Consider the following 55768-nt stretch of genomic DNA (forward strand, 5'->3'; position numbering starts at 1 on the left):
GATATCGGCGCTATCTGCATGGTACTCACTAAAGGTTACGAAGTTTTTAACATCCTTCATAAACAAAGCCGCAGAAAGTAATGACTCTTCATTGAAATACCATTCAATGCCTAAGTCTATTTGATTAGCAATAAATGGTTTTAACCCGATATTACCAACAACCCATTTTTGGTTATTAGGCACATCATCATTTGCACCTAAAACGTTAGGGTTAACATACATGTCATCATACTGTGGACGAGCCATAACTCGAGCCGCTGATGCGCGCAATATGAGATCAGGTGCTAAGTCGAATGCTACGTTTAAGCTTGGTAACCATTCCCCATAATTAGCTGAAGCATCGGCTTTCTTACCATCAACATAGTACGTTGAGGTCGCTTCAGTACCCGCATAACGCACACCAAAGTTACCGCGTACACCTTCTGATGCAAAGTTAGCCATCACATAAGCAGCATAGTTATCTTCATCAATTTCACGGTATGAACCAAAATCTTCAGTCTCACCGATGATGCTCGATTTAGCCCAATCTTTTAGTGCATCTGGATCAAAACGAATAATATCGTATTCACTCGTACCTACAGCAAAAGTACCAGTATTTAAGCCTGCTGTTGATATGACAGGATTAAAGTCATCGGCTTGTACAAAGTCAAAACGTCGACTAGTTGTATTATGCTTCGCATATTTCAGACCCGTTTTAATGGCATTAACCACACCTAGATCTACATCAAACTTAATATCTGCTTGAATATAAGTTTCATCATCTGTTTTTGGTGTTTTATTAAAGTTACTGCCAGTACCCATTGCAAGCGAACCTGGATCATAAGTGGCTGTATCAAAACCATTTAAATCCCAAGTTTGATGACCATTGGTAAAGTCGTAAGTCGCACCATTTAATGCTGTACCACCCAGACCATCTTCAACAACCATTTCAAAATCGGTACCACCAGTAGAACTTGTATCACCGATTTGAGTCGTAAACTGGTATCCATCACCGCTATATTCCATCTTCAAGTCGAAAACTTGAGACTTCATTGTCGCTTCACGAGGACGAGCTTGCCAATATGCTAAGTTAACAGGGCCTGCAACTTGAGAACCTGACTGTGATGCATCTGGCTTATCACCACCACATAAACCGCAGCCACCAATCCATTCCGTGTTATCCCAAGCACCAGAACCTGGAGCTCCTGACCATGAAGTGTCAGCTTGCGTAAACCATAATGCGTAGTTGGTGTTGTCCGCGGCCATTTGCATGTCCATCGCGTTAAACACAAAGTTTAATGAATCAGACGGGGCATACTGGAATGTTGCAGCAATAGCTGAACGTTCGCGCTCTTGTTCAAATGCGACAGGGCCAGCACCCCATTCCCAAAACGCTTCATCGCCTTGACGCTGCAAGCTACGATTTTGCATAACGCCAGAAACTAATACACCAAAAGTTTCATCATCATTCTTCCAGCTACCTAAGCCTGAAAATTGTGGATCTGTTTCACCCGAATCGCTTTGATATTGAGCTTCAGCAGAAGCAAAGAAAGTCATTGAATCCATATCCAATGGCTTACGGGTATTAACTACAACAGTACCACCCACACCACCTTCAGCTAAGTCCGCTTGAGATGATTTATAGACTTCTAAGTTACCAACTAATTCAGATGGTAATAATTCATAGTTAAATGAACGTTTTGCAGGCTCAAGAACAAACCAACCTGTTGAAGCTACGTTTTGTCCATTCAGAGTTGTCAAAGTCAGATCTTGACCCGCACCACGAATTGAAACACCCGCGCCTTCACCAAATTGACGCTGGATCGTGACACCAGGAATACGTTGCAGAGATTCTGCAACGTTTTTATCCGGAAATTTGCCAATGTCTTCAGCAGTAATCGCATCCACAGTACTGTCTGAGAAGCGTTTAGCATTTAAGTTAGCTTGCTGGGAAGCGCGAATACCGCGAACTTCAATTTTTTCAATATTTTCAGGTGCTGCGGTGGTTGCCACGGCGTCTGCAGCAACAGCGCTGATGGATACAGCACTACCAAGTAGGATAGCAATATTTGTAGCTAGTACGGTTTTCTTAAAGGTTGATGGTCGCATCTCGTTTCCCTTCCATAACTTTATTATCGTTTTAGTATTCATAACCATTCCCCGCGGAATGACAACGCTGTCATGTCTAGTGCAAACATTACACAATAATTAACAGCCTTGCCACAACAAAATAACGATGGAAGCAAAAAAATGTCATAAAGCAGAATTTTGAATCAGTAGTTTTATTAAAAACCATTATAAAACATGAGCTTTAATATTATGACGTAAATTTACAACTCCCAGCATAATTGTAACAATGATAAATTAACGCCAATTTGTAACAATTCAGGATTGCTAAGCACATCAAAAGCTCGCACTATAAGATGTATAAGTCAGAAAAAAATGATAAAAAATGTAAGCTTGTAAATTGCTGGTAAAGAATTTACGTTCATAGAACAGTTAACCCCTCGCGACCTTAGACAAAGAGTTTTTACATCAATGAAAGTCACTATCAACGACGTAGCTAAATATGCTGGAGTGTCTATCAAGACAGTATCCCGTGTAACCAATAACGAACCTTCAGTGAAGCAGGCCACCGTTGACAAAGTGAACGAGGCGATAAAAGCACTTAACTACCAACCTAATTTAGCAGCAAGAAATCTAGCAGGAACTAAATCCTATGCTATTGGTTTTATTTACGATAATCCAAACGCTTACTATATTATTGATATGCAAAATGGGATCTTGTCAGCCTGCAAAGACAAGGGCTATGAACTTGTCATTCACCCTTGCAATGCCAAATCAGAGACCATATGTGATGAGCTTACAGCACTAGTCAAATATTCTAGGCTCGCTGGATTAGTACTGACACCTCCCTTGTCAGAAGATCCTAAAGTACTCAAAGCACTCACTGAAATTGATGCTAACTATGTGCGCATTATTGCGGGAGAAAAGGACAACGATCAGAATGGGTTGACTATTTTAGTCAACGATAAATTTGGTGCAGTTCAAATCACCCAGCATCTGATTGATTTAGGCCACAAGCATATCGCTTTTTTAAGCGGAGATTTACACCATGAATCCACCAAAGAGCGATTACTTGGTTTTAAACAGGCATTAACAATAAATAACCTAAAGCTGAATGAAAACTACATAATTGAAGGGAAGTACTCATTTGAGTCCGGTGTTGATGGTGCTAACAAGCTCATCAAACTAAAAAATCGCCCGACGGCAATTGTTGCTTGTAACGATGAAATTGCCGCTGGTGCACTTTTTGCGGCTCGTTTAGCGGGTTTAGACATACCCGTTGATTTATCAATTGTCGGTTTCGAAGATAGCCCATTCTCACGTCAAACCTGGCCTAAACTCACCACTGTACATCAGCCAAACGCAGAAATAGCTCAGGTTGCTACTGAATTATTAATAGCAAAACGTCGCGAGCAAGATGCCATATATTCTAAAACCTTTACACCAGAACCTATCATTCGTGACTCGTCGGCAATTCCTAAACAATAAAAAAGAGAGCATATTTGCTCTCTTTCTATCTCCCAAATCACATAGAAATCAATGTAATTTGAGCTTCGGACGCTGCCACTTCAATAACTTTTGTGCCACTCGATACACAATTGCCGAAAACCAACCATAAAGGCTGGCTAAATGCCTCTGATACAAAGAGATATACATCAATCTTGCTATATGGCCTTCAACAAAGAAAGTACCAGAGCGTAGGTTCCCCATTAAATTGCCTACAGCAGAGAAGCGGCTTAAAGACACTAATGAGCCGTAATCTTTATAAATAAAGGCCTTTTCAGGCTTACCTTGTAATCGATTAACGATATTATCAAACAAGGTATCAGCCATCTGAGCTGCTGCTTGCGCCCTTGGTGGAACAGGCTGGCCAGAACTTTGGATCAATAGAGCGCAATCGCCAAGGGCGTAGATATCTTGATGACCTTTAACTCGCATACAATCATCAACTTCTACCTGATTTCGCGGAGTAATGGGCAATTTTGCAAAATGCTGAAATGCTTTTGGCCCTTTTACACCGGCAGCCCATACTTTTAAGCCTGCTTTAATCACATCGCCATCTTGGGTAATGAAACCATCACGAGTCACTTCTTTAACTTGAACACCGATATGTAAACGTATACCAATCTGATCAAGAACAGCTTGAGCTCTAGCGCTTACACGCTCTGGTAATTGAGGAAGGATTTTGGGTGACGCTTCAATCAAATGCACATCAAGATGATGCTTAGCGATATTCAGATAGCCGTACTCTTTAACAGACTCAATTACATGATGAAGCTCTGCTGCCAATTCAACACCTGTCGCACCCGCACCGACAATACCAATGCTGACTCTTTCTTGCGTTTCATTTAATTGGAGTAAAGCGTCGAGTAATTTATGATGAAATAAATTGGCATTTTCAAGGCTGTCTAAGAAAATACAATGCTCATCAGCACCTAATGTATTGAAACTATTAGAAACTCCACCCAATGCAAGCACTAAAAAATCATAATTGATTTGTCGCTGCTCTAGGAGCAACTCGCCTTCATCATTATAAACTGCAGCTAACTGAATCGATTTAGCATCCGGCTCACACTGCTCTATCTCACCACGAATATAGCGATAACCGTTTTTAAGTCCATGATCGCGATAGAGTAAACCTTCAATAGATTGATCTATCACACCAACAGCGACTTCGTGTAATTTAGGCTTCCATATATGAATAGGACTTTTATCAATTAAGCACACATCGACGACATCACTACCGCCCCATTTACGGCCCAACTTCGATGCAAGCGCTAAACCAGCAGCACCACCACCCACGATCACTATTCTTTTTGTAGCCAAAATGACAACCTCATAAAACTCATTTGCGAGGCTAAGTTATACCATGTTACAGATAAGAGATAACTACATTAGTTGAGTAAAACAGGCTATTTTCCATTAAAGATATTTCAGAAACCCAGCAGTACTATTTTGTTTCTCCATATGCTTAGGCAACAAAAAAGGGCCTCTAGGCCCTTTAGAATCGTTCGTAAGCAGTTTATACCGCTTCTTCGTTTTCTTCACCCGTTCGAATACGGATAACACGTTCAACATCAGTGACAAAAATTTTACCATCACCAATTTTGCCTGTGCGGGCCGTTTCAACAATGACATCAATTGCTTGGTCGAGCAGATCGTCTTGGATCACTAACTCTATTTTTACTTTTGGCAGAAAATCCACCATGTATTCAGCACCACGATACAACTCTGTATGCCCTTTCTGACGACCAAAACCCTTAACCTCCAGTACCGTCATCCCAGTTATACCAATTTCTGCAAGTGATTCGCGCACATCATCTAACTTAAATGGCTTAATAATGGCTTCAACTTTTTTCATTAAAAATTCCTCATCCCTTGCAATAACATAAACAAACAGAATAACACTAGCTTACACGGGGTTACGTCAATATTGAAGTGAATGTAGTGCTTTACTCATAAAACACAGTTTCTATAAAATCGCTTTTAGCACATAAAAGTCTAAAAAAAGTACTATGAATTTTGCCTCAGATTTTATACTTACATTCTAGCTAGCACTAACTCGCTCGCGGGATGCAAGCGTAAAATAACAAGGATCTGTTATGAACTTCCATCGAAAAGGCTTTAGCCTGATAGAACTTATCACTACGATATCGATTTCAACAATCTTGTTAACAGTTGGAGCTCCTTCCTTGACCGAGCTCAGCGATCAGATAAGAGCTGATACCAATATTAAAACTATCCAGCAGACACTTCAATTTGCGCGAAATACAGCTGTTAGTTATGGTTATAGGGTCACAGTATGCCCACTCGTAAATGGAAAATGCACTCAAGATTGGCAAAAGGGATTAACAATTTTCATTGATACAGGTGTAGTCGAAAGCTTCGATGCTAACGATAAAATTATTAGGGTCATTGATGAATTCGATTCGAAAGATTTTTTAACATACAATAAAAGTTCGATAAAATTTCAACCTGATGGGTTAGCTTCTGGAAGTAATGGTACTTTCAAGTATTGCCCACGAACAATTGATAGCAAAAACTCCCGTGCAATCGTTGTTAATCAGGCGGGTAGAGTTCGCCTTTCTACCGCAAAGAATATCAATTGCGATTAAATTTAAATATATACTCCCTATTTAAATTTAATTATATAAAAGCAAGAAAATCAATTTATTGGGTATATTGAAAATATAGAATAGATACTGATCATTAGAGTCTCCTCGCATATACTTAGCTAAGTTTTAACGAGGATAGCTACATGTTAATTATTTCAAGAGGATTTACCTTAGTCGAACTGATGGTCACAATTGCCGTAGCAGCAATCCTACTAGCCATAGGGGTTCCATCACTTACGTCGCTATACGAAGGGACACGCAGCGCTAATGAAATACGAAAAATTAGTGATGTGTTTGCTTTTGCAAGAAACCAAGCTGTCAACTATGGTGCAACAGTAACAGTCTGCCCATACGCGGCATCACCATGCGGCACAGACTGGAATAAGGGGTTCAGTGTATATATTGACAATGGAGGTGCCAAGAATGTATTGAAAGTGATCGATAGTTTCAATACACACGATGTAATTTCCCTATCAGGGCCCGCCGATAAAAAAATTGATTTTACACCCGATGGTTTAGTCTCAGTTGAAACATCAATTATCTATTGTTCAAATGGGCAAAGTGACAATTCTAAAAGCATCAACATTAGCACTTCAGGTTTAATAAAAGAGGGCGCAGATGGGAAAAGCTGCACATAAACTATGGGAGACTAAATCTACCGTTCACTACCCTAAAATAATATTATCCTTAAATCGTTCGTTGTTAACATTTAAAAATACATGCTGATGTTTATCTAGGTGTTAACTTATCCAAAACTTGCGCCTTAGTATTAGTAAATTCAGCGTTTAATGCGACACACTCCTCAACACTATAGATGTAATATTTCGATCCATCATTTGATTGGCGAGTAGTACCAACAAGGCTAGCCATTCTCACATTCATTTCACTACTCTTCCAATGATAGAAGGCAATCTCAGCACTTTTCTTTGATGTAATGTAGCATTTGAAGTCTTGTTCGCTGACTGTTGCTCCAGAGTCAGCCCAAACTAAGCTTGGTAAGAAAGCCACCGTTATAAAGAGGTTTATTAATTTCATTTCCAACACTCCGCACTCGGACCTTTTGCCCCAGTATCTGATATTGTTAAAGGAGAGCACGAGGCATCACGGCTAGCCTGAACCCCTTGAGCAACTGCCTTAATCGTAAAGCTTGATGCACCACTTGATGATACAGAGTAATGTTTGTGTTCAGTTATATAAGGGTTGCCCCCTACAAGTTTTGTTAAATCAGTAGCATATTTTTTATTATCGAGATAATACTGTTCCTGCAAGTTTGCTATACGCATCAAAGCAGCTAACCCTTCTGATCTTGCACTCTGAGCAATGTACTGCGTATAAGAAGGGTATGCAATCGATGCCAAAATACCAATGATCACGACGGCGATCATCACCTCTATCAGGGTAAAACCTTTAAGTTGAACCTTCATAAATTAATAACTCATTCATTTATATGATAATAAATTTTATTAACACCTAACCCAGAAGCAACGTTGATTGTTCCTGTATAATCCCCATTTTCATTTTTCTCACCTTTACCAACTCCAATAATATAGATATAGGGATCTTTACCGGATTCAGGTGCAGGAATAACAATCTGCGGTGTATCCGGTACACGTTCACCCAGTTCATAATATAATTGAGAAAAGGATCTCGTTCCTTTGTGCAGATCGAACGGATATAATTTGCCAGAACCAGACACCAAACACACGTTATCGGCAACCGAGTCTGCAGGGGGAGAATAAGAAGTGAAATAAACTTTGCCTTGGACAATCAAGGCAGCTGTTAAACTCTTTTCACCTAGACCACTAAAATCATAGAACCAGCCGAGTTTTTTACCGAAACTTATGTTGTCGGCTTCAGACGCAGGTGCATTAGAAGTCACATCATAGAGATCATTGATTGTGATCGCCTCGGGAATATCACCGCCAGTAAAACTCTTAGTCACCACATTACGATCTTGCAATGTAAAAAACATATCATTGATATCAGTAGATGATGGGTGGGGTCGCGTTCCACTTCCAATCACCACCGCATCATAGGGAACATTTTGATAAGTTTTAGTCGTAGTAGTACCACTCTCTGTTGTCACCTTAACTTCGGATAAATTAGTAAACATCGTTTGTGCTACAACAGGTTCTGCATAAAAACGACGATTATTACTATCAGTACCACCTAAAGAAGCAAATTTAAATGCACTCCAACTCGACTTACTTGCACTTGGAAGATCAATGCGCCAGACATTTGCACCGACATCGGAGGCATAAATCCTATCTGTATACCCATCATTATTACTATCAAGTACGGCGACTGAGTTTGGAATGCTATCCTGAATACCCGAAAGTACTGTTGCACCCGATGCAGAGCCACCAAATGAATGAATCAAAGTTCCCTTCTCTGCATCGACAATATAAACCGCACGACCGACCGGAGAAGATGAAGGAGTTGCATCAAAACTAACATCGTAGCCACCACCAAAAATGAGTACAGGCTTTTCATAACCAACGATTTTCGTCACTATAGGCTCAGACCATGTTTGTCCAAGATCAGAAAAACCATCCGTTGATGGATTAATAGTCCACATTAGAGAAGGGCTATCAGGGTTTGTCACATTGAGGGCATAATAAGACGAGCCACCTCGACGCATCCCCATATAGACCCATGCTTTAATCACTTTACCCTCAGCATCAGTTTCTGTGTAAGCAACTGGAGATGAATCCATTCCGTATACTGTGTGTACACCTGAAGGATCATTACTTCTCAGTTCTGTTAAATTAGGCAATAACTCATAGGGAATAAAGCCCCAAGTCTCTGATACAGATTCGCCCGCATCTTTAAACATATGCACAACACCTTGATTAGTGCCAAGCATGATACGAATATCAGTCGCGCTTTTTGTGCCGAAATTGAGTGCAAGTGGCTTAGAATGAAGAGGATCACCCATAACATCATTACGTTTATCTGTCGTACTACCATCTTTATTATCGTCGTCGACATCTATCCCATTAAGCCAATTTAACGTATTAGCAAGCTCATCTACGCTAGTTCTCATATAGCTAGCTAGCGCAGCATCACCGCCTGCTGCAGTTTGTGCATTAGCAAGTGTTAAAGGCGTTAAACTGGAGGCCCCATTTAAGTTACTTACAATATTCCTAACTTCTTGCTTTCTGATTTGTGCCGCGACTCCGCCGACTTCAACTTTATTCCCATCCTTTTGCGCAACACAATCCGACCATATAGTACAGGCACCATCTTTAATATTGCCGTTATCTGCTATAGCTGCATTCCCTTTACTATCAACCAATGTTCCATCTGCGGTTACTTTTAATTTTTTTAAATTACCGCTCCAACGAGGTCCTTTGCCTGGGAGAAACATAGCGTAATAAGCGGCATCAAATGTCTGAGTCCTATCAAAATTATTACTAGCAATACTTGGAGATGTAAAACTTGAATCAATATTCAAAATATTTGATAACGCATCATTAAGTGCATTCTGTAGTTCAAGACTGTTCTGAGCAGCAAAATATAAACCACCACCTCTTTTAGCCGTCTCAGCAAGTAAAGGTGCGGCATCTTCTGCACCTTTACTAAAACCAATAGTATAAGTACGAACATTCTGCATTTGTTCAGTATTTGAACTGTCCAATTTGTTAATTAAGTCGTTATTAAACATATAACTAGCTAATGCGGGCAAATAGCTTGCTGTATCTAGATTTTTAGAAAATGAAGAGTAATCCCCTTCCTTACTTCCAGTGGCAGTTAAACTAATAACGTCATTATTCGCATTTTTATCAACTGTTGGAGAGCCATCAGTGACATAGATAACATAAGCAATATCCGTACATACTTTAAATGGACTTGCGTAGTTACCACTCTTCTCCACTGAACTATCATACGGGGGTTTATTTCCTACATACGAGCCATAATCAGTATCACTATGACCATATTTAACGCCCTTACCTGCAAAGTAACGGTAAGCTTCATACATAGTCTCACATAGTGGTGTATTTGTTTTTGCTGGCAAACTATCAATAGTAGATAATAAACTAGCACGCGTACTATCCGTCATCTGAGTAATGCCAGATACAATTCGACCACCGTCTCGATTACCTTCATTTGGATAATTATAATTAAATACAGCAAGTCCAAAATCCACTGTTGGAGTTGAACTAATAATATTAGAAATCGCTTTCTTCGCAATTTCTAGTCTTGAAATTTTTACCGTTGGTAATTTTCCCACTTTAGATAATCCGTACCATCTTAGGTAATTATCAGTGTACAAGGTAATAGGTTGTCCAACACCAAAGTCAGTATTATTTGCTGCGGCTAAAGCATTGGTCCAAGTTGTTCCTGGTAGTGAGGAAGTAAAATATGGATACGCTTTCTTTTTACTACCTGACCCCGTTGTTACCCCGTTAGCAGGAAATCCATTAGGATATGATGATGAATTACTCGGATTTATTTGAGAAATATCTTCCCAACAATCAATTACTTTTATTGCTGTACCGTTTGTTTCAGGTAGTTCTTTCCAAACACCAGTAGTACCACTTGATGTGAACTCTCTTATATACCCAGTAAAACGACCAAACTCTGCTAATGCAGCTTTGCTTTGACTACATCCATTTAAACTAGCTTTAAAATTACGCTTATCAGAGCTAGTATCAGGGGTGGGTAATCCTCCACCGCCAACAGCATAATAAATAAGAGTATCACTATACCCAGAACCACTTACGGCTGGGTAGTCATAGTTAGGGTCATAATCTACAACCTGAGTAATTTCTTCAGTCGACATACTTCCTGAGTTATCAAATATAACGAGCACTTTAGGTCTTGCGCCCGTTCGAGTTGTTGATTCTTTTACATATAACTCAGTATCGTCACTAAAGGAGAAAGCCGACACAAAAGTCAGCGCAAGTAGTATAGAACAAGCCAGCTTTTTAATAATCATATCTAACTCCCAGTTAAAACTTCTTGCTCCACACCTGCGACAACAGTGAGTTGGCCCAGTTTATCTCTACCAAATTCTGCTGTACTACTAATCTCAACACGCCGACAGCTGATTAAATTACCACTATTTGGCCTTGTACTCCGCTGGCATCCAACATCTTTTGCACTAATGACAACATTACCTGCAGCATCAACTTCATAAGGAATTGGCGTTAACGTTTGGTTAGAACCAAATTCAACCACAGATGAAATCTCAGATAGTTTGGCTAAGCTAGCACCTTTATTGGCTTCGATTGCCGCCTCTAAGCCACCATCAGCAACAGACTTAGCCTCTATACGTTCTGATCCTGCTCCAGACATACGCATAGATTGGGTCGAATTAACAGCCAAAGCGACACCAATAATAGTCATAAGCAACAATATGATAAGTGCAAAAAATAATACAATTCCTTTTTGCTTTTTCATCTTACCAACCTTCTAATTTCTAATTAACACTGGATTAGCAAGCACCATAGTCGTCGAAACTATCTTGCGTCGATAATGATCATTCAAATTTTTAATTTCCTTATCGCCCAGAGTATAAGTAGTTTCATTGGTGTAACTTTTATCTTCATCAATAGCACGAACCAACAAGAAAACCCTTAAGGCAACAAGCCTTTGAAATAATTCGTTGTCCCACATTAATGTGGTTACATTTTCTGCAGGCATAAAACTATCGGCGGTATCATCTCCATTACTATCAAAACCATAAAGAATACGCATATTCTCAATGCCTTCAACTAACTGCTCTTCGTTATTCATGCCATTATTCTTGGTTAATGTTTTTCGGCGTAGAACAGGTACAGAACCATCATTTTTAATAAAATAAATATGATGCTGATATTCCCAAAAACGAGCATTTTCGAGTACTGGATTGGGAGGATTACCGCCTTTAAACATCACAGCTTCACTCGAAGTTGCAGCCATATAAAAACGCTCGCCATTGGGATTAGTCACTGGTGGGCCAACTAATCTTTTAATTTGAATGACATCCGTATTCTGATTCACACCTGATAAGCAACTTAATGTATCCCCACTCTCGCCCTCTTCATATCCCCATAGACGCCTAAAGTGTGCAGGTTCAGCATTAGGTAAAGTACCGTTATTTACACCTGCACCAATACAATCATTTGCAACACCATCCCTCAAGGTCATATTGGTTCCAAGTACAAAATCAGTTCCCGTTATGTCCCCCATAAAACCTAACTGACTAATGTCTCTTTCCATGAGCGACAAAGCTATTCGTCCATTTTCTTGCAATTGGTTAAACTGGCTCGTTGTGATCACATTGGAAGAAGACATACTAAACATGCCAAAAAGCCCAAGAGTGAGAAATAAGCCAATGACCATAGAGACCATTAGCTCAACCAGCGACATCCCTTTCTCACAGTTTTTTAAATTATCCATACATAGTTAACCTAAATAATCATTGTCGAAAGAATAAAAAGCCGCCTACGCGTACCAATATCTTCTCCACATTCACTCCCAGAATAACTTGTACCCGCGCCCTCTCGGATCCCTCTCCACGCAATTGAGACCGTTACAGTTGAACCATCTACATTAATGCAAGCTGTTGGAGAGTCTAACCCACCAACATTCTGGCTATCCATAACTTCGGCAGCCCCCATAAAACTCTGTTCCCACTGGTAAAGATCCCAAGCTTCAGTCTCTTCTGGAGTACATATACTCACTGCGCCAACAGCAACGTCACAAACATTGCCTGGTTTATTAAGAGAGCCAGTATACTCACCAGCGTAATTACCCAGCTGCGCTCTATTCAGCTTCATTCGATTAATTATATCGTTTGCATAATAGGAGGCTTGAGTTTGCTGAAAGGATTCAAAGCTGCCACGCTTTGCAACAATATGCAGATTAAAAATACCAATTAAGCCAATGACTAAGATCACTAACGCAACAAGCACTTCAATTAATGAGAAGCCTCGTTGAAATTCCCTTTGTGTCAACCTTTCGATTTTAGTCATATTTTTGACAAGCTTTTCAGCTATTTACCTTTAAAAATCTTAGTATTACGATAAAAACTACCAACAGTTAATAATAGATGAGTAAAATGTAAGTAGCCAGTAACATTAGCACATAAGCATTGACATCATTATGCTTTGAATGAATTTGAGACAATAAAAAAGAGGCTTATAGCCTCTTTTTTATTGACGATTAAACAGTACACAGATTTAACGTAATTCGGCTGGCACAGCAAAAACAGTGTCTTCTTTACGCCCTTCAACTTCAGTCACAACACTAGGAGCAAGTTTAGCGATTGCTTGAACCACTTGTTGGACTAAAACCTCGGGGGCTGAAGCTCCAGCGGTGACGGCTACACGTGTAACATTATCAAACCAACTAGACTCAACATCATCTGCAGTATCCACTAGATAAGACTGGGTTCCTGTTTTCAATGCTAGCTCGCGTAAACGATTAGAGTTAGAGCTGTTCTTTGAGCCAACAACAATCAATAAATCAACGTCTGCAGATAAATTGCGTACCGCATCTTGACGATTCTGCGTTGCATAACAAATATCGTCTTTTCGCGGACCTTCTATAGAGGGAAACCTTTTCTGTAACGCAACAATAATGTCCAAAGTATCATCTACAGACAAAGTAGTTTGTGTCACGAAGCAGAGATTATTGGGATCGCGCACTTCCAAAGCTTCAACATCAGCAGGCGATTCAATCAGATAAACTCCACCATTAGGATTATCGTATTGACCCATAGTACCCTCGACTTCAGGGTGCCCTTCATGGCCAATCAGGATGCACTCAATACCTTTGCGGCTGGCACGCGTCACCTGAAGATGTACTTTAGTCACTAAAGGACACGTCGCATCAAAGACTCTCAGCCCTCTCGCCTTAGCTTCTTGTCTCACCGCTTGAGATACACCATGGGCACTGAAGATAACAATGTTGTTATCCGGCACTTGATCTAACTCTTCGACAAAAACCGCACCGCGATCCTTCAGATTCTGCACGACATAGCGGTTATGCACGACTTCATGGCGAACATAAATAGGCGGCGAAAATAATTCCAACGCCCGTTCAACAATACTGATAGCACGATCAACACCCGCACAGAAACCTCGCGGGTTAGCGAGCATAATGTTTAAACTTGGGCTAGTAGGATCGAGTTTCATCTTAAAATACCTTTACTACGTCCAGTTCAAAAGTGATCTTGTGTCCTGCCAGAGGATGATTAAGATCGACTGTGATGGAATCACCCGCAACATCACGGACAATACCTGGGATCTCACTACCACCAGGGCCTGCAAAACTCACAATCACGCCAGCCTCTAAACTCATGTCAGCCGGAAAACGGCTTCGATCTAGATAATGGATAGCATCAGGATTGGATTCGCCAAAGGCATCAATCGCTTCAAGCGTGAAACTGTGCTTATCACCTTCAGCAAGCGTCACCAGCTGCGCCTCAAATGCAGGACTTAAAGTACCATCACCCACATTTAATCGAGCCGGTTTACCCGAGGCTTTAGTGCTATCGGCAGTTGAGCCATCAGCAAGCACAATGTTCATGTGGCATAATAATGAACGTGTCACAGTCACTTTTTAACCCCTTCAGCGCTATCAGCTTCAGACTTATCGCTTACAAATGCATCCCAAATAATCAGCACTGCACCGACACAAATAGCAGCGTCGGCAATATTGAATGCTGGATAATGGCTCTTATTCCAGAAGAAATCGATAAAATCAACCACGAAACCATGCATCAATCGATCGACTAAATTACCTAAAGCACCACCAATCACTAAGGTGTAAGCTAGATTCAGTTTCCACAAAGAAGACGATTGCTTACGCAACCACACAGTCAATAACGTACTGAATCCAATCGCAACAATCGTAAACAGCCAGCGCTGCCAACCTCCAGCTTCACTTAAAAAACTAAAAGCTGCACCATAGTTACGTACATAAGTGAAATTAAAGAAGGGCAATAATTTCACTGATTCATACAAATCAAAATTGGCTAAGACCCATTGCTTAGATAGCTGATCGGCTAAAAACACCAATACAGCTACCCAATACCAACGTAAGCCACTGTCTTTCCAAGTTAATGGCATACAGATCCTTTACGCAAACTGACGAACTTCGCCGTCACCTTCAATATTGGTTACGCAGCGAGTACAAAGTGTTGGGTGAGCCTCAATAGTGCCAACCTCTTCTCTGTGGTGCCAACAACGCTCACATTTCTCAGCAGTGCTTGATGCGACCACTAATTTCAGTGATGCCAACTCAGTCTCAACCGCTTCCAATGTCGCATCGGCTAAAGGCAATACTTTGGCTTCAGAGGTCAACAACACAAATCTCAACTCATCGCCGATATGAGTTAATTGCTCAGTCAAGGTAGCATCCGCAAACAAGGTCACTTCAGCTTCTAATGAGCCACCGATACGTTTGTCACGACGCGCTTGTTCAATCACTTTGTTGACTTCATTACGCACGGTTAGTAACTGCTGCCAATAGTCATCGCTCAAATCAGTCGCTAAGGTGACTGATTTCAAACCTTGATACCATTCTTGGGTAAAGACATAAGCATCACGCTTGCCAGGCAGTAATTGCCATACTTCGTCAGCAGTGAAGCTTAAAATTGGCGCAATCCAACGCACCATGGCCTCAGAGATCAGATACAGCGCCGATTGACAACTACGGCGCGCATGGCCTTCTTGCTTAGCCGTATATTGGCGGTCTTTAATGATATCCAAATAGAAACTGCCTAACTCAACCGAGCAAAACTGCATCAGTTTTTGAGTCACTATATGGAAGTTATATTGATCATAGGCTTCGATGATTTCCTGTTGCAGCGCAGCGGCACGGCGAACAACCCAACGATCTAACGCCACCATATCTTCAACGGCCACTAAATCCTTAGCGGGCTCGAAACCGTTTAAGTTGGCTAATAAGAAACGCGCAGTGTTGCGAATACGACGATAGGCATCGGCACTGCGATTTAAGATTTCGTCTGAAACCGTCATCTCACCGCTGTAATCTGTTGCCGCAACCCATAAACGCAGAATGTCGGCGCCTAATTTGTTGGTTACCGTTTGTGGTGCAATCACGTTACCAATAGATTTTGACATCTTACGGCCTTTACCATCGACGGTAAAACCGTGGGTAAGCACTTGCTTATACGGTGCTTTGCCATTCATTGCGGTTGAAATCATCAAAGATGACATAAACCAACCGCGATGTTGATCGCTACCTTCAAGATACAAGTCAACACCGTGTCCGTGGAATTCAGGACGCGCCGCTACCACTGACGAGAAGGTTGAACCTGAGTCGAACCAAACGTCTAAGGTATCGGTTACTTTACGGTATTGTTCCGCTTCATCACCCAGCAATTCTGCGGCATCAAGGTCCCACCAAGCTTGAATACCCTGCTGTTCGATACGATTCGCCACGCGTTCCATTAACGACACGCTATCAGGGTGCAACTCTTCGGTTTCTCGGTTCACAAACAGCGTGATAGGCACACCCCAAGTACGTTGGCGTGAGATACACCAGTCAGGGCGGTTTTCAACCATTTTTTCGATACGACTTTGTCCCCAATCAGGGATCCATTGGGTTTGCTCGATTTCTTTCAATGCTTGCGTACGTAGGCCGTGGTTATCCATAGAGATGAACCACTGCGGTGTCGCGCGGAATATAATTGGTGTTTTGTGGCGCCAGCAATGTGGGTAGCTGTGACGGTAAGCCACGTGATTCAGCAAGGCACCTTTTTCTCTCAGCAAAGCTACGACGTTATCGTTAGCTTTAAAAACATGTTGCCCAGCAAAATACTCAGTATCAGGCTTGTATACACCGTTGTCGCCAACAGGGTTTGCGACTTCTAAACCGTACTTTTGACCAACAACAAAGTCGTCTTGACCATGACCCGGTGCAGTATGAACGATACCAGTACCCGCATCAGTAGTAACATGATCGCCTAAAATTGCAGGCACATCAAAATCCAAGAACGGGTGATTAAAGCGGACAAGCTCAAGCGCAGCGCCTTTGGTTGTACCAAGCACAGTATGGCTTTCGATGTTATAGCGAGTCAGGCAAGATTCAACCAAGACTTCAGCTAAAATAAGCGCTTGCGTCACACCGTCTTTTTCGAATTCGACTAAGCTGTAATCCAGTTCAGGACTCAAAGACAAGGCGCGGTTCGCTGGTAGCGTCCATGGCGTGGTCGTCCAAATCACCATAGAAACAGGATGTGAGTAATCGCTTACCCCAAACTTAGCCGCAACGGCTTTGCTATCGGCAGCCACAAACGCCACATCAATAGCAGGTGATGTTTTGTCTTCGTATTCCACTTCAGCTTCAGCTAAGGCAGAACCGCAATCAGTACACCAATGCACAGGTTTGACGCCTTTATGTAAGTGACCACTCTCAATCACTTTCGATAAAGAACGAACGATATTAGCTTCCGTTGAAAAATCCATCGTTAAGTACGGATTTTGCCAATCACCCAGCACACCTAAACGGATAAAGTCTTCACGTTGACCGTTAACTTGCTCTGCAGCGTATTTACGGCATTCTTCACGGAATTCTGCCGCAGAGATTTTTTGACCTGGCTTACCCACTTTTTGCTCAACTTTCAGCTCAATAGGCAAACCATGACAATCCCAACCTGGTACATAAGGTGCGTCAAAACCAGACATAGTTTTTGACTTAACAATAATGTCCTTGAGGATTTTATTAACTGAGTGACCAATATGAATACTGCCATTCGCATACGGTGGGCCGTCATGCAAAATGAAGGGAGTACGGCCAATTCGGCTATCACGGATCTGTTGATACAAACCGTCTTTTGTCCAGCGCTCTAACATCTCTGGCTCGCGATTTGCCAAATTACCACGCATCGGAAACTCTGTTTCCGGCAAATTCAAAGTAAATTTATAGTCGCTCATTGATCCTATACCGTTAATTAAACTGATAAATTTCAGCCTGCATCATTACCAAATAAAGCTCTGGCTTCATTTGCATCATTTAAAATCTGTTTTTTTAGCGCATCCAATGAGTCAAAAGGTTGCTCATCTCGGAGTTTAGCTACCAACTCGACTTCAACATGTTTGCCGTAAATGTCACCTTCAAAATCAAAAAGATGCACCTCAAGCTGACACACTTGACCGTTCACTGTCGGGCGAAACCCAATATTGGCGACGCCCTCATAAATATCGCTGTTATCCCAATAACATTTAACCGCAAACACACCGCGTACCGGCACAACATTGCGCTTTAAGGCGATATTAGCGGTGGGGAAACCAATTGTGCGGCCAATTTTTTGCCCATGCGCTACACGACCACTCAAGGTAAAAGGGTGTCCTAATAGGCGTCTCGCCTGTTCAAGATTGCCCTTCGCCAATTGTTCACGCACAGCAGTCGAGCTCACTCTTTGCGAGCCCAGCATAAAACTTTGAGTGCTGACCACAGTAAATCCATATTGGATACCCGCCTGCACTAGCATTTCAAAATTGCCTTTACGGCCTTGACCAAAACAAAAATCATCACCGACGACGAGGTATTTGACACCCAGTTTGCGGACCAACAATTCTTCAATAAAATGCTCTGCAGGTTGATTAGCAAAAGTGCGATTAAAGTTAACACACACTAACCGCTCAACCCCAAGTTCATCGAGTAAAATAACTTTATCACGTAATAAACTTAAACGAGCCGGCGCGTTGTCGCCGCTAAACAATTCTTGCGGCTGAGGTTCAAACGTCATTAATGTCGATGGCAGCGATAACTGCTTCGCCTTCTGCACTAAGTTCGCAATCACTTGTGCATGACCACGATGGACGCCGTCAAAATTACCTATAGTCAATACACACCCGTGGTGGGATGACAAAATGTTATGTATACCGCGGATTAATTCCATAACGTTAGACAACTGCCAAGCGCAAATCGGCTGATTATATAACAGCTAGCGATGAGAATCAGCAATCAAGCTCCCCGTTTAATTGACCAAGGACGAATTCCGAGCAAAAGCAGACACAATAAGTAACTGACTGCCCCAACTAAAATTAAGCCTATCAAGGCTTTCGCACGATCGAACAAATGCCAATCTAACCAAATTTGTTGTGAAGGCAAAAAGTAATACAAGACTACCACCATCAAGGCTGTAGAGACCACGGCTTTAGCAAAAAACACCATAGTCGGCCTAGAAACACGATAAACGCCAGCTAAATGCAAGCCTCGGTATAGTAATGTGGCGTTAAGCAATGCTGACATCGAAGTCGCAATCGCCAGTCCAACATACCCAAAAGGAATAGCAAACAGCAAGTTAAAGCCCATGTTTGTGATCATGGCAATAATGCCATAACGCACAGGTGTTTTGGTATCTTGACGAGAGTAATAGCCAGGAGCAAGCACCTTAATCAGCATAAAGCTAAGCAAACCACTGCCATAAGCCATCAAACTATAGGAAGCCATTTCAACATCATGCAATGAAAAAGCACCGCGCATAAATAATACCATCAACATAGGCTTTGCGAGCACGATCAATCCCATCATAGCCGGTAGACCTAGCAGTAGAATCGCTTTAATCCCCCAATCCATCGTCTTGCCAAAGCCCGCACCTTCGTCATTCACATGGTTTCGTGACAGCGCAGGTAAAATCACAGTAGCAATCGCGATCCCAAACAATCCTAAGGGAAATTCGAGTAAACGGTCGGCATAATAGAGCCAACTTATTGAACCCGTCATCAAAAAACTGGCGATAAATGTATCAAATAGCAGGTTAATCTGTGAGACAGACACGCCAAACAATGCTGGGATCATCAAAGTTCTGATTTTCACCACGCCCGGGTGATGCCAGCCCCAAGAAGGCTTGACGAGCGCATTTTCACGCAATAAAAAGGGAATTTGAAATAGGAACTGAATCAAACCACCACAAAAAACGCCCCAAGCCAAGGTAATCTCAGGCTGGGTCGATGTAGGCGCATAGAAAATAGCCGCCGCAATAATTGCCACATTGAGAAATACAGGTGTAAAAGCCGATACCGCAAAACGGCCTCGGGTATTTAAAATTGAGCCCGCTAATGCCGTAAATGTGATAAACCACAGATAAGGAAAAGTAATTTTAAGCACAACGGTAGCGAGTTCAAATTTAGCACCATCTGGCTCGTTGTTAAGCCAAGCGATGAACCAACCACCACCGAATAAAGCTGACAACACAGGTGATGCAACCACCCCCAAAAGGGTCACTATTGTCACTAGTAAACCTAATGTGCCCGCAACTTTACTCAATAAATCACGAGTCTCTTCTGCGGTATGTTTCTCTTGGTACTCAGTTAAAACAGGTACAAACGCCTGTGCAAAAGCCCCTTCAGCAAACAAACGGCGTAAAAAATTAGGAATTTTATTTGCAAAGAAAAACACATCAGCACTTGTCCCTGCGCCCATCAAATTAGCAACAACCACATCCCTAACTAGACCTAAAACTCGGGATATCAATGTCATAGCACTAACAATCAGGCCAGATTTTAATAATTTTCTACTCAAACGTCCCCCAGACCCATATCGAATTGATTAGGTGATACATCTCAAAAAATCGATTCAGGCTCTGTCACACTGCGGTAATAGCTGCTAGAATTGCGCCACATATTACACGAGTTGGGTCGAAGATAGCCAAGGCAGGTTGGATTAATTTATCTTTATGATGAATATTCAATCATAGTCATTGACAAAGTGACTAAATGCAGGCATATTCCTCGGCCTTTAAAAGTATCAAATCCAGTTTTTAGGAGTTGCACCTTGGCTAATAGCAAGTCTGCAAAGAAGCGCGCGCTTCAATCTGAAAAGCGTCGTCAGCATAACGCCAGCCGTCGCTCAATGTTACGTACATACGTTAAAAAAGTAATCGCTGCAATTAAAGCAGGTGATCACAAAACAGCAACAGAAGCTTTTGCTGTTGCACAACCAATCGTTGACCGTATGGCGACTAAAGGTCTTATTCACAAGAATAAAGCCGCTCGTCAAAAGGCACGTTTGAACGCTAAGATCAAAGCAATCGCTGCTTAATCTATAAAATAGCAAATGAAAAAAACCGGCAATTGCCGGTTTTTTTATATCTGAAAAACACTATTAATGACAATAAATGTTGTTCAATAAGTGAATCATCTCCCGTACTTCATCACTCTTGAGTGAATAAAATACCGTTTGCGCTTCTTTGCGTGTGGTTACTAAATTATCTTTGCGTAACCAAGCAAGGTGTTGTGATAGTGCCGATTGACTTAAGCCTAATTTTTTATTCATTTCGCCAACGCACATTTCTCCTTCATTCAATAAATAACAAAGAATAAATAAACGGCGTTCGTTCGCGAGTGCCTTTAATAGCACTACGGCATGATCGGCTCGCTCCTGCATTAATTCAATATTCATTACGCACTTTCTCTCCTAAAACTAACCCCTGCGCTAATATAGCGTCGCCTTACGGATATAGTCGGGACATAAAGCACACTTTTTGCTAGATTGTTTTTAAAAATGGGACATGCTTAATAAAAATAAAGGAAATCTAATGAAGCCCTATCAAACTACACTTCTCTCGAGTCTTTTAATCGGGAGTTTAAGTGCGTGCCAAACTCAAGTAGAAACTGCCCCTAGTGAAGTCATTCAATTACAACAGGCAGCATTATCTTCGCAATTAAGCTATGACTTAGTCGAGTCACTCACGGTTGAAGTGGGTCCAAGACTTGCTGGAAGCCCAAAAGATATCCTCGCCGTTAACTGGGCGATAAATAAACTGACCAGCCTTGGTTTTGACCGTGTTTATAAAGAAGCCGTACAAGTGCCAATTTGGGAGCGCGGTGAAGCCAAAGCCAAAATCACCGTCCCTGTAGAACAGCCGTTGGTCATTACTGCGCTTGGTGGCAGTATTGCGACTCCTGCTGGAGGTATACAAGCTAAAATCGCGCGCTTTGATAGCCTAGAGGCATTACAACAAGCCAAGCCTGAAGAGGTGCAAGGTAAGATTGTTTTTATTGACCAAAAAACAGAGCGCCATATCACTGGTGAAGGTTATGGTAAAAGCGTTGGTGGCCGCTCGAAAGGGGCAGTCGCTGCAGCACAAAAAGGCGCAGTTGCTATCGTGATCCGCTCTATTGGCACAGATCATGACCGCATGGCCCATACTGGCATCATGCACTACCAAGATGGCGTGCCTAAGATCCCCGCGGCTGCCATGTCAAATCCCGATGCTGATTTGGTTGGTGCATTGCTAAAACGCGATCCTAATGCCCTGCTCGAATTGCATATGTCGCCAAAAAACTTAGGTTTTAATACTTCTTACAATGTCATTGCCGAAGTAACGGGCAGTAGTAAGCCCAATGAAATAGTGCTCATTGGTGCTCATTTAGATTCCTGGGATGAAGGTACTGGCGCGATTGATGATGGCGCTGGTGTCGCCATTGTGACGGCTGCAGCCAAGCATATTCAAGATCTCGTGATAAAACCCGCTCGCACTGTTAGAGTCGTGCTATATGCCGCTGAAGAAGTTGGGCTCGTTGGCGGTAAAGCGTATGCAGAGGCTCATAAAGCGGAATTACCGCTGCACTACATAGCTGCAGAGTCTGATTTGGGGGCCGGTAGAATTTATCAAATCGACACTAAAGTGAATGAGAACATATTCACAGAAGTACAGCAAGCGCTCAGCCCTATGTCATTCAATGGCGTTGCACTGGGCAATAACCAAGCTTCAGGCGGGCCAGACGTGTCTATGCTCCCCGCCTTAGGTGTTCCAGTTGCATCTTTGAGGCAAGATGGCCACGATTATTTTGATTACCATCACACACCGAATGATACCTTAGATAAAATCGACCCTGCCGCATTGGCTCAAAACGTCGCCGCCTACGCACAATTTGCTTATATCATGGCAAATTCAACGGTGACATTAACGCCTTTAGTCACCCAATCTGAAAAATAGGCCATCAATGATATAGAGAACAGCATTAGCTGTTCTCTATCAATTAACATCTTATCGATATTTCGCTATTGCTCTTCACGTAAAAACGTTGGATTTGTTAGGGAACTCTGCTCTTCACTATAATAATAACCAGCAACATTAAATGCTTTTAATTCATCTAAAGTGTTAATTTGATGCGTAATGAGATATCTCGCCATCATGCCTCTAGCACGCTTAGCAAAAAAACTGATCACTTTATATTGACCATTTTTACAATCTTTAAATATGGGTGAAATTAATTGCCCTTGAAGTTTTTTAGGCTTTATTGCTTTGAAATATTCATTAGATGCAAGATTGACAATAATATCACTACTCGTTTCAGCAAGCGTTTCATTTACCGCTTGAGTTAACGTATCTCCCCAAAACTCATATAGGTTTTTACCTTTAGGATTAGAAAGTGCCGTGCCCATTTCTAAACGATAAGGCATAATTAAATCCAGCGGTCTGAGCAAACCGTAAAGTCCAGATAAAATACGTAGTTGTGACTGAGTTCGAGCAATTTCATCTTCAGACAATGTATCAGCATCAAAGCCAGTATACACATCGCCTCTAAAAGCAAAAATGGCCTGTTTTGCATTATCTAAACTAAAATCTGGCCGCCACTCCCCAAAACGTGCCGCATTTAAACCCGCAATTTTATCGCTCACTTTCATTAAAGTGGCGATGTCTGTAGGGGTCAATTGCCGACACACTTGGATCAACTCCTGACTATAAGTTAAAAAATCAGGTTGTGAATACACCTGCGTCAGTGGCGGCTGTTCAAAATCTAAAGTCTTCGCCGGCGAAACCAATATCAACATCAAAAACTCCCAACAGAAACAAAAATATATGCCTATGATACTGAACGAGCATAAAAAAACCACGCTTTAACAGCGTGGTCTTTTCGATTACAACAATCAGTAATGCCTATTGTCGATGCGCTAGGCTAATTAAAGCTTTTTAGCCGGCACAAGACTGGTATCTTGCCAAATATCATCATCAAGCTGATCCATCAACTCAGGAAATTTACTACGATCGAATTCTGGAGTCTTACCCGCTTTGATCTGTTCGCGATAATCATTGATAACCCGAATTGCCAGACCCGATAATAGTAATAGAGCAACAATGTTTACCGTCGCCATCAATCCCATCGAAACGTCAGCCAAGTTCCACACTAAACTTATCTTAGCGACGGCACCAAACATGACCATGCCAAGCACACACAAACGGAATAAGGGCAGTGCTTTGGTACTATTTCCCATTAAGTACATCACATTTGTTTCAGCGTATGAGTAATTGGCTATGATGGATGTAAAGCAGAATAAGAAAATAGCCACCGCAATAAATGCGCCACCCCAGTCGCCAACATGTGCAGACATGGCATTAATGGTTAATCGAATCCCATCATCACTCGAGCCAATATCCCCTGATAGCAGGATTATCGCAGCCGTTGCAGTACAGATAACGATAGTATCCGCAAACACACCCATCATCTGCACAAAACCTTGGGATGCTGGATGATTAGGGTTAGGCGATGCACTTGCCGCGACATTCGCCGCACTGCCCATACCCGCTTCATTCGAGAAAAGTCCACGAGCAATACCCGCTTGCATTGCCTGCGCGACAGTATAAGCCACGCCGCCAGCGGCAGCCTCTTGCCAACCAAAAGCACTTTTCACAATTAAGCTAATAATCGCAGGTAATTGTTCTAGGTTGAAAATAACGATAATGAAGGCTACAAGAATGTAGGCTAAGGCCATAATGGGGACAAGAAATTCAGATACTCGCGCGACTTTACGTAGACCACCGACAATCACAAATCCACTGGCAATAACTAGCCCAATCCCTACATAGGTTGGATTAAAACCAAATACTCGCTCCATGGCACCGGTAATAGTGTTAGCTTGTACTGCATTGAATACTAAACCAAAAGCAATGATCAAAAAGACAGCAAATAAAATGCCCATCCATTTCTGACCCAATCCTTTTTCCATGTAGTAGGAAGGACCACCGCGGAACTGGCCATTATGATCTCGGACTTTATAAACCTGCGCTAAGGTTGATTCAACCATAGCTGTCGCCATACCTAAAATAGCAATAAGCCACATCCAAAATACCGCACCTGGACCCGCTGCACCAATAGCAACAGCGACACCGGCCATATTACCAGCACCGACACGGGCTGCCATACTCGTACAAAAGACTTGAAATGAAGAAAGACCGCTATCGCAACCTTGCCGACTCATGGTCATAACTTTGATGGAATGTTTAAAGTGGGTTAACTGAATAAAGGCAAGTCTAATGGTGAAATAGAGACCAGCTCCTACTAGTCCATATACTAACAACTTACCCCAAAGTAGCGCATTCAAAAAATTAACTATGGTTTCTAACATATTATTTTACTTCTTCCCGTAGCAAATGCTCCTCTAATTGTAATTAAAGGTACAACATCTGTGGTGAATGAATCCTTCCAAGTTAAAGGTAAGAATTTCGGTAGATTTATTTTTTCAAATTATCCTTCCGTGAATTTACAACATCACGGCTACCGAATTCAACGCAGCAAAATAGCACAGTATTCGAAATTGCTCATGTGATCAAGCTCGCGTTTGCACAGTTAAACGTCATTGACATCACGCCTTACAACACTAGCTAAGCTACTGTTAAAGCTAGATTAACAAAAGGTCTAAGTTGCGCTATTATTTTTAACAGCAAAAACAACTTTTAAAATTTGGATGTAGGGCACATTTTTGTAATAAAACTACAAATATAGTAACCCCATAGAAACTTCAATCATCTCTTGTTTGTTTTAGTGAGGCTTAACATGACACAAATACATGAAATCAATGCTCTGAAAAAGTACGTCAGAGCGACAAACTTTCTTGCGACCTCGCAAATTTACCTCAAACAAAACGTCTTACATAAACGTCCACTTGCCCATACTGATATCAAGCCACGTTTACTTGGCCATTGGGGTACCTGCCCAGGTATTAACTTTGTCTATGCCAACATTAACCGCTTGATAGTGAAGCATAACCGCTCTTTTATCTATTTAGTCGGTCCAGGCCATGGTTTTCCCGCTGTACAAGCAAACTTATTCATTGAAGGCTCTTTAAGTCATTTCTACCCAGAAACTATTCCCTACAATGAAACTGGCATCGAAGATATTTGTAAGAAGTTTTCTGCCGCTTATGGTTATCCTTCACATGCAAACCCTGAAGCACCTGGACAAATTCTTGAAGGTGGCGAATTAGGCTACTCACTCTCAGTAGGCTGGGGGGCAGTATTAGATAATCCAGATCTGATCGCAACCGTCTTAATTGGTGACGGCGAAGCAGAAACGGGACCATTAGCCGCATCTTGGTATGCAAACCGCTTAGTTTCACCTGCGACCAGCGGTGCAGTATTGCCAATTGTGCATATTAACGGCTATAAGATTTCCGGTCCTACCCGCATGGGACGTATGAGCCATGAAGAACTGGATCTTGAATTCCGTGGTCTTGGCTATTTCCCCATCATAGTTGATAACGAATTAGAAGAAGATATCTATGTGCAGATGACAAATGCCATGGATACCGCTTATACCATGATCAATGACATTCAACGTCGAGCACGCAGTGGCGAAGATGTAGTTAAACCAAAATGGCCAGTCATTTTAATGCGTACAGCCAAAGGTTGGACTGGTGTCAGTGAATATAAAGGTAAGAAATTAGAAGGTAACTGCGAATCGCATCAAGTAATCGTCAATAAATGTGCTACTGATAAGGGCCATTTAGATGCACTGGATAATTGGCTTGCCAGTTACGACTTCCAAGAACTCTATCAAATGAATGAAAAAGGCGAACTGATTTTTGATGCCGACATTTGTTCATTAATCCCACCCAAGCAACTTGCCTGTGGCCGTCAACATTTAACCTATGGTGGAGAAGTTGTTAGAGCATTAACCAATCCAGATCTTGAAAAACTCAGCTATGGCCCAGAAGTACCGCGTGGTCAACGTGGCTATTCAATGTTAAAAATGGGCGAATGGATGCGTGATGCATTCAAGTTAAACCGCGACCAACGTAATCTACGTATCTTTAGCCCTGACGAAACCTATTCAAATCAACTACAAGCTGTATTTGAAGAAACCGATCGTGCATGGCAGTGGCCAATTGAGAGTTGGGATGAAGATATGTCCCGTGAAGGTCGAGTCATTGAACTGCTTTCTGAAAACTTACTTTTTGGCATGCTACATGGTTACACAGTAACAGGCCGCCACGGCATGCTACCCACCTACGAAGCATTCTCACAAGTTATCTCATCGATGGCCGATCAGTACTGTAAATATGTCTACGCCAGCCAAGGTGTGCATTTCCGTAAGCCACTGCCAGCCTGTAATGTCGTATTATCTTCATTACTTGAGCGCCAAGATCATAATGGCTATTCACATCAAAACCCATCTTTCCTTGGGGCTATGCTGGAGAAACATCCAAAAATAATCTCGGCTTACTTACCCGCAGATGCCAACAGCACATTGGTTTATACAGAGCGAGCCTTCGCTGACCGTGACAAACTCAATATTCTGGTTGCAGGTAAAAAAGAATTACCACAATGGCTAAGCTTGGAAGAAGCGCGTAAACAAACAAAAGACGGCGTAATGGTGTGGGATTTTGCCTCAGATGAGAATCCCGATATTGTGCTGGCAGGTTGTGGTGATTATGTCACTCAAGAATGTATGGCTTCTCTAGTATTAATCAGAGAACTCCTTCCAAGAGTGAAAATCCGCTTCGTTAGTGTCACTGAATTAAGCAGTGATGGCTTAGGTAGCCGTAAATTTAAAGAAAAACCTTGGTTAATGGACGAAATATTTACTCAAGATAAAGGCGTGGTATTCAACTACCATGGTTACCCAAATACAATCAAAAAGTTAATTTTTGATTACAAAGGCAGCCGTCGCTTCAGAATTAAAGGCTACGAAGAAGAAGGTTCAACAACAACGCCATTTGATATGGGTGTTCGTAACGGTACATCACGCTATCACCTTGTAATTGATATGGCTTACAAGCTGTTCCAACAGGGTGTTATTGATGAAACTATGCACGTCTCTATTACCACTGATATGCTGCAAAGATTAGTTGACCACCGCAACTATATTAAAGCGAATGGTGTAGACCCAGTAGAAATCGAAAATTGGGTATGGACACGCTAATAGAAACATCTAATTAACATTAGATTGTAATTTAAAGGCATTCTTCGGAGTGCCTTTTTTGCATTAAAAATACCAGTTACAGAATGACAACCTTTAAAAGGTTGATCTTAATACTGGAAAAAGTTAACAAACCAAGTGATAATTAACCGCTGGCTAAAATATCAAAGGATCCCCACACTAAGTGCTAGCAATGTTTTGCACAAAACCAGCAAAGCATATTGGTGGAGAATCATAATCAATGGACGTAAATAAAATGATGAAGAACACATTAAAAGTAGTATTACTGACATCTCTGCTTCCACTCGCAGCCAGCGCATCTCAGGAACTTACACCTTGGTATGTTGGTGCCGGTTTAGGCGTTAATAACTATGAGCACGTTGCCACTCAGAATGGTGAAGACAGTCCATACGCTTGGGATGTTTTCGCAGGCTACATGTTCAACGATTACTTCGGTGCTGAAATCGGCTTCCGTGATTTAGGTAATGCAGATTGGAACGCAGCGGGTATCAGCAATGATGCAAGCGTAAAAGGTTCTACACTTGGTCTAGTTGGTATTTGGCCACTAGCTAACCGCTGGAGCCTATCAGCTGAAGCTGGTGCAATGTACTATTCACTCGAAAACAGCCAAAACAATGGTGTAACGTCGAGCAAATACAGTACAAATGATTTTGCTCCATATTTAGGTGCTGGTGTTGGTTATAACTTCACTGACAACTTAAAATTACAAGCTAAATATCGTCGTTATGAAAACTTAAATGATGATTACAATATTGTTGAAGCTGATAGCAACTACTGGGGTCTAGAACTGAGCTACCGTTTCGGAACTCCAGTTGCAGCAGCTCCAGTTGCCGCAGCAGTCGTTGCAGCAGCACCGGTTGATTCTGACAACGATGGCGTTTACGACGACAAAGATCAATGTCCAGCAACACCAGCAACTCACAAAGTTGACTCTGTTGGCTGTACTATCTATGAAAACGTGAAGAACAAAGAAGACGTAGGTTCAATCCAGTTTGCTAACGATTCTGCTGTAGTTAAAAATGTTTACTACAAAGACATCGAAAGATTAGCTAACTATTTGAACAAAAACCCAGCTTTCACTGTTGAAATCGCAGGTCACGCCTCAAATGTAGGTAAACCAGAATACAACATGGAATTGTCTGACAAACGTGCTGACGCCGTTGCCAAGATTCTTGTAGAGAAATATGGTATCAGCGGAAGCCGCGTAACTTCTAACGGTTACGGTGTTACTCAGCCATTGGTTGCTGGTGATTCAAAAGAAGCTCACGCTGCGAACCGTCGCATCGAAGCTATCGTGACTACCACAACAAAACAACCTGTTCTGAAGTAATAGTACTTACTGAAGTAAAAAAGTCGCTGCTTGCAGCGACTTTTTGTTTTTGTGGGGTATACACTAGGACAAGCGACGCCCTCTACTGCAGCCAAGATGATAGCCCGTAGCTCGAGCCATACCTTAATAGACATAAAATTGTCATTTTTGTAATTTTTTTACATTCAAGGTTGGAAAAGTTGGCAAAATCGCTTCTAATAGTCATCAGTGAATTCCGAGTTAAAACTGCTACCTGAGAAGGATGTTTTTCATGGCCAATACATTAGAGCAACTCAAGTTATATACCACTATCGTCGCTGACACAGGCGACATCGAAGCGATTAAACGCTACCAACCTGAAGATGCGACCACTAATCCATCACTCATCTTGAAAGCGGCTCAAATTCCTGAATATGAATCCCTTATAGATAACGCTATCGACTGGGCAAAATCACAAAGTACCGATCTCGTGCAGCAACTTGATGATGCCAGCGACAAACTAGCGGTCAATATCGGCGTAGAAATACTGAAACTCGTTCCTGGCCGTATTTCAACTGAAGTTGATGCCCGTTTATCATTCGATAAAGAAAAATCAATCGCTAAAGCCCATAAATTGGTTCGCCTATATAAAGAAGCGGGTGTAGATAAATCACGCATTCTGATCAAACTTGCTTCAACTTGGGAAGGCATTTGTGCCGCTAAAGAACTAGAGCAAGAAGGCATCAACTGCAACTTAACCCTACTATTTAGCTTTGCTCAAGCGCGTGCGTGTGCCGAAGCGGGTGCTTACCTCATTTCTCCTTTTGTAGGCCGCATACTTGATTGGTACAAAAAAGATACGGGTAAAGATTACAATGCCGTAAATGACCCTGGTGTCATTTCAGTGACTGAAATTTATAACTACTACAAACAACACGGTTTTGACACTGTTGTTATGGGTGCAAGTTTCCGTAATATCGGTGAAATTATTGAGCTAGCAGGTTGCGATCGTCTGACCATTGGCCCTTCTCTATTAGAAGAACTGGCTAATTCGCAAGTTGACATCACACCTAAACTGGTTGCAGCAACGACCACTGTCGCTGCAGAACCCCCATTGACTGAAGCACAATTCCGTTGGGACTTTAACCAAGATCCAATGGCGGTTGATAAGCTTGCCGAAGGCATTCGAAACTTTGCGATAGACCAAGGTAAGCTCGAAGTCATGCTCACGGCTAAGCTCGCGAACTAAGCACTCTGGAGACGGTGAAATGACACTCTTGACCCAAAGCTCAACATGGCAAGCTTTATCAGCACACAGTAAAAATGTTCCGCATATGCGGGAATTGTTTGCAACTGACGCGGCACGTTTCAATAAAATGTCGCTATCAGCCTGTGGTTTATTACTGGATTACTCTAAAAACAGAGCAACAGCGGAAACGCTGGATCTGTTATTTGCGTTGGCAAGCAATAGCCAACTTGAAGCAAAAATCAAAGCGATGTTTGCAGGTGAAATCATTAACACCACAGAGAAGCGCGCCGTACTGCACACAGCGCTTCGCAGTACTGCAGAACAGTCGATTATTGCCGAGGGTCAAGACATAGTTCCTGAAGTTCAACAAACTCTAGATAAGATGCAAGGGTTTGTGAGCTCAGTGACGTCAGGTCAATGGAAAGGTTACACAGGTAAAGCGATAACCGATATTGTAAGTATTGGTATTGGCGGCTCTTTCCTAGGCCCCAAAATCGTCTCTCAAGCGTTGCGCCCTTATTGGAACCCCGAATTAAATTGTCACTTTGTGGCAAACGTCGACGGGACTTCTATTAGTGAGAAGCTGAAGTTACTGGATCCTGAAACGACCTTGTTCATAATGTCATCCAAATCTTTCGGGACACAGGAAACCTTAACCAATACCCTCACCGCAAGAGACTGGTTCCTAGCGAAAGGCGGTTTGCAGTCTGATGTGGCAAAACACTTTGTCGCAGTCACTTCAAACGTGGCAAAAGCGACAGATTTTGGTATCGATGCAAACAATATTTTCCCTATGTGGGATTGGGTTGGTGGCCGTTACTCTCTCTGGTCAGCGATTGGCTTGCCGATTGCACTTTTGATCGGTATGGATAACTTCAGAGCTCTACTCACGGGTGCGCATCAGATGGATGAGCACTTCGCCACAGCGCCACTGACTGAGAATATGCCGGTTATCATGGGATTACTCTCCCTATGGTACGGAAACTTCTTTAATGCTCAGTCCCATGTCGTATTAACCTACGATCATTACCTACGTGGTTTACCCGCTTATTTCCAGCAGCTAGATATGGAAAGTAACGGTAAATCAGTCACCTTAAATGGTACTGATGTTGACTACAGCACAGGTCCCGTCATTTGGGGGGGCGAAGGCACTAATGGCCAACATGCCTACCACCAGTTATTACATCAAGGTACCGCACTGATCCCTGCCGATTTCATTATGCCGCTGCAAAGCCATAATCCTATCGGTGAGCACCATGACCAATTAGCGTCAAACTGCTTCGGTCAAACCCAGGCCTTAATGCAAGGTCGTACTTTTGATGAAGCTTTAGCCGAACTTGCTAATAGCGCATTATCCGCCACAGAGAAGCAGCTGATCGCTCAACATAAAGTCATGCCTGGTAACAAGCCGAGCAATACTTTACTTATGGATAAGCTCACACCAAGTACCCTAGGCGCTTTAATTGCCTTGTATGAACATAGAACCTTCGTTCAAGGTGCTATTTGGGATATCAACTCCTTCGATCAATGGGGTGTAGAACTCGGTAAGAATCTCGGTAACGATGTGTTAGCACGCATTGGCGCAGAGCAAGATTCCGATGCTTTAGATGCCTCAAGCAACGCATTGATTAACCTTTATCGACAAGGCAAAATCTAATCGAACAAAAAGCCAGCAATTGCTGGCTTTTTAATTCTACCCCGTTCTTTTTATTAAATTTTTCTGCTTAACTCCTCTCTACTTCTGCATATAACATCAATGACATATCACTCAAAGTTCATTTCAACTTAACACAAATGAAACATAATTCTTGCACCCTGTTTTAAAAATATGTTATTTAATCGCTGACAAAACATACAACAACAGGAGGTTGCCATGGATCGTTTAGATTATGGTTGTGCGCTAGATGAAGTCGTTGAAAGACCCGATCGTTCGCGAGGCTCCAATAAAAAGCGTAAATGGCGTGAGATCGAAGCGTTAAAAGATAAGCATCGTTTGCTCAAAGAACTCCAAGAAATCGATAATAACTTTAACTACGACATTGATGCTATCCAGTTGTAATTACATGTTTATATGAGCTAGTTATCATTTCAAACATGAATAGAAAAGCGCCCTTCGGCGCTTTTTTTATTTACAACTATTGGAGCAAACAGAATATAAGCGGGGTATGATCTTACGAGCAGGAATTTTAAAAAATAAATCAATAACAGTAGCTTACGATGGCACCGAACATCATCGACTCCGATAATACTTTACAAATCCCAACCAACTTTGGCTCACGAGACATCGCAGTCGGAATCAAAAATCTACTCCTCAACCGTATAAAAACACCAGCTTAAGCCCACCAACATGGACCTAATAAACTAAAGAGTATTAGTCAGATGCTGTGAGATAAACCCGTAAATCTTCGAATTCTTTCTGCTCTCGATCCAGAAACAAAGGATCATCGATCAGCGATTTCTGACACTCTAACTCAATAACTTGCCAATCTTGCTCAGTTAAACTTTTGGCTAACAAAGGAAATATTTCCCGTTCCTCCATCTGCATATGTCGCTCTTGCAATGCGACATACTCTGCAAAATCAACAATCAGTTTCTCGCGGGCAACCACAATATCACTGAGGATCAAGTTTAAAGTCGCCATCAAGGTGGCCGAGGATTGGATCACCGACTCATGTTCGGCACTCAATTTATCGATAGTATCGTTCGTTTTATGGGCTAGGTAGTAGGCATAAATAATGTCTTCAATGGGATGATGGCAACGTTCAGCATATCCTTGCATATATTCAACAATATCGCGCACGACGCTGAAGTTGATTGACTCACCTTCGGATAGTTTCATCTGCTTGTTTTTTAAAACATTTAGCAATACAGCTATATGTTTATGATCATGCATGAGTCTTTTAAGCATAATGCCTCCTGAATATGGGTCTGACTATTGATACTAGCCAAGTCGTGAACTAACACCAATATAACAGGCTAAAACCTGTTCACTTTATGACGTTGATCAAGTAAATCACATACCAAACAGTAAACAGACCACAAACATTAGCACGTCTCGGCATATTTCAGGGAAATTTAGCTGTTTATCTCACCACTTTGCGATTTCTAATCACTTTTTTATTCGTAAATACCACAACCACATAGTCATTTGGCAAGCTGATGTAATTGCTGTTGTAGCTTTTTAAACTCAAGTCTTAATACTTGCTGCGATTCGATTTGCTGCGCTTCATCGACATCCTTAACTGCAAGATACGGGTAATCCTTGAGAAGTTTTTGTTCAAGCACTAATGCTTGCTCAGTCTCCTTCGCTTCGATGAGGACTTGTAACCGATGTAAATACTCAGTCAATGACACTTGATTGATTTCAGCAGGCTCAGATAATCTTGGTGCATTCATAGACCTTGCAGCGATAGCGGGGCTAATTGCATCCTGCTGCTCAGTTGCTCCCAATGCGGCTTTAGCTTGCTGCATTTCCGTCTGTCTTTTATGTTCAGCCACGGCTTCTGTTTGCATGTTTAAAGATTGCATCGCTTCAGTATCAGCCATTCTTGCCATCGTTTGTGGCGCAGGGGCACTCATCACCATAGGACTTGGAGCAAGCGCATCTTCGACTTGAGGTCGAGTCAGCACCAGCAGACCAACAACAAGCACTAACGATGCCGCGCTCGATAACGCCCAAGGATGGCGTCGCCAGACAGAACTTGGCGCTTCAACGGCGGTTATTTTGCTTTGATGCATTTCAGCTAAGTGAGTTTGCGCCAGCTGTAAGATATCTTGATCGAGTTGCTGCGGTGGAACCTCTAAGGCCTGCTGGCGATACCAAGCCAGCACTTCCTGTTGTAATGCGCGCTCATCAGCACTTGAAGAAGAATTACTCATGACCCGCCTCCTGCCATTTCGCGCTGACACAATCTTTTAGGCTTTGGTAAGCATAACGAATACGGCTTTTAGTCGCTTCTAAGGTCACGCCCGCAATGTCGCTAATGATGGTAGCCGTAAAACCCATTTCAATATTCAGGATAAATGCCTCTTTCTGAACTTGGGGTAACAGTGCGATACAGGTCTTTAGCAATAAGCTCTTTTGCGCTTCTTGCCACTGCACATCGGGTTTATCTTGCTCACCCGCCACAAAAGTATCGAGTCCTACATCATCTTCATCAGTAGCGACAAAATCCACGGGCTTAACCGCCCGCACATGATCAATCAATAAGTTATGAGCGATACGATACAACCAGGTAGTAAACTTAGCACTGGCTTCGTAGTTAGCCGCAGCGCGGATCACCCGCCCCCAGGTTTCTTGATACAAATCTTCAGCTAACTGCTTATCACCTAACTGACGTACAAAGTAGCGATAGAGTGCACCTTTGTGCTTCAGGTATAACTGTTCAAATGCTTTTGAATCGCCCTTAGCATAGCACAACATCAATTGCTCATCTGAGTGCTCATGGTTTGATAATTGCGCTATTGCTAATACCACGGGAAATTCCTCATCATTGGGGTTAGCCCCACGAATTTACTTTTACTATTGTAATCTCTCATTGCGCGTATTGCTCTTGTCTCTCACTGGCTCGCCATGAAGCTTATCTTGGGGAGGAAAAGGTTTATCCGTACCATCGAATACCTTCTTAATCGGCACATGATTAGATTGCTCTATGGCCGCGGCGGTTTCCATTAATTGCACAAACTCATGGCGATATCCAAAGGGATCGTCCCCTAATGCCGAACGTGCTAACTGGCTTAACTTAGTATAATCAAATTGATGTAGATAATGGCTGCCATTCAGTAATTGCCCTAATCCTGCAACCGCTGCTGCAAATCTAAAATCATCACTCGCTTGTTCTAACAGCTTAACATTTTGGTCTAACCTGATGGGATAACTCAGTAACTGACTCTGTGTTTGTTCTGGCAACTTGTATCTCAGTTTAAGGAAAGCGATTTCTTCACGGCTGTATTTTTCTTGCCCCGTTTGAACATCAACGCCATATCTGAGTTTATCATTCGCCATCTGTCCTGCTTCAACATATCTTAATTCATATAAGGCAGTCACTGTATGACCCGCGCCAATTTCGCCCGCATCCACCTTATCGTTGTTGAAATCCTCACGTGCTAAAGCACGATTCTCATAACCAATTAGACGATACTCAGACACTAAGGCCGGATTAAACTCCACTTGCACTTTGACGTCTTTAGCAATAGTGAACAAACTTGAACTTAACTCGTCCACCAGCACTTTTCGAGCTTCATTCAGGGTATCGATATAGGCATAGTTACCATTGCCCTTATCCGCTAATTGCTCCATGAGTTGATCGTTGTAATTCCCCAAACCGAACCCTAAGGTTGTCAGGCCAATACCATGATCTTTTTCCTTCTCAATCAAGGTAATCAAATCATCAAAATCTGTCATACCAACGTTGAAATCACCATCAGTCGCGAGGATGACTCGATTAATACCATGGGGGATAAAATGCTTTTTCGCCAATTGATAGGCTTGTGTGATTCCTTGCCCACCATTGGTTGAACCACCAGCGCTCAATTGCTCTAACGCATAGGTTAAAGTTTGAGTGTCATTACCCGACGCGCCATCGAGCACCACACCAGCAGCCCCAGCATAAACCACAATAGAAACTTTATCCTGCGCACTTAATTGCGCCGTCAGCAACTTGAGTGCTGTTTGCAGTAAAGGCAATTTATCAGCAGATGCCATAGAACCTGACACATCGAGCAAAAAGACTAAGTTACTGGCGCCTAACTGAGATTTAGGTAAGTCATACCCTTTAAGACCAATCCGTAACAGCATCATGTCATCGTTATAAGGGGATGGCGCAAACTCTGTCGTAACGCTAAACGGCGCGGCATTTTTAGCAGGTAAGGGATAATCGTAGGCAAAATAATTAAGCATTTCCTCGACTCTGACTGTACCTTTCTCGGGCAAGCGCCCTTCCCTCAGCATCCGCCTTAAGGTGGCATAACTGCCAGTATCAACATCGATGGAAAACGTCGATACTGGGATTTCTCCGGCCACCATGATGCCATTTTGCACCAGCGGCTCGAATTTATTTTGTGCTAACGGAATCGCGGCATAGTCTGACGGCATTGGGGCTATGTTCATTCCCATCACTGCACCATGGGTAGACATTTGCATCGGCGCCGCGACTCTGGCCATCTCAATCTGAGTAGCATCACGCATTTCAGCACGGCGCAGTGACACTTCTTTATGACTCTGTTCGGCTTGCAGCTCGACTTGTCGTTGTTGAGCCTCAGAGCCTTTACCGCCACAGGCCGTTAAACTCAGCATGACTAAGAATAAAGCTGCGCTATTGCTCGCCGATATGCTGGCGTTTCCCCAAGGTAATAAGGAATGTGTAATGGTTTTCTGGGAGTATATTGTTTTCATGTTGAATGCCTTTGATGTTGACCTAAGGCTGTAAACGGCGCAAATGACTAAAAGGGTTAAAGTATCAAAATATTTTACAAACCACTCTTAAATGAGAATCAAACAGCCTCCAAGCACACTATTTATACAAAACAAAGTATTTTCAATCGTTTTTGCAATCAAGCTCACACTGCGTCTTGTATCAGGTCACTAAAATAGAAGCTTGTTACTCGCCTCGCTATGGGACCCACTCGTGTCACACTCAGCTCATTTGTTTTCCCTAAGAATCGCCCACGCACTCACAGAAGCTTGCGTGAAGGATAAGTATTCGTTTAAACGTTTTGGGCAAGATCTTCTTGCAGGTCTCACTGTCGGCATTATTGCCATACCGTTAGCAATGGCATTAGCCATTGCCAGTGGAGTTGCACCTCAATACGGTTTATACACTGCGATTGTCGGCGGTTTTATTATCGCCATATCTGGCGGCTCACGTTATAGCGTGTCAGGCCCGACAGCGGCATTCGTGGTATTGCTCTATCCAATAGCCCAACAATTTGGTTTAGCAGGATTATTAATCGCAACTGTGATGTCCGGAATGATACTCGTCGGCATGGCAATGCTGCGACTTGGCCGATTAATTTTGTATATCCCTGAATCCGTCACCTTAGGCTTTACCGCGGGGATAGGTGTCGTCATCGCGACCTTGCAGCTCAAAGATTTTTTCGGACTCGAGATAGCCCAGATGCCAGAGCAATATCTGGCTAAGTTGATGACATTAGCTCAAGCGCTACCCTCGGTGCATTTACCTAGCCTACTGGTAGCATCCGCGACCTTAGCGACTATGCTACTTTGGCCAAAACTCAAAACACCCGTGCCAGCGCACCTTCCAGCTATTATACTCGGCACTATGTTCGCCTTGGTTCTCAATGCTATGGGTGCAGATATAGAAACCATAGGAACCCGTTTTCACTATCAACTGAGTGATGGCACCACAGGCATGGGAATTCCTGCCGTATTACCCAGTTTCGAATGGCCTTGGCTGCAAGCTGGCGCGAATGGCCAAGCCTTTCAGTTTAATCTCGCGACCTTTCAAGCCTTATTACCTGCCGCCTTTGCCATTGCCATGTTAGGTGCAATTGAATCGCTACTGTGTGCAGTGGTGCTCGATGGTATGACAGGTAAACGTCACAGTGCCAACAGTGAATTACTAGGCCAAGGTATAGGTAATATCATCACGCCGTTTTTTGGCGGTATTCCGGCCACTGCAGCAATTGCCCGTAGCGCGGCAAACGTCAAAGCGGGCGCTCAGAGCCCGATAGCGGCGATGATCCACGCCATAGTAGTCTTAATTGGTTTAGTCGCCTTAGCGGGCGTATTAGCTTATTTGCCCATGTCAGCAATGGCTGCCCTGCTACTTGTTGTAGCTTGGAACATGAGTGAAGCCCACAAGGCACTACATTTAATTAAAACTGCGCCCACCAGCGATATCATGGTTTTTGTCAGTTGTTTTTCATTAACGGTTATTTTCGACATGGTGATCGCCATCAGTGTAGGAATTATCCTTGCTGCCTTGCTGTTTATGAAAGAAATTGCTGAGATGACAAAGCTTTACGATATCAGCACCAACAAGCGTTATGTGGATCAAGAGCTACCTGCCGATTGGGCTGTCCTCAAAATTAACGGGCCGCTATTTTTCGCTGCTGCTGACCGCATTTTCTCCGAAATCGCGAGTCTCACTGAAGATAAACAAGTGATAGTGCTTTATCTCGATGGAGTATCTATTCTGGATGCGGGAGGATTAGCCGCACTGACGAAGCTGATTGAAAAATGCAAAGCGAATAAGACTAAGCTCATTATCGCCGATCTGCAGTTCCAGCCCATCCGAACACTGGCGAGAGCGAAGATCCAGCCAATTGAAGGTGTATTGAAGTTTTACTCGACCCTACGTGAGGCAATGACAGAAGCGCCAGTTATCACTCAGCAAACTGAAATCACTGCGGATAAGCAGACACAGTAAACCAGTAGCACGATCTCAGGGCTTAATGTTGCTGACTTATCTCAAAGGCCAACCTCAGGGTTGGTCTTTTTTATTGCTCCATCACCTCACCTATTCATCGCCGCGAAAGACGTTTTTTCACACGCAAAAACGGGCAGAAATCGCTAGGATCATGGTATTATTCAGCGCCATGATGCTAGCTACCGATGACGGCTAGACAAGCATCAACTGTACCTAGACCTGAAACAAGGTCAAAATATAATTAAAATTAGTGAGTTAAGGAGTTATCATGCAAGCCCTTGTTGCTGTTGTTATGGGTTCTAAAAGTGATTGGCCCACAATGGAAGCCGCCGCTGAGATAATGGATAAACTGCAAGTGCCTTATCATGTTGAAGTGGTTTCCGCCCATAGAACGCCAGATAAACTCATGGAGTTTGCAGCCTCTGCCGCCGAACGTGGTTTTAAAATCATCATTGGTGGCGCCGGTGGTGCAGCGCACTTACCCGGTATGATTGCCTCTAAAACTCGCTTACCCGTATTAGGTGTACCAGTCCAAAGTAAAGCCCTGTCAGGTATGGATAGCTTATTGTCTATCGTTCAAATGCCAAAAGGCATCGCCGTCGGCACCTTAGCCATAGGCACAGCGGGCGCATTCAATGCAGGATTATTGGCCTGCCAAATCCTTGCGAATAACGATGCAGAATTAGCGGCTCGTGTTGACGCTTTCAGAGAAGAACAGACCCGTGCGGTACTGGACAATCCAGACCCGAGGGAAGTCTAATGACCCAGACAAACACTAAACCTAAGGTTTGGGTATTAGGTAATGGTCAGCTGGGCGCCATGTTGACCCACGCTGGTGAGCCATTAGCGATTGAAGTTAACGCCGTCGATATCATGACACCTACGGATGACATTCTGCCACTCGCGCCCCACGACATTATTACCGCCGAGCGCGAACAGTGGCCAGAGTCCGCCCTGAGTTTACAACTCAGCTCACACCCCCATTTTGTTAATGGTCCGGTATTTAGCCGTTTAGCCGACCGTTTTAGCCAAAAAAGTCTACTCGACCAGCTCAGTGTTCCCACGGCGCCTTGGACCTTAGTCGACGATAACACCCAAGTCGATACCCTGTATCAGCACTATGGTCCTAGAGTCTTGATGAAACGCCGTACTGGGGGTTATGACGGTAAAGGTCAACATTGGCTAAAAGAAGCCGAAGCGGGTGATATTCCAAACGATTGGCGTAACCTTGCGATTGCTGAGCAAGCGATTAATTTTGATGAAGAAGTATCATTGGTTGGCGTGCGTACTCGCGAAGGCGAATGCGTGTTTTATCCGCTGACGCTGAACTTACATCAGGACGGCATTTTAATGGCGTCGATTTCGCCACTGGCACGCTTAAGCCCTTTGCAAGCCCAAGCCGAAACTATGCTCAGCGCTATTATGCACGAACTTGAATACGTTGGCGTAATGGCGATGGAATGCTTCCGTGTTGGCGATGAGCTACTGGTGAATGAGCTGGCGCCGCGAGTGCACAACTCTGGCCATTGGACTCAAGCCGGTACCCATATGGATCAATTCCAGCTGCATCTTAGAGCACTTTGCGGAATTGCGATCCCACAGCCACAAGTGAATTTTCAGTGTGTTATGGTCAACCTTATCGGTATCGATAATGACCCTCGCTGGTTAAGTTTGCCCAATGCTGAGTTGTACTGGTACAACAAAGAAGTGCGCCCGGGTCGTAAAGTCGGACATTTAAACCTATCAGTGCCAAATCAAACTGTGCTCAACCAGAGCATAGCCGCACTGCAAACTTGGATGCCAATCCAATACCAAGCACCATTAGCTTGGATATTGGCAGAATACGCAGAAAATTCGCGTTAATTCAGTATTTAGTACCAAAATCACTGATATGAAATTGTTCACAGTTTCATATCAGTTTATATTTCAATTTTCGTTATATACTTAACTGAACTCAGTGTGAATACGTTAGTGATGTATAGCATTCAATGATTACTAGCAATGACACAGATAAAGGAATAGTCGAGTGAAATTAAGGGATAATTTCAAACGTAAGACCATAGATCGCTTAGATTATCGCTATCATCTGCTACTGCTTATAGTGCCGATATGTCTATTCATCCTGCTGTTTATCTTTAATGCACCCACAGAAAATTGGACTATCCTGCCCTTACTGTTTGTTTGCATCATTTATATTTTTGCCTACAGCCTAATTTACTATTTGCATCAGGGCCGTTTAACTCGACTATGGCAGCATTTAGAGCAAGTCGTCACCATCAACGATGCCATCTATGAACTCGCCCATCTCTCGAGCCATTATAAAAATGAGCATGCCTTTCTGGACGCCTTACTCAATAAAGCCGTGTACGTGATTAATGGTGCCGAAATGGGCAGCATCATTAAAATCAACGAGGTGAATAATAAACTGTATTTTGAATCTGTCGTGGGGCTCGATTTAGCAAAGCTCAGACAACTGGATTTTACCTTAGAGCAAACTTTTGAATATCGACTCACTGAAGGGAGATGCGATCAAGTGGTGGTCATCAATGATATGAAGAATATCAATGCGGCTAGCACCTTAACGGAAGATGATCAAAAAGTGTTACTCTCAGTGTCGAAGCAGCCGATACGCTCAACCCTGTCTAGCCCTATTCGTATTGATGGCAAACTGTATGCCATGCTCAATCTCGATAGCAGTAGCATTGGCGCCTTTAGCGATTACGACCGCAATCTTGTCTCTATCCTAACTCACGAAGCTAGCAATGCCATTGCGCTCTATCAGAAGTCACTGCAGATCACTAAACTCGCCAATTTTGATCCATTAACAGGACTTTATAATCGAAAGAATTTTGAAGATGAACTGCACCACTGGCAGCACAAACCTCACTTAGGCAGTTTTTTAATTATTATCGATATGGACAATCTCAAGTCCATTAATGATGCCTATGGGCACCAGATGGGTGATGTTGCCATCAAGCGAACAGCCACCGCAATGCTCACCTATTGGCAAAATAAAGGCATTATTTCCCGTTTTGGTGGCGATGAATTTGTCGCTTTATGCCATGGGCCGTTAGCTCAAATTGAACAAGACTTAGATGATATGCGCAAAACCTTGAATCAAGGTTCAGAGCTTAGCCTAGGTTTTAGTTTTGGTATTGCACCCTTCGAAGCCGATTGGTATCAATCCTTTAAGACTGCAGATCATGCTATGTATGAGCAAAAGCGTGCGAAGAAAAAAGCCATTCAGGCATTAGAAACCTTCGCAGTGAAAGCGCAATAAATCAATTGAAGTCAGTTGCTGCAGCCGATGTCAAAAGGCTAATATCAACAATCAGTAAGCGTCGGAGTTGAATATTTGAGTTTACTATCTCAATTAGCTATCTCAATTAGCTATCTCGATTAAATATCTAAATTGAACACCGACAGTCAGCCACTCTCACTTAAGTGGCTGACAATGATATAAAAACGTAATCTTAACCAAAAAATAAACGCCACAGCCAAGATGAATCTAAATCTTCTTGGCAGGTTTTATATTGAGCCGCGTAGCGTTTCGACCTCGCATCCACCTTGTTCGCCACTTTCACTAACCACGCCTTAGATTTATAACTACCACGGCGATAACCGCCCCAGCCCTCGTGATAATTAAGATACTGCGCCCGCGCATCCCATTTAGATACGCCATTTATCTTATGGGTTTTGCTGATAAACCAGCCCATAAAATCCAAGGCATCATCGAAATCACTGCGGCTCGACCAACTGTTTCCCGTCTCACGCACATAATCATCCCACGTCATGGTCTTAGCCTGCGCATACCCATAGGCATCACTGGCACGGCCAATAGGGATAAAACCTAAAAAGTATTCCATCGGTGGCGCGGCATTGTGCTTGAATGAGCTCTCTTGATACATCATAGCTAACGGCACATGCACTGGCACACCCCATTTATCACGGACATCTTTAGCTGCATCGTACCAATCTCGGTGTTCTTGAAATATCTCACACAAATTTTCGGGAGACTTAGGCGGAGATGTCGCGCAACCTGACAAGATGCCGAGACTTGCGCAGAGTAAGATAGCGGAGGATTTATTCATTAATATCATGTTCTTTGGAGAGTTAGCTCGCGCCATGATGTCATAGACTCAGGCTGAGGCAAGCATAAAAAGCCTTTTTGCGCTTAGAAGATCTCAACGCTAGGGGCTAAATCAATATGACTTAATCGTATGTTGCTGGCTTACCACTTGAACTTAACAATTTGGCTATTTCGTTTCGGGACTCAGCTCAAACTGACACTCATGATCTTCTTGCTGCCACACGCCGGGTTCCCAATACGCAGTGTCTTTACCCATATAGCGCTTATCGGTGTGAAATAACGCACCGATATGATAACGCTGATGACTTTCAACATTGAGCTTGAATACTTTGGGTGTCCGCGCGGCAAGCGTGACTGACAAACTTGGATCATCAATCAGCTCCGCAACGGTAAATTCATATTCGCCAGGCGCTAACTGATAATTAGGCTTAGAAACGACTGCCTGCCCGTTTAAATGGGTCACCACAACTCGATACCAGTGAGTACTGGCATCGGGCTGCAAATAACCCGACACAGTACCACAGCCCAGTGGGTCTTCAGGTGACGCGGCGCAGCCAGATAACAAGGCACTGAACACAATCAAAGCTGCGCGGGCACGTAGGCCAGTGAAAGAGAATAACCCCTCTTTCACGGCTTCACTCCAAAGTAATCTTCCAGATAATCATCGAATGAAACTGCACTCTGCGCCGCCTCTAGTTCAGCTTGCTTGTTAAGCGAACTGGATGCTTCAGCTTGATACTGCGCTATGGTCTCGCTCGACAAGGGATAATCGATAAAGTATTGGTAGTATTGCTGCGCTAACGTCATTACCCACTGACCATGATCTTGGCCCTTGTTGATCACGTTTTGAAGTACTTGTCCCGACAGGGTTAAATTCGGATCTTCAACCGCTTTACGCCAATGGGCCAAAGCCACTTGATAATCCGTCCCCTCACCATCGAGCAATACTGCCAAAGGTTGCAAGGCATCAAACAACTCTTCTAACCAAGATTTAAGCGAACGTGAACCGTCTGCAGTTAATAACTCAAGCCCAGGTTTACGGCCTTCAAGCACCACAGCTTTAAGATTCGCGCTTAATCTCGCCTCTTCGCTCGCCTCAGACTTAGGCGACTGCGTTAATAAACAATAGAGTAGGAATAAATCGAGGAAACGTACTTGTGTCGACTCAATGCCAACTGGGCTAAATGGATTAACATCCAACGCTCTCACTTCAATGTATTCCACCCCCGCACGGGCCAAAGCTTCAGACGGTTTCTCGCCACTACGTGTGACCCGTTTCGCACGGATTGGCGAGTAGAACTCGTTTTCAATCTGCAATACATTGGCATTAAGTTGACGATACTCACCATCGACTTTAACGCCGATATTAGCAAAGTTTGCTGAAGGCATTTTAGTGGCAGCATTCACGCCAGCCAGATACTCAGGCAAAGAGTTATAGCTGATATTTAGATCTTCTTGCTCTTTGTTGGTGTAGCCTAAATCACTCATACGCAACGAAGTGGCATAGGGCAGATACAGAGTTCCGTGGCCCGTTTTTTCAAACTTGAGGTCGGTTTTTTGATCTTTAATAAAGGAGCTACATAACGCTGGCGAGGCACCAAATAAATAAGGTAGTACCCACACTAAACGGCGATAGTTACGGATCAAGCCGAAATAGGATTCTGAAATAAAATCATCGTAAGTTAACTCTTTATCACTTAACTCATACAGGCTTCGCCATAATTCTTGCGATACCGAAAAGTTAAAGTGCACCCCAGAGATGATCTGCATCAGGGCACCATAACGATAGGTTAACCCCTTACGATACAAGGTTTTCATCATGCCAGTATTCGATGAGCCATAGCGGGCAACGGGGATCTGTTGCTCATCTTTCACATAGCAAGGCATGCTCACGGGCCACAAACGCTGACCATTTAAGTGGCGCACGCTGAAGGCATGAGTCTCAGTTAACCCAGTGAGAAGTTGCTCAACATTGTGATTTACTGGCGTAATAAACTCGAGCAAGGCTTCACTGTAATCCGTCGTAATACGTGAATGCATTAACGCCGAGCCTAAGGCTTCGGGATGCGAGTCTGTAGCGAGATAACCAAACTCATCAATCCGCAACGCCTCACGTTCTATGCCACGTAACATACCCAAGAGTGCGGTGCGCCCATTGGCGTCCGAGAGATGTTGTACTAATTCATTGAATGACTTCAATTTGCGCTTCTCTAATTGGTGATTCGCTATCGCGACAAGGTTAACAGTCAGACCTTTATTTTGAGGCTTATCTTGCAAAATATGCCTCAAAATAAATCTAAACCTGTCTGTGGGGCAAGCCAAATTCACACCTTGTATGATTAAAAGCAGACGGTGACAGCTAATGCTGTCACCGTCTTTCGATGTAAATCCGGTAAATATAGAGCAAATAGTCGTTAACTAATGCACCCGTCTATCTACCTATATAAGGGCGAAATACTAATTTACAATACTAAAGTTTCAATTGGATAGCCCAATACCGCTAAATCCGCTTCAATTGTCGCTTTATCTCCCACCACCAGAATCACCATTTTATTGATATCTAGCTCGGAAGCCGCGAGGGCATTGAGTTCATCTTTTGTTACAGTATTAATGATCTTGTCCTGTTGAGTCGTAAAATCTTGACTCAATTGGTAACGTTGGATCATCCGCATAAAGCCCGCTTTTTGATACGGTGTTTCATAATCAAGAGCTTGCCCTTGAGAGACTGAATTACGCATAAAGGCAAGTTCAGCATCTGTCATGCCCTGCTGCTGATAAGCACTGATTTCTTTTACAAACTCAATGAGTGCTTTCGCCGTCACGTCACTGCGAACGTTACTTGATGCGACAAAATCGCCCACTTCAGCACCGCCAGTAAAACGAGTGCGAGCACCATAGGTATAACCTTTATCCTCACGTAAATTCAGGTTGATACGGCTATTGAATGCGCCGCCTAACGGATAATTCATCAGATAGGATTTAAAATAATCGCCTGTGGCATCGTAGGGTAATGCGCGCTTGGCAATATTGATTACCGATTGCGCCGCACCAGGTTTATCAATCACATAAATTGTGCCGCCTTTTAATGCAGGGAGTGGCTTAAGTGGCGGTACCACAGCTGCTTCTCCTTTCCACTGGTTTAATCCCGCTAGTTTAGGCAGCAATGCAGATTCAGATAAATTAGCAACAGTGACAATTTTAGCGTTGCCGCCTTGATACTGCTGGGCATAAAACGCTTTTACATCGGCTAACTTAAGCGCCGCGACTGAATCGAGCGTACCAAGATCATTCACACCTAACGCATTGTCTTTACCGTATAACAAAGACGACAACGCCGTATCAGCCAGATAGCTAGGATCGGACTGCATATGCTGGATCTGTTGTAATTGCTGCTGTTTCACTCGCGCAAAGTCAGCTTCGCTGAACGCTGGTTGAAACAGCTTTTCTTCCATAATCGCCAGCGTCTCATCTAAATGTGCTGTCAGAGCCGATACTTTGATCGAACTTTGATATTCAGACGCACTAAAATCGACACTACTACCTAGCATTTCTAAGGCTTGTGATAGTGCTTCACTGCTGCGCTTCTGGCTCGATTCATTAAGCATTTCCGCAGTCAGCGTTGCTAAGCCTGCTTTTTCGACGGGTATGAGTCTGTGGCCACCATTGAGATAAACAATTAACTCAACTGTTGGTGTTTCAGTACTTTGAGTGCCCATGACTTCGATGCCATTGGCTAAGGTTTTTGTCCAAATTTTAGGTACTTTGAGCATAGGTGCAACGCCAGATGCAGGCATCTTAGTCCGATCAAAACTTGAAACAAGTTCAGGCTTGGGCAAATCCCCCTCTACCGCAGTGTGTGCAATCGGCAACGTTGCAGGCGTGAAGTTATCCGCATGAGCAATAAGTGACGTCATTCCCTGCGGCACCACACTCATAACCACCATAGGTTTATCTTTAATGTATTGCTTAAACACGCGCATCACATCGTCTTTGGTCACATTGGCATAACGATTCAGATCTGAGGCAATCATGTTCGGATTGCCCGACAGCGTTTGGTTCATCGCTAAGGTCGACACTTTGCCAGAAACACTCTGCAGGCTATAAATGGTATCAGCCTCAAACTGCACTTTGACTTTTTGCAGATCGTCATCGGTAACGCCACGTTGCTCAAACTCCTTAATCGAGTCGAGGATACGTTGCTCCAGATCCGCCAATTTGCCGCCCTTTTCAGGATTGGCTAAAGCATAAATCGACATCTGACACGCAAGCTCTTGACAAGGATGACTCACATTAGCCTGCATGGCATAACCGTCCTTAACCAAGTTTTTATATAATAAGGATGTTTTACCACCACCTAAAATATTGGCTAACAGATCGAGCGCGGCCTCATCTGAATGTCTAGCGTATACGGTTGGAAAACCAATACGGATCAAAGGTAAGTGCACTTGATCTTCCATGGAGAGGTAACGCGTCTTGTCTAAGTTAACCAGCGCCTTTTGCTCTAACGAGACTTCAGGACCGCGGGGGATTTCACCAAAATATTTATTGACCCAGGCTAAGGTTTGCATTTCATCGAAATCGCCACCTATGGTCAAGGTCGCATTGTTAGGGCCATACCAACGTTGGAAAAAGTGTTTAACATCATCAACCGTGGCGCGATTAAGATCGTCCGGCCAACCAATTACAGGCCAAGAATAAGGATGACCGACAGGATACATAGCTTGGCTAAAACGCTCACTCATGCGGCCATAGGGCTGATTATCGATACGTTGTGCGCGCTCGTTTTTGACGGTTTCGCGCTGCACTTCGAATTTTTCACTAGTGAGTGCCGGCAACAAAAAGCCCATACGGTCCGACTCGAGCCACAACATTTTTTCTAATTGATTGTTGGGTACTGTCTCAAAGTAATTGGTTCTGTCGGTATTGGTCGTGCCATTTAGGGTACCACCGGCTTCGGTAACCACTTCAAAATGCTGTTCATCGGCAACATGCTGCGAGCCTTGGAACATCATGTGTTCAAATAAATGCGCAAATCCCGAACGCCCAGCTAATTCACGGGCAGAGCCCACATGATAAGTGACGTCGACATGCACTAAGGGATCGGAATCATCTTGATGTAAAATAACCGTTAACCCATTGGCTAATTGGTACTTTTTGTAGGGGATCCCTACTTGCGAATCGGCCAATTGCACATTTTCGATAAGTTTAACGCCTGTGGGCAAGTTCACCGTAGTCGTTTCAGATGCACAACCCGCAAGTGCGGCAGAAATTGCGACCGCTAATATCCATTTCTTCAAAACATTCCCCTCATACATCAATGGGCCAAAAATACAGCTTCATCATAGTGCTGCGTAGCGTCATAGTGCGCTTAAATGATTAAGCATTGGGATTTATGACTCGCAAAATTAACACTAAGTTCCTATCTATACAGTAAATTCAGTCTAAACGGAAAAACACTCCACACCCTTGACCATTAAATGCATCCTAGCGCCATCATGCCATCCATTGCAGCACGGCAGCGGCAACAATTAAGTAACGAATTGTTTTACCAATTAAAATAATCACCAAAGAGGGAATTAGTGGTAGCCTCAACCAACCCGCCAATAAACAGAGAATATCGCCGACAACTGGTGCCCATGAGAGTAACAACGCCCACACGCCGTAGCGTTCAATCAAGGCGAGCCCCTTTGCGTGTTTACCTGTCGCTAACGCTTCTGGTGATTTTGCGAGGCGACCTAAGCGGCCTAAGTAGAAACTGGTCATCGCGCCCAAGGTGTTACCAATACTGGCCACCACGACTAGCGCAACCCAAGCCTCTGGGGTATTGTTTAATAGCGCCATGAGTAAGACTTCAGATCCCCCCGGTAACAAAGTGGCCGCTAAAAAAGCGCCGGAGAACATAATACCTAACTCAGTCATAATGGCTTACTCAATGATAAATCTCTCTTTTTGTATTCAATGCGATGAGGTTTGCCATGGGTTAATTGAATGTTTCACTTAATCTTTTTACAACAAACTCACTTATCACAATAAGTTATAAGAAAAACGGTTTGTTATAACCCTAGCTCTGTCGATACAATGGTTAACTATGGCAGGCAATAACCATGCGCATGACTGAGAGCGCGTTAACATCACGCTCAACTCGTTAAATACGAATCCTATCATCGCAGGCCTATTGGCTCACTCTTAATTTATTTTTCTGGAATATGCATGATCCTTCAAACCATTAGCCGCATTCCGTTTTGGCAAAAAGTCTTAGCAAGCTTTATCTTAGGTGCGCTCGTTGGCGTTATTTTAGGTGAAAGCGCCACAGTGCTAAAACCATTAGGTGATCTGTTCATTGGGGCCATTAAGATGTTGGTCGCGCCTTTGGTATTTTGTGCCATTGTCGTGAGTATCACATCGCTCAACTCGCAAACCAGTCTGAAACGCCTGAGCTTGAAAACTTTGGGTATGTTCATGCTGACAGGCACAATCGCCTCTCTGATCGGCTTAGCTGTGGGCTCAATGATCGACATGGGTGGCACCATGCAACTCACAACGACTGAAGTGCGCGAGCGTAATATTCCCGGTTTCGCACAAGTGTTGCTCGACATGATCCCTGTAAATCCTTTTGCTTCACTCGCTGAAGGCAAGGTACTGCAAATTATCGTGTTTGCAGCTTTGGTAGGTATCGCTATCAATAAAGTCGGCGAGAAAGCAGAGCCATTAAAACGCACCATTGAATCAGGTGCTGAAGTCATGTTCCAACTGACTCGCATGGTCTTAAAACTCACTCCTATCGGTGTGTTTGGTTTAATGGCATGGGTTGTGGGTGAATATGGTTTATCGACTCTACTGCCTTTAGGTAAGTTTATCGGGGCTATCTACATTGCCGCTTTTATCCACATCATCTTTGTTTACGGTGGCTTAGTGAAATTTGTCGGTGGTTTAAGCCCACTGCAATTTTTCCGCAAAGCTATGCCAGCGCAGTTAGTCGCCTTTAGTACTTCCTCAAGTTTCGGTACTTTACCTGCGAGCACCCGCGCAGTCGAAACCATGGGTGTATCAAAACGTTATAGTGCCTTTGTGATGCCATTAGGTGCGACCATGAACATGGACGGCTGTGGGGGTATTTACCCTGCGATAGCCGCTATCTTCATCGCCCAGATTTACAATATTCCGCTCGACACACTGGACTATGTGATGATCGCCGTGACTGCGACAGTGGCTTCTGTTGGTACCGCTGGCGTACCAGGAAGTGCGATGGTGATGTTAACTGTCACCTTAGGTGTAATTGGTCTGCCACTTGAAGGCATTGCCTTTATCGCCGCGATTGACCGTATTATCGATATGATCCGCACAGCAACTAACGTAACGGGCGATATGATGACTGCTGTTGTGATTGGTAAATCCGAAAATGAACTCGATGAAGCACAGTTCTATTCGAACGACAATCAAGACGTTACACCTGTGAGTTCGTAGCAATAACAATATTGTATAAAAAGTATTAAGCTAAATAATCAGTACCATTGACCACAGTAAGAGACCGCTTCGGCGGTCTCTTTTATTATCCTGCAAACAGTCTTTGATCTATTGGCTTTAGAGACCACAATCGACTTCGACAGTCTCTATTAACTGCAAAATAGGTTACTCAACTAAGATCAAGCTGTTAGACTCTAAAACTACTCTAACTCACACTTTAGCAGAACAGACAATGACGAGACTCTTCCTTATCCCGCTGATCCTATGTTTGTTTTGGGCGTTATTTTTAAAAGCCAACAAACTCACGCTAAAACAAGGCCGGCGAGGTTTTATCTACATTATCGGTATAGGTGGCGGGCTGATTTTAATCCTTATGGCATTACTCTGGTTAACGGCTTAGGTTAATACCAAGGATTCATTTCCTAAATTAGTGACTTAACAAAAAGCCAACTCAATACTGAGTTGGCCTTAGTGATAAAACAGCGTTAACGACTAGAATAAATTCGAAGATAAACCCGCTAAATTTACCCACTCAGTCAAGCCCAATCAGTTAACCCACTCTGTCATCAACCCAGCACGGCAAGTAAAATCCCCGCAGCCACAGCAGAACCTAGCACTCCCGCCACATTGGGACCCATGGCGTGCATTAACAAGAAGTTGTGTTGGTTGGCCTCTAATCCAACTTTGTTCACGACTCGTGCTGCCATAGGTACAGCCGACACCCCTGCGGCACCAATCAACGGATTAATCTTACCACCCGACAACTTACACATCAGTTTTGCCATCAATACACCTGCAGCAGTACCAATGCCAAATGCTAAAGCTCCCAATACCAAAATTCCTAAGGTTTCCAGTCGCAGGAATTGGTCGGCAGATAACTTAGAACCGACAGCTAGACCTAAGAAAATCGTAACGATATTGATAAGCTCGTTCTGCGCCGTTTTCGATAATCTATCCACTACGCCAGATTCGCGCATCAAGTTACCAAGACAAAACATACCCACTAACGGCGTAGCCGCAGGTAAAAAGAGGATCGTTAATCCCAGCACCATCAAAGGGAAAATGATCTTTTCCTTCTTACTGACATCGCGCAGCTGCTCCATTTTAATTTCGCGCTCGGCTTGGGTTGTTAGTAAGCGCATGATCGGCGGTTGAATAATCGGGACTAGCGCCATATAGGAATAAGCCGCGACCGCAATCGCCCCCAATAACTCAGGCGCCAGTTTGGAGGCTAAGAAAATCGCCGTCGGTCCATCGGCACCGCCAATAATCGCAATGGCCGCCGCGTCCTTCATAGTGAACTCAAATCCCGGCACTAAGTTCAGCGCTATTGCGCCAATCAGTGTCGCAAAAATCCCAAACTGCGCAGCAGCCCCTAATAACAGAGTTTTAGGATTCGCGATCAAGGCACTAAAGTCGGTCAGCGCACCAACACCCATAAAGATCAATAGCGGAAACACCCCAGTCTCAATCCCCACATGATAGGCGTAATACAGCATGCCACCTTCTTCGGTAAATCCCGCATGGGGAATGTTCGCCAGCACTGCACCAAAACCAATGGGCAACAATAGCAAAGGCTCAAAACCACGTACGATGGCGAGATACAAGAGCAAAGCGCCCACTGCCATCATCAACACTTGCCCGCCAGTAAAGTGAGCGATTCCCGTCTCGGCCCAAAAAGCCATTAAACCTTCCATAATGACTCCTACGCCAAGGCCAATAATTGAGAACCCACAGACACTGAGTCACCTTCTTTCACCCAGATCTTAGCGATAATGCCATCGCCCTGTGCACGAATTTCAGTTTCCATCTTCATCGCCTCAAGGATGATCACGACATCGCCTTCACACACTCTATCGCCTGGAGAAACATGCACTTTGAAGATGTTGCCCGACAAAGGCGCGCTCATTTCAAGCCTGATTTCACCATGGCTTGTTGATGGCGTTGTACTCTCAGTCACAGATTGCACAGCATGAACACTTTGTCCCTGTGGCTGGATTTGCGAGATCTCACCGCCTGCGGCGACTTCAACTACGTACTCTTGCCCTTCGACAGTTACCGTGTAGGTTTCAGGGCCACGATCCGTAATATTAGAAGCAGCAAGTACCGAAGTCAGCTCAGGCTTAGGCTCAAAGGCGTTCGGATCGTCACGATTCTTTAAGAACTGCAATCCTATTTGTGGGAAGAGTGCATAGGTCAGCACATCATCGTCATGCTCTGAAGATAGGCGAATGCCTTGTTCCTGTGCTTTATCAGCTAACTCAAGCCGTAATTTAGCCAGCTCTGGCGTTAATAAATCAGCAGGGCGACATGTAATGGCTTCGGCTCCTTGTAAGACTCTCGCTTGCAATGCGGCATTGACTGGCGCAGGCGTCGCGCCATATTCGCCCTTAAGCACGCCTTCAGTCTCTTTAGTCAGTGACTTATAACGCTCCCCCATCAACACATTAATGACCGCCTGCGAGCCGACAATCTGCGATGTAGGTGTCACTAAGGGCAAAAAACCTAAGTCAGCACGCACGCAGGGAATTTCTTCCAAGACCAAGTCCATCTTATCGGCCGCGCCCTGTTCCTTAAGTTGGCTCTCCATATTGGTCAGCATGCCACCAGGCACTTGTGCACGTAAGATCCGCGAATCAATGCCTTTCAGCGCGCCTTCAAACTTAGCGTACTTCTTGCGTACTTCACGGAAATAAGCGGCAATCTCCTCAAGCAATACCATATCGTAACCAGTCGCACGCTCAGTATCTTCCACCATAGCGATAACTGTTTCAGTAGCAGTATGTCCATAGGTTTGGCTCATCGACGAAATTGCCGTATCGAGCACATCGATACCCGCTTCAATGGCTTTCTGGTAAGTGGCGGTACTTAATCCTGTCGTCGCATGGCAATGCATAGATAACACTAGTTGCGTTTGGGATTTTAGTCGACTGATAAGCTCAAACGCTTCCATCGGCTTAAGCAACCCCGCCATATCTTTGATACACAAAGAATCACATCCCATATCTTCGAGACGTTTTGCCATATCAACCCAAGTCTCTATGGTATGCACTGGACTTGTGGTGTATGAGATCGTCCCCTGCGCATGGCCGCCAACTTGGCGCACCGCTTTCACCGCAGTTTCGAGATTACGAACATCATTCATTGCATCGAAAATACGAAATACATCGACGCCATTAGTATGAGCACGCTCAACAAAACGCGTGACTAAATCATCGGCATAATGGCGATAACCTAATAAGTTTTGGCCACGCAGCAACATTTGCTGCGGCGTATTCGGCATTGCCTTTTTCAACTCACGAATTCTGTCCCAGGGATCTTCACCAAGATAACGAATACAGGCATCAAAAGTCGCCCCGCCCCAAGATTCCAATGACCAGAAACCGATCTTATCGAGTAACGGCGCTATAGGTAACATGTCATCAATGCGTAAGCGCGTCGCTAAAATGGATTGATGCGCGTCCCGCAATACGACATCAGTTAAAAATAATGGCTTAGCCACTGCTGTCGTAGAATTAGATACAAAAGTCATACTGCTCCCCATTACTTAATCTGTGAACGATACTGCTTTACCGCTAGTGAAATCGCAGCGACCAAGCTTGGATCTAAAGGTTTAGCATCAGATTGCGCTACCCTCTGCTGACTTTTAGCATGATTTTTAGCAAAACGTGCAGATGCAGTATCGACTGCACACCAACGCGCAACCAAATGAATCCCAAGGATTAGTACACTTAAAAATAAATAAACTAAGCCCATCCCCAAAAACATAATGCCAACGGCATCCAATAAAGATTGCGTTACATCCTCCATATCTCCCCTACCCCTTACTCTCTAGATCCCTATCAACAGCGCGATTGCCCGAAAATCATCGCTATCGCATTACAAGTTCAAAATTCATCAAATGAACAGCTCCAAACTATGGTTCTTCCGTAAACAGACACATAGCGACCACCAATCAGAAAAATTGAATAAAAAATCACATTTCAAAGCTAACTAATCACACAACAAGAAAACCAGCTGAACTCAACCTGCTACGAACATAACCAATTGATAACAAAAAAACCATATCAGTGTAAATTGGTCTTACCAACATTAAGTAAATCCACAGGCGGCAAGTTATTAATCCTCATAAATCGAGCGATTAATTCAATATTCCATAATGAAAAAAGCATAATGTTGGATTTAAGCTGAAGTGATGTCTTAGGCTAAAAAATGATTCCTAAATTGAAAACAACGAGCATAGGAATAAACCAAGTGAAAAAATATGCAAATTTAACAATCCAAGCTACTGCCATCTGACTAAGTGGCAAAATAAAAATGAATATTGTTCTGAAGACATTGTTTGAAGAAGAGGAATGGGTTCAATTCAGCAAATTAAATCAACTTAAATGCCCCCTAGATACCAACACAGAGCAGTGCCTAGCAATACGGTTGGTGTGTGGAACGGCTATCTTAAAAGATAAGCAACAGTGCTACCTGAGCTAGAGCTCAGGCGTTTAGTTATGCGCAGAATTAAGCAATAGGACGAGAACGAAATAGGAAATCCTAGGACCGACAAAGAACTCAGTAATTGAAATGGCTAGTGAGTTGGTGAGTTGGTGAGTTGGTGAGTTGGTGAGTTGGTGAGTTGGTGAGTTGGTGAGTTGGTGAGTAAAAATAGCGGAGAAACATGCAAGCTGAAAGAAAAACTGACTAATTTCTACAAATTGCAGACGCAAAAAAGCCAGCTTATCAGCTGGCTTCGTTGCATCTCAATGAGATAATTAGGCGCTTGGCGATGACCTACTCTCACATGGGGAGACCCCACACTACCATCGGCGCGTTTGCGTTTCACTTCTGAGTTCGGGATGGGATCAGGTGGTTCCACAAGGCTATTGTCACCAAGCAAATTCTGTTTATTACCGTGTCCATCGCTGGCTCACGCTAATAATAATTCGGAAAGCTGATTTGCTTTGTTTGAGTTCAACAAGTACAAGGATGTACTTGATGTCATAAA

At 43.4% G+C, this 55768-nt stretch carries 46 protein-coding genes and 1 rRNA gene (1 of these 47 running past the window's edge); 16 read left to right on the forward strand and 31 right to left on the reverse strand.

The window, feature by feature from the left end:
* Nucleotides 1-2130 carry the 5' portion of a TonB-dependent receptor gene (locus L5L94_RS01875; RefSeq protein WP_131525953.1) on the reverse strand. 549 nt of this gene lie to the left of the window's left edge, so the window shows 2130 of its 2679 coding nt (coding positions 1-2130); it begins with the start codon at nt 2128-2130; its stop codon lies beyond the left edge, outside the window.
* A gap of 387 nt (nt 2131-2517) precedes the next feature.
* Between L5L94_RS01875 and L5L94_RS01880 the strand changes: the two genes are divergently transcribed.
* A complete protein-coding gene (locus L5L94_RS01880) occupies nt 2518-3534 on the forward strand; it encodes a LacI family DNA-binding transcriptional regulator (RefSeq protein WP_263160894.1) in 1017 nt (338 codons plus the stop codon).
* A 48-nt stretch (nt 3535-3582) separates the two neighbouring features.
* Here L5L94_RS01880 and L5L94_RS01885 read toward each other — a convergent pair whose 3' ends face one another.
* Nucleotides 3583-4872 (reverse strand): NAD(P)/FAD-dependent oxidoreductase, encoded by a 1290-nt coding sequence (locus L5L94_RS01885; RefSeq protein ID WP_105249931.1) that lies wholly within the window; start codon nt 4870-4872, stop codon nt 3583-3585.
* Nucleotides 4873-5068: 196 nt separating this feature from the next.
* On the reverse strand, nt 5069-5407 hold the full coding sequence (glnB, locus tag L5L94_RS01890) for a nitrogen regulatory protein P-II (RefSeq protein ID WP_028760911.1): 339 nt from the start codon (nt 5405-5407) through the stop codon (nt 5069-5071).
* Between the two features lie 241 nt (nt 5408-5648).
* On the opposite strand from glnB, the gene L5L94_RS01895 reads away from it, so the two are divergent.
* Nucleotides 5649-6161 carry a GspH/FimT family pseudopilin gene (locus L5L94_RS01895; RefSeq protein ID WP_263160895.1) on the forward strand — a complete coding sequence of 171 codons (513 nt, stop codon included), beginning with the start codon at nt 5649-5651 and terminating at the stop codon, nt 6159-6161.
* A gap of 143 nt (nt 6162-6304) precedes the next feature.
* Nucleotides 6305-6799, forward strand: a complete 495-nt coding sequence (locus L5L94_RS01900) for a GspH/FimT family pseudopilin (RefSeq protein WP_028760913.1) — start codon at nt 6305-6307, stop codon at nt 6797-6799.
* Nucleotides 6800-6890: 91 nt separating this feature from the next.
* On the opposite strand, the gene L5L94_RS01905 is transcribed toward L5L94_RS01900, so the two are convergent.
* The 12 genes from L5L94_RS01905 to murJ form a co-directional block, all read right to left on the reverse strand.
* Nucleotides 6891-7196 (reverse strand): TapY2 family type IVa secretion system protein, encoded by a 306-nt coding sequence (locus L5L94_RS01905; protein ID WP_113941310.1) that lies wholly within the window; start codon nt 7194-7196, stop codon nt 6891-6893.
* Nucleotides 7193-7585, reverse strand: a complete 393-nt coding sequence (locus tag L5L94_RS01910; RefSeq protein WP_263160896.1) for a type IV pilin protein — start codon at nt 7583-7585, stop codon at nt 7193-7195. The genes L5L94_RS01905 and L5L94_RS01910 overlap by 4 nt, the downstream gene beginning before the upstream one ends.
* An 11-nt stretch (nt 7586-7596) precedes the next feature.
* A complete protein-coding gene (locus L5L94_RS01915; RefSeq protein WP_263160897.1) occupies nt 7597-11103 on the reverse strand; it encodes a pilus assembly protein in 3507 nt (1168 codons plus the stop codon).
* 2 nt (nt 11104-11105) lie between these two features.
* Nucleotides 11106-11567 (reverse strand): PilX N-terminal domain-containing pilus assembly protein, encoded by a 462-nt coding sequence (locus L5L94_RS01920; protein WP_105249936.1) that lies wholly within the window; start codon nt 11565-11567, stop codon nt 11106-11108.
* Between the two features lie 12 nt (nt 11568-11579).
* Complete coding sequence (locus L5L94_RS01925) at nt 11580-12548, reverse strand: PilW family protein (RefSeq protein ID WP_028760918.1); 969 nt, start codon at nt 12546-12548, stop codon at nt 11580-11582.
* An 11-nt stretch (nt 12549-12559) separates the two neighbouring features.
* Nucleotides 12560-13147: a type IV pilus modification protein PilV gene (gene pilV, locus L5L94_RS01930; RefSeq protein WP_263160927.1), complete on the reverse strand. Its 588-nt coding sequence runs from the start codon at nt 13145-13147 to the stop codon at nt 12560-12562.
* 183 nt (nt 13148-13330) lie between these two features.
* Nucleotides 13331-14287, reverse strand: a complete 957-nt coding sequence (gene ispH / locus L5L94_RS01935; protein WP_028760920.1) for a 4-hydroxy-3-methylbut-2-enyl diphosphate reductase — start codon at nt 14285-14287, stop codon at nt 13331-13333.
* 1 nt (nt 14288) lies between these two features.
* Nucleotides 14289-14711, reverse strand: a complete 423-nt coding sequence (fkpB, locus tag L5L94_RS01940; protein ID WP_028760921.1) for an FKBP-type peptidyl-prolyl cis-trans isomerase — start codon at nt 14709-14711, stop codon at nt 14289-14291.
* Complete coding sequence (lspA, locus tag L5L94_RS01945; RefSeq protein WP_028760922.1) at nt 14708-15223, reverse strand: signal peptidase II; 516 nt, start codon at nt 15221-15223, stop codon at nt 14708-14710. The genes fkpB and lspA overlap by 4 nt, the downstream gene beginning before the upstream one ends.
* Nucleotides 15224-15232: 9 nt before the next feature.
* The gene (gene ileS / locus L5L94_RS01950) at nt 15233-18055 is read right to left on the reverse strand and encodes an isoleucine--tRNA ligase (protein ID WP_263160898.1); all 2823 of its coding nucleotides are present in this window, start codon (nt 18053-18055) and stop codon (nt 15233-15235) included.
* Between the two features lie 32 nt (nt 18056-18087).
* Nucleotides 18088-19023, reverse strand: coding sequence for a bifunctional riboflavin kinase/FAD synthetase (ribF, locus tag L5L94_RS01955; protein ID WP_105249940.1), 936 nt, complete (start codon nt 19021-19023; stop codon nt 18088-18090).
* A gap of 65 nt (nt 19024-19088) precedes the next feature.
* Nucleotides 19089-20648, reverse strand: a complete 1560-nt coding sequence (gene murJ / locus L5L94_RS01960; RefSeq protein WP_105249941.1) for a murein biosynthesis integral membrane protein MurJ — start codon at nt 20646-20648, stop codon at nt 19089-19091.
* Between the two features lie 252 nt (nt 20649-20900).
* On the opposite strand from murJ, the gene rpsT reads away from it, so the two are divergent.
* Nucleotides 20901-21167, forward strand: coding sequence for a 30S ribosomal protein S20 (rpsT, locus tag L5L94_RS01965; protein WP_011790375.1), 267 nt, complete (start codon nt 20901-20903; stop codon nt 21165-21167).
* Between the two features lie 63 nt (nt 21168-21230).
* Here the strand turns inward: rpsT and L5L94_RS01970 are convergent, their stop codons facing one another.
* Nucleotides 21231-21527, reverse strand: a complete 297-nt coding sequence (locus L5L94_RS01970) for an ArsR/SmtB family transcription factor (protein ID WP_006084975.1) — start codon at nt 21525-21527, stop codon at nt 21231-21233.
* A 136-nt stretch (nt 21528-21663) separates the two neighbouring features.
* On the opposite strand from L5L94_RS01970, the gene L5L94_RS01975 reads away from it, so the two are divergent.
* Nucleotides 21664-23067 (forward strand): M28 family metallopeptidase, encoded by a 1404-nt coding sequence (locus tag L5L94_RS01975; protein WP_263160899.1) that lies wholly within the window; start codon nt 21664-21666, stop codon nt 23065-23067.
* A 65-nt stretch (nt 23068-23132) separates the two neighbouring features.
* Here L5L94_RS01975 and yaaA read toward each other — a convergent pair whose 3' ends face one another.
* Together yaaA and L5L94_RS01985 are read right to left on the reverse strand one after the other, a co-directional pair.
* Nucleotides 23133-23906, reverse strand: a complete 774-nt coding sequence (yaaA, locus tag L5L94_RS01980) for a peroxide stress protein YaaA (RefSeq protein ID WP_263160900.1) — start codon at nt 23904-23906, stop codon at nt 23133-23135.
* Nucleotides 23907-24035: 129 nt separating this feature from the next.
* Complete coding sequence (locus L5L94_RS01985) at nt 24036-25478, reverse strand: alanine/glycine:cation symporter family protein (protein ID WP_028760928.1); 1443 nt, start codon at nt 25476-25478, stop codon at nt 24036-24038.
* A 428-nt stretch (nt 25479-25906) separates the two neighbouring features.
* Here L5L94_RS01985 and L5L94_RS01990 point away from each other — a divergent pair, with 428 nt between their 5' ends.
* The 5 genes from L5L94_RS01990 (at nt 25907) to L5L94_RS02010 (ending at nt 32887) form a co-directional block, all read left to right on the forward strand.
* On the forward strand, nt 25907-28273 hold the full coding sequence (locus L5L94_RS01990) for a phosphoketolase family protein (RefSeq protein ID WP_105249944.1): 2367 nt from the start codon (nt 25907-25909) through the stop codon (nt 28271-28273).
* 238 nt (nt 28274-28511) lie between these two features.
* Nucleotides 28512-29621, forward strand: coding sequence for an OmpA family protein (locus L5L94_RS01995; RefSeq protein ID WP_028760930.1), 1110 nt, complete (start codon nt 28512-28514; stop codon nt 29619-29621).
* Nucleotides 29622-29871: 250 nt separating this feature from the next.
* Nucleotides 29872-30828, forward strand: coding sequence for a transaldolase (gene tal / locus L5L94_RS02000; protein ID WP_028760931.1), 957 nt, complete (start codon nt 29872-29874; stop codon nt 30826-30828).
* Between the two features lie 19 nt (nt 30829-30847).
* The gene (pgi, locus tag L5L94_RS02005; RefSeq protein WP_168823543.1) at nt 30848-32485 is read left to right on the forward strand and encodes a glucose-6-phosphate isomerase; all 1638 of its coding nucleotides are present in this window, start codon (nt 30848-30850) and stop codon (nt 32483-32485) included.
* 216 nt (nt 32486-32701) lie between these two features.
* Nucleotides 32702-32887, forward strand: coding sequence for a DUF3545 family protein (locus L5L94_RS02010; protein WP_006080618.1), 186 nt, complete (start codon nt 32702-32704; stop codon nt 32885-32887).
* Between the two features lie 312 nt (nt 32888-33199).
* Here L5L94_RS02010 and L5L94_RS02015 read toward each other — a convergent pair whose 3' ends face one another.
* The 4 genes from L5L94_RS02015 to L5L94_RS02030 all read right to left on the reverse strand — a co-directional run bounded on the left by L5L94_RS02015 (nt 33200) and on the right by L5L94_RS02030 (nt 37222).
* Nucleotides 33200-33736: a hemerythrin domain-containing protein gene (locus L5L94_RS02015; protein WP_105249947.1), complete on the reverse strand. Its 537-nt coding sequence runs from the start codon at nt 33734-33736 to the stop codon at nt 33200-33202.
* Nucleotides 33737-33972: 236 nt separating this feature from the next.
* Nucleotides 33973-34707 (reverse strand): hypothetical protein, encoded by a 735-nt coding sequence (locus L5L94_RS02020; protein WP_263160903.1) that lies wholly within the window; start codon nt 34705-34707, stop codon nt 33973-33975.
* Nucleotides 34700-35305 (reverse strand): sigma-70 family RNA polymerase sigma factor, encoded by a 606-nt coding sequence (locus tag L5L94_RS02025; RefSeq protein WP_263160904.1) that lies wholly within the window; start codon nt 35303-35305, stop codon nt 34700-34702. Before L5L94_RS02025 ends, L5L94_RS02020 begins: the two co-directional genes overlap by 8 nt.
* A gap of 45 nt (nt 35306-35350) precedes the next feature.
* Entirely contained in the window at nt 35351-37222 is a 1872-nt protein-coding gene (locus L5L94_RS02030; RefSeq protein WP_263160905.1) for a vWA domain-containing protein, read from the reverse strand.
* Nucleotides 37223-37454: 232 nt separating this feature from the next.
* On the opposite strand from L5L94_RS02030, the gene dauA reads away from it, so the two are divergent.
* The 4 genes from dauA (at nt 37455) to L5L94_RS02050 (ending at nt 42498) form a co-directional block, all read left to right on the forward strand.
* Nucleotides 37455-39218, forward strand: a complete 1764-nt coding sequence (gene dauA, locus L5L94_RS02035; protein WP_173496303.1) for a C4-dicarboxylic acid transporter DauA — start codon at nt 37455-37457, stop codon at nt 39216-39218.
* Nucleotides 39219-39486: 268 nt separating this feature from the next.
* Nucleotides 39487-39978, forward strand: coding sequence for a 5-(carboxyamino)imidazole ribonucleotide mutase (purE, locus tag L5L94_RS02040; RefSeq protein WP_028760937.1), 492 nt, complete (start codon nt 39487-39489; stop codon nt 39976-39978).
* The gene (gene purK / locus L5L94_RS02045; RefSeq protein WP_113941630.1) at nt 39978-41081 is read left to right on the forward strand and encodes a 5-(carboxyamino)imidazole ribonucleotide synthase; all 1104 of its coding nucleotides are present in this window, start codon (nt 39978-39980) and stop codon (nt 41079-41081) included. The genes purE and purK overlap by 1 nt, the downstream gene beginning before the upstream one ends.
* A gap of 163 nt (nt 41082-41244) precedes the next feature.
* Nucleotides 41245-42498 (forward strand): sensor domain-containing diguanylate cyclase, encoded by a 1254-nt coding sequence (locus tag L5L94_RS02050; protein WP_105249953.1) that lies wholly within the window; start codon nt 41245-41247, stop codon nt 42496-42498.
* 193 nt (nt 42499-42691) lie between these two features.
* On the opposite strand, the gene L5L94_RS02055 is transcribed toward L5L94_RS02050, so the two are convergent.
* From L5L94_RS02055 to L5L94_RS02075, 5 genes are all read right to left on the reverse strand, one after another.
* The gene (locus L5L94_RS02055; RefSeq protein WP_081729062.1) at nt 42692-43309 is read right to left on the reverse strand and encodes a hypothetical protein; all 618 of its coding nucleotides are present in this window, start codon (nt 43307-43309) and stop codon (nt 42692-42694) included.
* A gap of 165 nt (nt 43310-43474) precedes the next feature.
* Nucleotides 43475-43939, reverse strand: a complete 465-nt coding sequence (locus L5L94_RS02060; protein ID WP_168823560.1) for a hypothetical protein — start codon at nt 43937-43939, stop codon at nt 43475-43477.
* On the reverse strand, nt 43936-45585 hold the full coding sequence (gene gshA, locus L5L94_RS02065) for a glutamate--cysteine ligase (protein ID WP_263160907.1): 1650 nt from the start codon (nt 45583-45585) through the stop codon (nt 43936-43938). The genes L5L94_RS02060 and gshA overlap by 4 nt, the downstream gene beginning before the upstream one ends.
* A 185-nt stretch (nt 45586-45770) precedes the next feature.
* Entirely contained in the window at nt 45771-48623 is a 2853-nt protein-coding gene (locus L5L94_RS02070; protein ID WP_263160909.1) for a M16 family metallopeptidase, read from the reverse strand.
* Between the two features lie 178 nt (nt 48624-48801).
* The gene (locus L5L94_RS02075; RefSeq protein WP_263160910.1) at nt 48802-49227 is read right to left on the reverse strand and encodes a YqaA family protein; all 426 of its coding nucleotides are present in this window, start codon (nt 49225-49227) and stop codon (nt 48802-48804) included.
* Nucleotides 49228-49518: 291 nt separating this feature from the next.
* Between L5L94_RS02075 and L5L94_RS02080 the strand changes: the two genes are divergently transcribed.
* Nucleotides 49519-50772, forward strand: coding sequence for a dicarboxylate/amino acid:cation symporter (locus L5L94_RS02080; protein WP_263160912.1), 1254 nt, complete (start codon nt 49519-49521; stop codon nt 50770-50772).
* 232 nt (nt 50773-51004) lie between these two features.
* A complete protein-coding gene (locus L5L94_RS02085) occupies nt 51005-51172 on the forward strand; it encodes a hypothetical protein (protein WP_168823570.1) in 168 nt (55 codons plus the stop codon).
* 166 nt (nt 51173-51338) lie between these two features.
* Here the strand turns inward: L5L94_RS02085 and L5L94_RS02090 are convergent, their stop codons facing one another.
* From L5L94_RS02090 to rrf, 4 genes are all read right to left on the reverse strand, one after another.
* Complete coding sequence (locus tag L5L94_RS02090; protein WP_263160914.1) at nt 51339-52469, reverse strand: sodium ion-translocating decarboxylase subunit beta; 1131 nt, start codon at nt 52467-52469, stop codon at nt 51339-51341.
* Between the two features lie 8 nt (nt 52470-52477).
* Nucleotides 52478-54304, reverse strand: a complete 1827-nt coding sequence (gene oadA / locus L5L94_RS02095) for a sodium-extruding oxaloacetate decarboxylase subunit alpha (RefSeq protein WP_263160915.1) — start codon at nt 54302-54304, stop codon at nt 52478-52480.
* 11 nt (nt 54305-54315) lie between these two features.
* Nucleotides 54316-54582 carry an OadG family protein gene (locus L5L94_RS02100; protein WP_263160917.1) on the reverse strand — a complete coding sequence of 89 codons (267 nt, stop codon included), beginning with the start codon at nt 54580-54582 and terminating at the stop codon, nt 54316-54318.
* Between the two features lie 959 nt (nt 54583-55541).
* Nucleotides 55542-55657: ribosomal RNA gene (rrf, locus tag L5L94_RS02105) — 5S ribosomal RNA — on the reverse strand.
* Nucleotides 55658-55768: the final 111 nt, after the last annotated feature.

The sequence above is a fragment of the Shewanella sp. SM21 genome (assembly GCF_025654335.1).
GTDB lineage: Bacteria > Pseudomonadota > Gammaproteobacteria > Enterobacterales > Shewanellaceae > Shewanella > Shewanella oncorhynchi.

What these genes read in the sequence shown, in the direction of transcription:
- L5L94_RS01880 (WP_263160894.1), top strand. Translation starts at nt 2,518, where the DNA reads ATGAAAGTCACTATCAACGACGTAGCTAAATATGCTGGAGTGTCTATC.
- glnB (WP_028760911.1), bottom strand. Translation starts at nt 5,407, where the DNA reads ATGAAAAAAGTTGAAGCCATTATTAAGCCATTTAAGTTAGATGATGTG.
- L5L94_RS01895 (WP_263160895.1), top strand. Translation starts at nt 5,649, where the DNA reads ATGAACTTCCATCGAAAAGGCTTTAGCCTGATAGAACTTATCACTACG.
- L5L94_RS01900 (WP_028760913.1), top strand. Translation starts at nt 6,305, where the DNA reads ATGTTAATTATTTCAAGAGGATTTACCTTAGTCGAACTGATGGTCACA.
- L5L94_RS01905 (WP_113941310.1), bottom strand. Translation starts at nt 7,196, where the DNA reads ATGAAATTAATAAACCTCTTTATAACGGTGGCTTTCTTACCAAGCTTA.
- L5L94_RS01910 (WP_263160896.1), bottom strand. Translation starts at nt 7,585, where the DNA reads ATGAAGGTTCAACTTAAAGGTTTTACCCTGATAGAGGTGATGATCGCC.
- L5L94_RS01915 (WP_263160897.1), bottom strand. Translation starts at nt 11,103, where the DNA reads ATGATTATTAAAAAGCTGGCTTGTTCTATACTACTTGCGCTGACTTTT.
- L5L94_RS01920 (WP_105249936.1), bottom strand. Translation starts at nt 11,567, where the DNA reads ATGAAAAAGCAAAAAGGAATTGTATTATTTTTTGCACTTATCATATTG.
- L5L94_RS01925 (WP_028760918.1), bottom strand. Translation starts at nt 12,548, where the DNA reads ATGGATAATTTAAAAAACTGTGAGAAAGGGATGTCGCTGGTTGAGCTA.
- ispH (WP_028760920.1), bottom strand. Translation starts at nt 14,287, where the DNA reads ATGAAACTCGATCCTACTAGCCCAAGTTTAAACATTATGCTCGCTAAC.
- lspA (WP_028760922.1), bottom strand. Translation starts at nt 15,223, where the DNA reads ATGCCATTAACTTGGAAAGACAGTGGCTTACGTTGGTATTGGGTAGCT.
- ileS (WP_263160898.1), bottom strand. Translation starts at nt 18,055, where the DNA reads ATGAGCGACTATAAATTTACTTTGAATTTGCCGGAAACAGAGTTTCCG.
- ribF (WP_105249940.1), bottom strand. Translation starts at nt 19,023, where the DNA reads ATGGAATTAATCCGCGGTATACATAACATTTTGTCATCCCACCACGGG.
- L5L94_RS01970 (WP_006084975.1), bottom strand. Translation starts at nt 21,527, where the DNA reads ATGAATATTGAATTAATGCAGGAGCGAGCCGATCATGCCGTAGTGCTA.
- L5L94_RS01975 (WP_263160899.1), top strand. Translation starts at nt 21,664, where the DNA reads ATGAAGCCCTATCAAACTACACTTCTCTCGAGTCTTTTAATCGGGAGT.
- yaaA (WP_263160900.1), bottom strand. Translation starts at nt 23,906, where the DNA reads ATGTTGATATTGGTTTCGCCGGCGAAGACTTTAGATTTTGAACAGCCG.
- L5L94_RS01985 (WP_028760928.1), bottom strand. Translation starts at nt 25,478, where the DNA reads ATGTTAGAAACCATAGTTAATTTTTTGAATGCGCTACTTTGGGGTAAG.
- L5L94_RS01990 (WP_105249944.1), top strand. Translation starts at nt 25,907, where the DNA reads ATGACACAAATACATGAAATCAATGCTCTGAAAAAGTACGTCAGAGCG.
- L5L94_RS01995 (WP_028760930.1), top strand. Translation starts at nt 28,512, where the DNA reads ATGGACGTAAATAAAATGATGAAGAACACATTAAAAGTAGTATTACTG.
- tal (WP_028760931.1), top strand. Translation starts at nt 29,872, where the DNA reads ATGGCCAATACATTAGAGCAACTCAAGTTATATACCACTATCGTCGCT.
- pgi (WP_168823543.1), top strand. Translation starts at nt 30,848, where the DNA reads ATGACACTCTTGACCCAAAGCTCAACATGGCAAGCTTTATCAGCACAC.
- L5L94_RS02010 (WP_006080618.1), top strand. Translation starts at nt 32,702, where the DNA reads ATGGATCGTTTAGATTATGGTTGTGCGCTAGATGAAGTCGTTGAAAGA.
- L5L94_RS02015 (WP_105249947.1), bottom strand. Translation starts at nt 33,736, where the DNA reads ATGCTTAAAAGACTCATGCATGATCATAAACATATAGCTGTATTGCTA.
- L5L94_RS02020 (WP_263160903.1), bottom strand. Translation starts at nt 34,707, where the DNA reads ATGAGTAATTCTTCTTCAAGTGCTGATGAGCGCGCATTACAACAGGAA.
- L5L94_RS02030 (WP_263160905.1), bottom strand. Translation starts at nt 37,222, where the DNA reads ATGAAAACAATATACTCCCAGAAAACCATTACACATTCCTTATTACCT.
- purE (WP_028760937.1), top strand. Translation starts at nt 39,487, where the DNA reads ATGCAAGCCCTTGTTGCTGTTGTTATGGGTTCTAAAAGTGATTGGCCC.
- purK (WP_113941630.1), top strand. Translation starts at nt 39,978, where the DNA reads ATGACCCAGACAAACACTAAACCTAAGGTTTGGGTATTAGGTAATGGT.
- L5L94_RS02055 (WP_081729062.1), bottom strand. Translation starts at nt 43,309, where the DNA reads ATGAATAAATCCTCCGCTATCTTACTCTGCGCAAGTCTCGGCATCTTG.
- L5L94_RS02070 (WP_263160909.1), bottom strand. Translation starts at nt 48,623, where the DNA reads ATGTATGAGGGGAATGTTTTGAAGAAATGGATATTAGCGGTCGCAATT.
- L5L94_RS02075 (WP_263160910.1), bottom strand. Translation starts at nt 49,227, where the DNA reads ATGACTGAGTTAGGTATTATGTTCTCCGGCGCTTTTTTAGCGGCCACT.
- L5L94_RS02080 (WP_263160912.1), top strand. Translation starts at nt 49,519, where the DNA reads ATGATCCTTCAAACCATTAGCCGCATTCCGTTTTGGCAAAAAGTCTTA.
- L5L94_RS02085 (WP_168823570.1), top strand. Translation starts at nt 51,005, where the DNA reads ATGACGAGACTCTTCCTTATCCCGCTGATCCTATGTTTGTTTTGGGCG.
- L5L94_RS02090 (WP_263160914.1), bottom strand. Translation starts at nt 52,469, where the DNA reads ATGGAAGGTTTAATGGCTTTTTGGGCCGAGACGGGAATCGCTCACTTT.
- oadA (WP_263160915.1), bottom strand. Translation starts at nt 54,304, where the DNA reads ATGACTTTTGTATCTAATTCTACGACAGCAGTGGCTAAGCCATTATTT.
- L5L94_RS02100 (WP_263160917.1), bottom strand. Translation starts at nt 54,582, where the DNA reads ATGGAGGATGTAACGCAATCTTTATTGGATGCCGTTGGCATTATGTTT.